Source organism: Gordonia sp. PS3, from assembly GCF_041950545.1.
Taxonomy (GTDB): Bacteria; Actinomycetota; Actinomycetes; order Mycobacteriales; family Mycobacteriaceae; genus Gordonia; species Gordonia sihwensis.
The window spans coordinates 2,343,791-2,401,461 of record NZ_CP169524.1; the positions used below are offsets into that span (position 1 = coordinate 2,343,791).

49 protein-coding genes, 2 tRNA genes and 2 pseudogenes (2 of these 53 running past the window's edge) are annotated in these 57,671 nt (G+C 68.4%); 23 read left to right on the plus strand and 30 right to left on the minus strand.

The genetic code is table 11. The features are described 5' to 3' along the window. Nucleotides 1-1,181, minus strand: partial view of a benzoate/H(+) symporter BenE family transporter gene (locus tag ACE11G_RS10885; RefSeq protein ID WP_062367610.1) — the 5' portion only. It extends 22 nt beyond the left edge of the window; only the first 1,181 of its 1,203 coding nucleotides appear in the window; the start codon lies at nt 1,179-1,181; the stop codon falls past the left edge of the window. A gap of 77 nt (nt 1,182-1,258) precedes the next feature. Between ACE11G_RS10885 and ACE11G_RS10890 the strand changes: the two genes are divergently transcribed. After that, nucleotides 1,259-1,789, plus strand: coding sequence for a helix-turn-helix domain-containing protein (locus ACE11G_RS10890; protein WP_006896632.1), 531 nt, complete (start codon nt 1,259-1,261; stop codon nt 1,787-1,789). 148 nt (nt 1,790-1,937) lie between these two features. Continuing rightward, nucleotides 1,938-2,633, plus strand: coding sequence for a L,D-transpeptidase (locus ACE11G_RS10895; protein ID WP_278127058.1), 696 nt, complete (start codon nt 1,938-1,940; stop codon nt 2,631-2,633). Between the two features lie 87 nt (nt 2,634-2,720). Here the strand turns inward: ACE11G_RS10895 and ACE11G_RS10900 are convergent, their stop codons facing one another. The 3 genes from ACE11G_RS10900 to ACE11G_RS10910 form a co-directional block, all read right to left on the minus strand. Beyond that, nucleotides 2,721-3,611, minus strand: a complete 891-nt coding sequence (locus ACE11G_RS10900; RefSeq protein WP_006896630.1) for a PE-PPE domain-containing protein — start codon at nt 3,609-3,611, stop codon at nt 2,721-2,723. A gap of 80 nt (nt 3,612-3,691) precedes the next feature. Next, on the minus strand, nt 3,692-4,510 hold the full coding sequence (locus tag ACE11G_RS10905; protein ID WP_045536996.1) for an Fpg/Nei family DNA glycosylase: 819 nt from the start codon (nt 4,508-4,510) through the stop codon (nt 3,692-3,694). A gap of 6 nt (nt 4,511-4,516) precedes the next feature. Continuing rightward, a complete protein-coding gene (locus ACE11G_RS10910) occupies nt 4,517-4,990 on the minus strand; it encodes a ribose-5-phosphate isomerase (RefSeq protein ID WP_006896628.1) in 474 nt (157 codons plus the stop codon). A gap of 53 nt (nt 4,991-5,043) precedes the next feature. On the opposite strand from ACE11G_RS10910, the gene ACE11G_RS10915 reads away from it, so the two are divergent. Continuing rightward, nucleotides 5,044-6,066 carry a M48 family metallopeptidase gene (locus ACE11G_RS10915; protein WP_006896627.1) on the plus strand — a complete coding sequence of 341 codons (1,023 nt, stop codon included), beginning with the start codon at nt 5,044-5,046 and terminating at the stop codon, nt 6,064-6,066. Between the two features lie 14 nt (nt 6,067-6,080). Here the strand turns inward: ACE11G_RS10915 and ACE11G_RS10920 are convergent, their stop codons facing one another. Beyond that, nucleotides 6,081-6,701: a DsbA family protein gene (locus ACE11G_RS10920; RefSeq protein WP_045536994.1), complete on the minus strand. Its 621-nt coding sequence runs from the start codon at nt 6,699-6,701 to the stop codon at nt 6,081-6,083. A 70-nt stretch (nt 6,702-6,771) separates the two neighbouring features. Here ACE11G_RS10920 and pepN point away from each other — a divergent pair, with 70 nt between their 5' ends. Continuing rightward, nucleotides 6,772-9,354 carry an aminopeptidase N gene (gene pepN / locus ACE11G_RS10925; RefSeq protein WP_375002154.1) on the plus strand — a complete coding sequence of 861 codons (2,583 nt, stop codon included), beginning with the start codon at nt 6,772-6,774 and terminating at the stop codon, nt 9,352-9,354. Nucleotides 9,355-9,429: 75 nt separating this feature from the next. Here pepN and ACE11G_RS10930 read toward each other — a convergent pair whose 3' ends face one another. Both ACE11G_RS10930 and ACE11G_RS10935 read right to left on the minus strand, forming a co-directional pair. Continuing rightward, nucleotides 9,430-9,897, minus strand: a complete 468-nt coding sequence (locus tag ACE11G_RS10930) for a DUF5130 domain-containing protein (protein WP_006896624.1) — start codon at nt 9,895-9,897, stop codon at nt 9,430-9,432. A 1-nt stretch (nt 9,898) separates the two neighbouring features. Further along, nucleotides 9,899-10,147: a hypothetical protein gene (locus tag ACE11G_RS10935; RefSeq protein ID WP_006896623.1), complete on the minus strand. Its 249-nt coding sequence runs from the start codon at nt 10,145-10,147 to the stop codon at nt 9,899-9,901. Between the two features lie 145 nt (nt 10,148-10,292). On the opposite strand from ACE11G_RS10935, the gene ACE11G_RS10940 reads away from it, so the two are divergent. Together ACE11G_RS10940 and ACE11G_RS10945 are read left to right on the plus strand one after the other, a co-directional pair. After that, entirely contained in the window at nt 10,293-10,685 is a 393-nt protein-coding gene (locus ACE11G_RS10940; protein ID WP_006896622.1) for a globin, read from the plus strand. 69 nt (nt 10,686-10,754) lie between these two features. Further along, the gene (locus tag ACE11G_RS10945; RefSeq protein WP_045537011.1) at nt 10,755-12,374 is read left to right on the plus strand and encodes a glycoside hydrolase family 13 protein; all 1,620 of its coding nucleotides are present in this window, start codon (nt 10,755-10,757) and stop codon (nt 12,372-12,374) included. A gap of 21 nt (nt 12,375-12,395) precedes the next feature. On the opposite strand, the gene ACE11G_RS10950 is transcribed toward ACE11G_RS10945, so the two are convergent. From ACE11G_RS10950 to ACE11G_RS10975, 6 genes and pseudogenes are all read right to left on the minus strand, one after another. Continuing rightward, nucleotides 12,396-13,910, minus strand: a complete 1,515-nt coding sequence (locus ACE11G_RS10950) for a class I adenylate-forming enzyme family protein (protein ID WP_375002158.1) — start codon at nt 13,908-13,910, stop codon at nt 12,396-12,398. Between the two features lie 8 nt (nt 13,911-13,918). After that, the gene (locus ACE11G_RS10955; protein WP_375002160.1) at nt 13,919-14,431 is read right to left on the minus strand and encodes a nuclear transport factor 2 family protein; all 513 of its coding nucleotides are present in this window, start codon (nt 14,429-14,431) and stop codon (nt 13,919-13,921) included. A gap of 32 nt (nt 14,432-14,463) precedes the next feature. Further along, nucleotides 14,464-14,778, minus strand: a complete 315-nt coding sequence (locus ACE11G_RS10960; protein WP_062367606.1) for a nuclear transport factor 2 family protein — start codon at nt 14,776-14,778, stop codon at nt 14,464-14,466. Nucleotides 14,779-14,808: 30 nt separating this feature from the next. After that, nucleotides 14,809-15,468: a hypothetical protein gene (locus ACE11G_RS10965; RefSeq protein WP_375004136.1), complete on the minus strand. Its 660-nt coding sequence runs from the start codon at nt 15,466-15,468 to the stop codon at nt 14,809-14,811. Continuing rightward, nucleotides 15,466-16,554 (minus strand): annotated as a pseudogene (locus tag ACE11G_RS10970) (FAD-dependent oxidoreductase); the annotation flags it as partial. The gene ACE11G_RS10965 and the pseudogene ACE11G_RS10970, both read right to left, overlap by 3 nt. 17 nt (nt 16,555-16,571) lie before the next feature. Beyond that, nucleotides 16,572-17,414 (minus strand): fumarylacetoacetate hydrolase family protein, encoded by an 843-nt coding sequence (locus tag ACE11G_RS10975; RefSeq protein WP_062367623.1) that lies wholly within the window; start codon nt 17,412-17,414, stop codon nt 16,572-16,574. Nucleotides 17,415-17,543: 129 nt separating this feature from the next. On the opposite strand from ACE11G_RS10975, the gene ACE11G_RS10980 reads away from it, so the two are divergent. Next, nucleotides 17,544-18,260, plus strand: coding sequence for a GntR family transcriptional regulator (locus ACE11G_RS10980; RefSeq protein WP_062367605.1), 717 nt, complete (start codon nt 17,544-17,546; stop codon nt 18,258-18,260). Here the strand turns inward: ACE11G_RS10980 and ACE11G_RS10985 are convergent. The 4 genes from ACE11G_RS10985 to ettA all read right to left on the minus strand — a co-directional run bounded on the left by ACE11G_RS10985 (nt 18,257) and on the right by ettA (nt 25,956). After that, nucleotides 18,257-18,958, minus strand: a complete 702-nt coding sequence (locus ACE11G_RS10985; protein WP_062367604.1) for a hypothetical protein — start codon at nt 18,956-18,958, stop codon at nt 18,257-18,259. The genes ACE11G_RS10980 and ACE11G_RS10985 overlap by 4 nt on opposite strands. Further along, nucleotides 18,955-19,461 carry a thioesterase family protein gene (locus ACE11G_RS10990; protein ID WP_006896613.1) on the minus strand — a complete coding sequence of 169 codons (507 nt, stop codon included), beginning with the start codon at nt 19,459-19,461 and terminating at the stop codon, nt 18,955-18,957. Before ACE11G_RS10990 ends, ACE11G_RS10985 begins: the two co-directional genes overlap by 4 nt. Nucleotides 19,462-19,475: 14 nt before the next feature. Then, nucleotides 19,476-24,074 carry an NAD-glutamate dehydrogenase gene (locus ACE11G_RS10995; RefSeq protein WP_375002164.1) on the minus strand — a complete coding sequence of 1,533 codons (4,599 nt, stop codon included), beginning with the start codon at nt 24,072-24,074 and terminating at the stop codon, nt 19,476-19,478. Nucleotides 24,075-24,279: 205 nt separating this feature from the next. Beyond that, complete coding sequence (gene ettA, locus ACE11G_RS11000; RefSeq protein ID WP_006896611.1) at nt 24,280-25,956, minus strand: energy-dependent translational throttle protein EttA; 1,677 nt, start codon at nt 25,954-25,956, stop codon at nt 24,280-24,282. Between the two features lie 321 nt (nt 25,957-26,277). Between ettA and ACE11G_RS11005 the strand changes: the two genes are divergently transcribed. Next, nucleotides 26,278-26,679, plus strand: a complete 402-nt coding sequence (locus ACE11G_RS11005) for a TIGR02611 family protein (protein WP_006896610.1) — start codon at nt 26,278-26,280, stop codon at nt 26,677-26,679. Between the two features lie 30 nt (nt 26,680-26,709). Here the strand turns inward: ACE11G_RS11005 and ACE11G_RS11010 are convergent, their stop codons facing one another. Beyond that, a complete protein-coding gene (locus tag ACE11G_RS11010; protein ID WP_006896609.1) occupies nt 26,710-28,803 on the minus strand; it encodes a cytochrome c oxidase assembly protein in 2,094 nt (697 codons plus the stop codon). A gap of 60 nt (nt 28,804-28,863) precedes the next feature. On the opposite strand from ACE11G_RS11010, the gene ACE11G_RS11015 reads away from it, so the two are divergent. Continuing rightward, nucleotides 28,864-28,937, plus strand: a tRNA-Arg gene (locus ACE11G_RS11015). Nucleotides 28,938-29,046: 109 nt separating this feature from the next. Here the strand turns inward: ACE11G_RS11015 and ACE11G_RS11020 are convergent. Next, on the minus strand, nt 29,047-30,546 hold the full coding sequence (locus ACE11G_RS11020) for an HNH endonuclease signature motif containing protein (RefSeq protein ID WP_052692365.1): 1,500 nt from the start codon (nt 30,544-30,546) through the stop codon (nt 29,047-29,049). Nucleotides 30,547-30,836: 290 nt separating this feature from the next. Here ACE11G_RS11020 and ACE11G_RS11025 point away from each other — a divergent pair, with 290 nt between their 5' ends. Continuing rightward, nucleotides 30,837-31,352 (plus strand): hypothetical protein, encoded by a 516-nt coding sequence (locus ACE11G_RS11025; protein ID WP_006896606.1) that lies wholly within the window; start codon nt 30,837-30,839, stop codon nt 31,350-31,352. Between the two features lie 24 nt (nt 31,353-31,376). Here ACE11G_RS11025 and ACE11G_RS11030 read toward each other — a convergent pair whose 3' ends face one another. From ACE11G_RS11030 to ACE11G_RS11040, 3 genes are read right to left on the minus strand one after another with little or no spacing between them, the layout of a single operon-like run. Then, a complete protein-coding gene (locus tag ACE11G_RS11030) occupies nt 31,377-32,537 on the minus strand; it encodes an FAD-dependent monooxygenase (RefSeq protein ID WP_278127025.1) in 1,161 nt (386 codons plus the stop codon). A 5-nt stretch (nt 32,538-32,542) separates the two neighbouring features. Next, nucleotides 32,543-33,346 carry a crotonase/enoyl-CoA hydratase family protein gene (locus ACE11G_RS11035; RefSeq protein WP_375002168.1) on the minus strand — a complete coding sequence of 268 codons (804 nt, stop codon included), beginning with the start codon at nt 33,344-33,346 and terminating at the stop codon, nt 32,543-32,545. Further along, the gene (locus tag ACE11G_RS11040; RefSeq protein WP_045537008.1) at nt 33,343-34,476 is read right to left on the minus strand and encodes an acetyl-CoA C-acyltransferase; all 1,134 of its coding nucleotides are present in this window, start codon (nt 34,474-34,476) and stop codon (nt 33,343-33,345) included. Before ACE11G_RS11040 ends, ACE11G_RS11035 begins: the two co-directional genes overlap by 4 nt. Before the next feature lie 114 nt (nt 34,477-34,590). On the opposite strand from ACE11G_RS11040, the gene ACE11G_RS11045 reads away from it, so the two are divergent. The 4 genes from ACE11G_RS11045 (at nt 34,591) to ACE11G_RS11060 (ending at nt 42,538) form a co-directional block, all read left to right on the plus strand. After that, nucleotides 34,591-38,658: a bifunctional nitrate reductase/sulfite reductase flavoprotein subunit alpha gene (locus ACE11G_RS11045; protein ID WP_062367601.1), complete on the plus strand. Its 4,068-nt coding sequence runs from the start codon at nt 34,591-34,593 to the stop codon at nt 38,656-38,658. A 166-nt stretch (nt 38,659-38,824) separates the two neighbouring features. Continuing rightward, entirely contained in the window at nt 38,825-41,344 is a 2,520-nt protein-coding gene (nirB, locus tag ACE11G_RS11050) for a nitrite reductase large subunit NirB (protein WP_006896601.1), read from the plus strand. A gap of 46 nt (nt 41,345-41,390) precedes the next feature. Continuing rightward, nucleotides 41,391-41,822 carry a nitrite reductase small subunit NirD gene (nirD, locus tag ACE11G_RS11055; protein ID WP_006896600.1) on the plus strand — a complete coding sequence of 144 codons (432 nt, stop codon included), beginning with the start codon at nt 41,391-41,393 and terminating at the stop codon, nt 41,820-41,822. Next, nucleotides 41,819-42,538 (plus strand): sirohydrochlorin chelatase, encoded by a 720-nt coding sequence (locus tag ACE11G_RS11060; protein WP_006896599.1) that lies wholly within the window; start codon nt 41,819-41,821, stop codon nt 42,536-42,538. Before nirD ends, ACE11G_RS11060 begins: the two co-directional genes overlap by 4 nt. On the opposite strand, the gene ACE11G_RS11065 is transcribed toward ACE11G_RS11060, so the two are convergent. Continuing rightward, complete coding sequence (locus ACE11G_RS11065; RefSeq protein WP_006896598.1) at nt 42,501-43,643, minus strand: uroporphyrinogen-III synthase; 1,143 nt, start codon at nt 43,641-43,643, stop codon at nt 42,501-42,503. The genes ACE11G_RS11060 and ACE11G_RS11065 overlap by 38 nt on opposite strands. Next, nucleotides 43,640-45,040: an MFS transporter gene (locus ACE11G_RS11070; protein ID WP_006896597.1), complete on the minus strand. Its 1,401-nt coding sequence runs from the start codon at nt 45,038-45,040 to the stop codon at nt 43,640-43,642. Before ACE11G_RS11070 ends, ACE11G_RS11065 begins: the two co-directional genes overlap by 4 nt. Before the next feature lie 310 nt (nt 45,041-45,350). Between ACE11G_RS11070 and ACE11G_RS11075 the strand changes: the two genes are divergently transcribed. Beyond that, nucleotides 45,351-45,488 (plus strand): hypothetical protein, encoded by a 138-nt coding sequence (locus ACE11G_RS11075; RefSeq protein ID WP_156150514.1) that lies wholly within the window; start codon nt 45,351-45,353, stop codon nt 45,486-45,488. Between the two features lie 131 nt (nt 45,489-45,619). After that, on the plus strand, nt 45,620-47,554 hold the full coding sequence (locus ACE11G_RS11080; protein ID WP_375002172.1) for an ABC transporter ATP-binding protein: 1,935 nt from the start codon (nt 45,620-45,622) through the stop codon (nt 47,552-47,554). 9 nt (nt 47,555-47,563) lie between these two features. Here the strand turns inward: ACE11G_RS11080 and ACE11G_RS11085 are convergent. Beyond that, a pseudogene (locus ACE11G_RS11085) lies at nt 47,564-48,208 on the minus strand (SMP-30/gluconolactonase/LRE family protein); the annotation flags it as partial. 115 nt (nt 48,209-48,323) lie between these two features. Between ACE11G_RS11085 and ACE11G_RS11090 the strand changes: the two are divergent. The 6 genes from ACE11G_RS11090 (at nt 48,324) to ACE11G_RS11115 (ending at nt 53,123) form a co-directional block, all read left to right on the plus strand. Beyond that, nucleotides 48,324-48,896: a PadR family transcriptional regulator gene (locus ACE11G_RS11090; RefSeq protein ID WP_006896595.1), complete on the plus strand. Its 573-nt coding sequence runs from the start codon at nt 48,324-48,326 to the stop codon at nt 48,894-48,896. A 54-nt stretch (nt 48,897-48,950) separates the two neighbouring features. Next, a complete protein-coding gene (locus tag ACE11G_RS11095) occupies nt 48,951-51,011 on the plus strand; it encodes an NADPH-dependent 2,4-dienoyl-CoA reductase (protein WP_006896594.1) in 2,061 nt (686 codons plus the stop codon). Between the two features lie 73 nt (nt 51,012-51,084). Next, nucleotides 51,085-51,438 carry a putative quinol monooxygenase gene (locus tag ACE11G_RS11100; RefSeq protein ID WP_062367597.1) on the plus strand — a complete coding sequence of 118 codons (354 nt, stop codon included), beginning with the start codon at nt 51,085-51,087 and terminating at the stop codon, nt 51,436-51,438. A 47-nt stretch (nt 51,439-51,485) separates the two neighbouring features. Then, nucleotides 51,486-52,292: a mycolate reductase gene (gene cmrA, locus ACE11G_RS11105; RefSeq protein WP_006896592.1), complete on the plus strand. Its 807-nt coding sequence runs from the start codon at nt 51,486-51,488 to the stop codon at nt 52,290-52,292. Between the two features lie 56 nt (nt 52,293-52,348). Further along, nucleotides 52,349-52,948, plus strand: a complete 600-nt coding sequence (orn, locus tag ACE11G_RS11110) for an oligoribonuclease (protein WP_006896591.1) — start codon at nt 52,349-52,351, stop codon at nt 52,946-52,948. 102 nt (nt 52,949-53,050) lie between these two features. Beyond that, nucleotides 53,051-53,123, plus strand: a tRNA-His gene (locus ACE11G_RS11115). Nucleotides 53,124-53,275: 152 nt separating this feature from the next. Here ACE11G_RS11115 and ACE11G_RS11120 read toward each other — a convergent pair. Both ACE11G_RS11120 and ACE11G_RS11125 read right to left on the minus strand, forming a co-directional pair. Further along, nucleotides 53,276-53,479, minus strand: a complete 204-nt coding sequence (locus ACE11G_RS11120; RefSeq protein ID WP_006896590.1) for a cold-shock protein — start codon at nt 53,477-53,479, stop codon at nt 53,276-53,278. A 131-nt stretch (nt 53,480-53,610) separates the two neighbouring features. Continuing rightward, a complete protein-coding gene (locus ACE11G_RS11125; RefSeq protein ID WP_156150521.1) occupies nt 53,611-53,754 on the minus strand; it encodes a hypothetical protein in 144 nt (47 codons plus the stop codon). 158 nt (nt 53,755-53,912) lie between these two features. On the opposite strand from ACE11G_RS11125, the gene ACE11G_RS11130 reads away from it, so the two are divergent. Then, entirely contained in the window at nt 53,913-54,233 is a 321-nt protein-coding gene (locus ACE11G_RS11130; protein ID WP_197462936.1) for a hypothetical protein, read from the plus strand. 207 nt (nt 54,234-54,440) lie between these two features. On the opposite strand, the gene ACE11G_RS11135 is transcribed toward ACE11G_RS11130, so the two are convergent. From ACE11G_RS11135 to ACE11G_RS11145, 3 genes are all read right to left on the minus strand, one after another. Further along, nucleotides 54,441-56,675 (minus strand): NADP-dependent isocitrate dehydrogenase, encoded by a 2,235-nt coding sequence (locus tag ACE11G_RS11135; RefSeq protein WP_062367596.1) that lies wholly within the window; start codon nt 56,673-56,675, stop codon nt 54,441-54,443. A 192-nt stretch (nt 56,676-56,867) separates the two neighbouring features. Then, nucleotides 56,868-57,488 carry a DNA-3-methyladenine glycosylase I gene (locus ACE11G_RS11140; RefSeq protein ID WP_062367595.1) on the minus strand — a complete coding sequence of 207 codons (621 nt, stop codon included), beginning with the start codon at nt 57,486-57,488 and terminating at the stop codon, nt 56,868-56,870. Nucleotides 57,489-57,538: 50 nt separating this feature from the next. Continuing rightward, nucleotides 57,539-57,671 carry the 3' portion of an alpha-ketoglutarate-dependent dioxygenase AlkB gene (locus tag ACE11G_RS11145; protein ID WP_375002178.1) on the minus strand. 545 nt of this gene lie beyond the right edge of the window, so 133 of the gene's 678 nt are visible here — the last part of the coding sequence; its start codon lies beyond the right edge, outside the window; its stop codon occupies nt 57,539-57,541.

A 57,671-nucleotide genomic window follows, 5' to 3' on the forward strand; every position in this document is an offset into this window, starting at 1 on the left:
CCGCGGAGCACGATCCCGGCGAGCAACGCCCAGAAGGCCGAACCGACCCCGACCACCGCGATCCCCGATGCAGCGACCACGAACGTGACCGCGGCCGGCAGCCGATCGTCGACCTGCGACATCGCTGCCGCGCAGGCACTCGCGAAGGCTCCGAGGAGTGCGACGCCGGCGACCGCCTGAACGACCCCGTCGGGCGCCGCGAGCACCACCGCCACGAGCCCGGTCGACGTGAGTCCGAGGACGAGGTACGTGACGCCGGCGCTCAGTCCGGCGACCCACCGTCGTTCCCGATCGGGATCGGCGTCGGGCGCCGCGGCGAGGGCCGCGCTGATCGCGGCGAGGTTGATCGCGTGTCCACCGAACGGCGCGGCCAGCATCGATCCCACGCCGGTGACCGTCATCGCCGGACGCCAGGGCACGTCGTAGCCGAAGCCGGCCATCACCGCGACGCCCGGTATGTTCTGCGCGGCCATTGTCACCAGATACAGCGGCACCGCCGCCCCGATCGACGCGCCGACGGTCCACGACGGCGAGGTCACACTCAACTGCGGAACGAAGTCCGCCAGTCCCGGACCGCCGCCGTCACGCGCGAGTGCTATTCCGATCACCACGAGCGCGGCCCCGAACGCCCCGGGCACCGCCCACCGCGGTCGCACCTTCAGCAGCACCAGCCACACCGCCAGCACGGGTCCGACCGCCGCCGGGTTCGTCGCCAGCCCGCGGAGGGGTTCCACGCACAGCGGCAGCAGCACGCCCGCCAGCATCGCCTGCGCGATCGACACCGGAATCCGCCGCACCAGCTTCGCGAGTCCGGGCCACCAGCCGGTGACGACGAGAAGCACACCGCACGACAGAAATGCCCCGACGGCTGCCGACCACCCGCCGGCGACCGCCCCGGTGGTCGCCAGCAGCGCCGCCCCCGGCGTCGACCACGCCGAGGTGACCGGTATCCGGAACCGCCACGACAGCAGGACCGTCGCGGCACCCATCGCCACCGACACCGCGAACAGACCGGACGCGGCCTGCGCGGCATCGGCCCCGACGGCCCGCAACCCGGCCAGGACCACCGCGAAGGACGAGGTGAAGCCGACGAGCGCGCAGACCACCCCTGCTCCGACGGGTACCGCGATCGATACCCGCTCGCGCCCGCGCACCTCGGCGTTCCGAGTGGTCTCAGTCATGGGACTACCGTTCCATAAACCGAACGTTCTGTAAACCGAACGGTCCTGAGGGTGTTCCCGCCGTACCATCGGCAGACGTGAACGACCTCGGAATCGCCGACCGGCTGCGCGAGCTTCGGCTCGCGCGCGGGTTCAGCCTGTCGGAGCTGGCGCGCCGTGCGGACATCGGCAAGGCCACGCTGTCGGAGATCGAGAGCGGCCGCCGCAATCCCAACATCGAAACCCTCTACGCCCTGTGCGAGCCGCTCGACGTCCCCCTCACCGGCATGCTGGGCGAGACTCCCGGCGCACACGGCACCGCGGCCGGCGGCATGGTGACGGTGCTGTTGTCGACGCGACATCTCGACGGCGCGACCATCGAGGTGTTCCGCCTCGAGTTCCCCGCAGGGGCGCGCCATGTGTCGCCGTCGCACGGCGAAGGGGTGCGCGAACAGCTGTCGGTGGTCTCGGGGACGCTGATCGTCGGCGTCGCCGACCGTCCCGCGACGGTGCACGCAGGAGAATGCCACGCGTGGACCAGCGACCGGGAACACGTATTCGCCGCGCCGGACGGCCCGGCCGAGGCGGTCGTCGTGATCACCACCCACTCCACCACCTGTGACCGATGACACCCCACTGACCTGCCGATTCGCCCGATTCACAGGTGAAGTTCACCCGGAATGTGTTGGCGCGGGTACAACGGTTGTGTAACGATACTCTTCGAGCGCCCACGGGGGTGGCGCTAGTTCACGACCACGAAATGAAGGTAGAGACCACGTGTTTTCCACCAAGTCTTCGAGCCGCCGGGTGAGCCGGACCGCTCGAGTCGTTGCTGTGGCAGCCGGTGCGGCTGCGCTGGCGATGGGGGCGCCCGCAGTGGCCGAGGCAACGCCGGTCACCGTCGTTCCCGGCCTTCCGCCGGTCCAGGTCCCCGATCTGCCGACCGTGCCCGGGCTGCCGCAGGCGCCCGCGCCGAAGCCGAAGCCCAAGCCTCAGCCGCAGACCACGACGCCGGAGAAGCCGGCCGTGCCTGCCGAGCCGAACGTCAAGAGCCCGACCGGCTGGGTCGCGCTCGCCGTCGACGGCGACCACCAGATCTACTGGTGGAAGAACCACGAGTTCGTCAAGCAGATGCCGATCTCGATGGGCACCGACAAGCACCCGACTCCCAATGGCGTGTACCACACCAAGGAGAAGTACCGGGACATGTACATGGACAGCTCCACGTATGGAGTGCCGGTCGACTCGCCCGAGGGCTACCGCACCTACGTCGAGTACGCCACGCGCATGTCGTGGGACGGTATCTTCATCCACGCCGCTCCCTGGTCGGTCGCTCAGCAGGGCGTCTCGAACGCCAGCCACGGCTGCATCAACGTGAGCACCGAGAACGGCAAGTGGGTGTACGACAACATCGGTCAGGGCACCCCGATCGTCGTCCGCGGCACCGTCGGCGGTCAGTACACCGGCGACTAGTCGGCGTGCACTGACGAATACTGTCAGAGACACATCAGAAGCCGGGCCTCCCCGATCAGATCGGGGAGGCCCGGCTTCGTGTGCGCGTCACCCGGCGCGGCTCAGCTCTCCCATGGTCGCCTGCAACTGCAGCCAGTGGGCCAGCGTCTCGCATCCGGTGGTGTCGGGCGCCGTCATCGGGGCGCGACGGTACGGTTCGCTCGCGTACGAGACGTGACGTCCCCCCAGCGGATTGCGCACCCGCCAGCGGCCGAGTTCGACGGTCGGCGGCAGGTATCCGCGGATCTCGCGGGCCGCGGTGCGCAGCCGCACCACATCCCGGCGCCACTGAGCCGGCGAGAAGCGGGTGGCATCCGCGTTCTGCATGCGCCGGCTCATCACCCGAGCCGTCGCGTCGACCACCCACTGTCGCAGCGCGGTCAGCGACAACGAGTCGGTGAGGTCGGCGATGTCCCGGATCAACGAATCGTCACTGGCATTGCAGATCATGTCCGACGGCGCTCCCACCCAGTACGCGGGGAGATCGTCGGGCAGATCCGCGCCGGGGCCGGCGACACCCCAGCCGTTGCAGCCGTCGATCACGCCGGGCGGCTGATTCGGATCCGCGACGAAACCGACCGCCGCGATCGCGCCCGCGAAGCGCAGACTCGCCGGGTGGGCGAGCAACGTCCTGATCACCGCGGCTCCCTGCGAGTAGCCGATCAGCATCACGGGCCGCTCCGCCGCGGCGATGGCCCGCGCCAGGTTGGTCACGCCGGCCGACACGCTCTCGACGTAGCTGACGCCGTCGTGCGCGGGTGCCGGACCATAGCTGGCCGGGTAGCCCACCCAGCGGGATTCGAAGCGGGCGTCGAGGCGGTCGGTGACCGCCCGCAGGAGTCCGGTGACCTCGGTCCGCGTGTCGCCGTCGAACGACTCCCCCGTGCCACCCACGACCAGAACCGTGAATTTCAGTGTCGCACCCATGTCTTCGAGCATGCGCCATGAGTCTTTGAGTCGCATCCGGTGGAGGATGAGGAAACGCTGAGGACTTCGACCGGCTCACCCGAGGTGGGTACTCACCGCTGACAGTTCGGGCACCAGAAGAGGTTCCGGCCCTCCATCTGCTCGGATGCGACGGTGGTACCGCACAACCGGCACGGCTCCCCCGCCCTGCGGTACACGTAGGTCCGCGGGCGGTCGGGCGCATACGCGGGGGCGCCGTGATCGTCGGACGGCCGTACCACGTGGATGTGGCCGCGCCGCACCCCGATCGGCATCAGATGGAGGAGATCGGCCCACATCTCGTCGAACTCGTCGCGGCTCACCGCGACACCTGGGCGATGCGGGTCGACACCGGCGCGGAACAGGACCTCGGCGCGGTAGATGTTGCCGATGCCCGCGACCACCCGTTGGTCCATGAGCAGCGAACCGATGGCCCGGCGCGACCGGGATACGGCGCGCCACGCGATCTCCGGATCGGCGTCCGGGCGCAGCGGGTCCGGTCCCAGCCGGGCGACGAGAGCGTCGAGATCGTCAGGCATGTACAGCTCACACGCATTGGGCCCGCGCAAGTCGATTCCGAGGACGTCGCCGATCAGCCGCATCCGGACCTGTCCCGTCGGCTCCGGCATCGGCAGCGCTTCTTCGCGGAAGGTGCCGTAGATGCCGAGGTGGATATGGACGATCCGCCGGGTGGCTGCGGTGCCGCGGCGACCGTCGTCGTAGCGGTGGATCAGATGTTTGCCCCACGCCTCGGCGCGGCGGAAGACCATGCCGTCCAGAAGGGCCGCTTCGTGAGCGAAGCGGCCCTGGGGACTGGAGACGGATAGTCGCTGCCCGCCGAGGAGACGTTGCTGCCGCCGGGCCAGCCGGTGCAGCGCATGCCCTTCGGGCACCGCCTGCTACTCGCCGGGAAGCGCGGGTGCCTCGCCGGTGCGCTCGTACTCGGCGAGGATGTCGATACGACGCTGGTGACGCGGTTCCTCCGACCACGCGGTGGAGATGAACGCATCGACGATCGCCAGCGCCTCCTCCTTGGAGTGCATGCGTCCGCCGATGCCGATGAGCTGCGCGTTGTTGTGCTGGCGCGCCAACTGCGCGGTCTCGACGCTCCACGCGAGCGCACAGCGCGCGCCGGGAACCTTGTTCGCGGCGATCTGCTCACCGTTCCCGCTGCCGCCCAAGACGATTCCGAGGCTGCCGGGATCGGCGACCGTGCGCTGCGCGGCCGCGATGCAGAACGCCGGGTAGTCGTCGAGGGCGTCGTACTCGTGCGCACCGCAGTCGACGACATCGTGGCCGCCCGCGGTGAGATGTTCGGAGATCTGGTTCTTGAGTTCGAAGCCCGCGTGGTCGGCACCGAGATAAATCCGCATGGCGTCAGTCTAGGGCCTGCGCGACGGCGGACCGGCACGGGGAGGCCAGTAGATTGGTGGTCGTGGATACCCACGGGCCCATTCCCTCAGTCCCCGGCGTCGACGATCCGCTGATCGTCGAACCGCCCGTCGATCTGCCCGGCCCCGGTGCCGTGTGGCGACCGCCCGCCGCCTACGCGGGCGCGCCGCGGCGTCACCCGTGGGAGATCCCGGTGCTGGTGGTGGGCGTGCTCATGGCGGTAGCGGCGTACGCGGTGGTGGTCGTGCTGGTCGCCGTGGGCGCGGTCTCCGAATGGCTGCTGCTCGCGCTCGCGCTTCCGCTGCTCGTGTTCCTCGGACGCGGTCTGAATTACGCGAATATGCGGGTCAACGCGGTGCAGCTGAGCCCGACGCAGTTCCCCGACGGCTATCGCATGCTGGTGGAGGCAGCCGCCCGCTACGGAATGGAGTACGTGCCCGACGGATACGTCGTCAACGGCAACGGCGCCATCAACGCCTTCGCCTCGGGGCACGGGTTCCGCCGCTACGTGGTGGTGTACTCGGACCTGTTCGAAGTCGGCGGCCGGGCACGCAGTCCCGAGGCCCTCGAGTTCGTGATCGGCCACGAGGTGGGACACATCGCCGCCGGTCACGTCTCCTACTGGCGACAGCTCTTCAGCAGTCTCATCATGGGGCTCCCCCTACTGGGATCGCTTCTCTCACGTTCGCAGGAGTACACGGCGGACAACTACGGCTACTACACCCGTCCCGACGGCGCGCACGCGGCGATCGGCCTCCTGGCGGGCGGCAAGTACCTGCTCAGTGCCGTCGACTTCGATCAGTTCGCCGACCGCGCGGTCCACGAGAAGGGCTTCTTCGTCACGCTCGCGAACGCGGTGGCGTCGCATCCGGTCCTCACCTGGCGTGCGGCGGCACTGCGCGACCGGACACGCGCCGGTGCGATTCTGCTGCGGCCCAGGCAGTTCGTGCGCGGTTCGGGCAGCGGCAACGTGGTGCCCGTGCCGCCGCCGGCGCCACCGGCCTCGACCGCTCCCGGCAGCCTGCCCAACCAGCTCGAACAGACCCGCACCTACTGAGGCGCGCGAACCGATCAGCCGAACTCGGGATCCTCGGTGCGGGTGCGCTTGAGCTCGAAGAAGTGCGGGTACGAGGCCAACGCCACCGTGCCGTCCCAGACGCGGCCGGCGTCCTCGCCGCGCGGAATCCGCGACAGCACCGGGCCGAAGAAGGCGACGCCGTTGACATGAATGGTGGGAGTCCCGACGTCGTCGCCGACCTTGTCCATGCCCGCGTGGTGACTGACCCGGATCGCGCCGTCGAACTCGGTGGAATCGGCGGCACCGGCGAGGTCGGCCTCCAGACCCGCGGCCTGCAGCGCAGCCGGGATCACGGTGTCGTAATCCTTGACGCCCTCATTGTGGAACCGGGTGCCCATCTCGGTGTACAGGCGCGGCAGCACCTGCTCCCCGTGGCGCGCGGCGGCCGCGGCGAGCACCCGAACCGGCGTCCATGCCGTATCGAGCATTGCGCGGTAGCTCTCGGGCACGTCCCGGTTCTCGTTGAGAACCGCCAGGCTCATGATGTGGAAGTTCACGTCGATCGGGCGGACCTTCTCGGCTTCGAGGATCCAGCGGGAGGTGATCCAGCACCACGGGCAGAGCGGATCGAACCAGAAGTCGACGCGGTCGGTGGAGGAAGCGTTCTCAGCCATGCACCCATTCAACCACCGTCGAGGCGGCGGCCGGCGGCGTCGGAGGCCACCCGCCACTACTGTTGACACCGTGAGCGCACCAAATCTGACACGTGACCAGGCGCGGCAGCGCGCCGCCATCCTCTCGGTCCAGAACTACCGGATCGAACTCGACCTCACCGACGGCGCCGGCGCCCCCGGCACCGAGCGATTCGGCTCCACCACGACCGTGACCTTCAGCGCGACTGCAGGCGCCACCACCTTCATCGACCTCGTGGCGCCCAAGCTGGTGTCCGCGACGCTCAACGGCGAAGAACTGGACGTGAGTGCCTTCGACGAGTCCACCGGCCTCGAGCTCCCCGGGCTGGCCGCGGAGAACACTCTCGAGGTGGTCGCCGAATGCGCGTACTCGAACACCGGCGAGGGGCTGCACCGTTTCGTCGACCCGGCCGACGGCAACGTCTACCTCTACTCGCAGTTCGAGACCGCCGACGCCAAGCGGATGTTCGCATGCTTCGACCAGCCCGACCTCAAGGCCTCCTACTCGGTGACGGTCACCGCACCGGGGAACTGGCAGGTGATCTCCAACGGCGCCCCCACCGGTGAGCCCGGCACCGCGGCCGACGGCGCGCTGGTACACCGGTTCGCGACTACGGAACGGTTCAGCACCTACCTCGTCGCCCTCATCGCCGGACCGTACTCGGTCTGGAACGACGAGTACTCCGACGAGCACGGGACGATCCCCCTGGGCCTCTACTGCCGAGCATCACTCGCCGAGCACATGGACGCCGAGCGCCTCTTCGCCGAGACCAAGCAGGGATTCGGCTTCTACCACCGGGTCTTCGGGGTTCCGTACGCCTTCGGCAAGTACGACCAACTGTTCGTCCCCGAGTTCAACGCCGGCGCCATGGAGAACGCCGGCGCCGTCACCTTCCTCGAGGACTACGTGTTCCGGTCGCGGGTGACCCGTTACCTGTACGAGCGGCGCGCCGAGACGGTGCTCCACGAGATGGCCCACATGTGGTTCGGCGACCTGGTCACGATGCAGTGGTGGGACGACCTCTGGCTCAACGAGTCGTTCGCGACCTTCGCCTCGGTCCTCTCCCAGGTCGAGGCCACCGAGTACACCAACGCGTGGACCACCTTCGCCAACGTCGAGAAATCGTGGGCATACCGGCAGGACCAACTGCCGTCCACCCATCCGATCGCCGCCGACATCCCCGACATCGCCGCAGTGGAGGTCAACTTCGACGGCATCACCTACGCCAAGGGCGCGTCGGTGCTCAAGCAGCTCGTCGCCTACGTGGGGCTTGAACCCTTCCTCACCGGCCTGCGGGAGTACTTCGCCGAGCACCGCTTCGCGAACGCCACTTTCGCCGACCTGCTCGGCTCGCTCGAACGGGCGTCGGGCCGTGACCTGTCGGGCTGGGGTGCACAGTGGCTCAAGACCACGGGCATCAACGTCATGCGCCCCGAATTCGAGACCGACGCGAACGGTCGCTTCACCTCCTTCACGGTGCTGCAGGAGGGCGCGGCGCCGGGTGCCGGCGAGACGCGCGTGCACCGCATGCGGATCGGCGTGTACGCCGACGAGGGCGGCAAGCTCGTCCGCAGCCGCGTCGTCGAACTCGACGTGGAGGGTCCGCGCACCGACGTTCCCGACCTGATCGGCGTCGAGCGGGGCCGACTGGTACTGCTCAACGACGACGACCTCACCTATGCGTCGGTACGGCTCGACGCCGACTCGCTGGCCACCGCGACGGCTCGGATCGCCGACATCGCCGACCCGATGCCCCGGACGCTCATCTGGTCGGCCGCGTGGGAGATGACCAGGCAGGCCGAGATGAGCGCACGCGACTTCCTGACGCTCGTCGGCGAAGGCATCGGAGCCGAATCCGAAGTCGGCGTGGTCCAGCGGGTCCTACTGCAGGCGGTCACCGCACTGGAGTCGTACGCCGACCCCGCCTGGGCCGCGCAGACCGGATGGCCCACGTTCGCCGGGCGCCTGCTGACTCTGGCACAGAACGCCGAGAGCGGCTCCGACCATCAGCTCGCCTTCGTCAACGCGCTGCTGGGCGGCGTCACCCGCGACGACCAGCAGCCGCTGCTCCGCGCGCTCCTCGACGGCGACGAGCCGGCCGATCACGGACTGCCGGGCCTCGTCGTCGACGACGAACTCCGCTGGAAGCTGGTGAAAGCCCTCGCGACCCACGGCATCGTGGGCGACGACGTGATCGACGCGGAGGCCCGCAGGGACAACACCGCGGCCGGTGCACGGCACGCCGAGGCGGCGCGCGCGGCGCGACCCGACGCCGAGGCCAAGGCGACCGCGTGGACGCGTGCCTTCGACGACGACGGCATCGCCAACGTCACCGTGCGGTCGATCGTCGAGGGTCTGGTGCGTCCCGGCCAGTCGGCATTGCTGTCCGACTACACGCAGCGCTACTTCGACGATGTCGCGGCGCTGTGGGACCGGCGCACGAGCGAGGTGGCGCAGACGGTCGTGATCGGTCTCTACCCGTCCTGGGACATCACCGACGCGGCGCTGCAGAAGGCCGACGCCTTCCTGGCCGGTGACCATCCGCCCGCCCTGGCGCGTCTGATCGCCGAAGGCCGGGACTCCACCGCCCGCGCACTGCGCGCCCGGGACCGCGACCGCCGCTCGTCCGAGTAGCGCGCCCGCGGGCATCAGCCCAGCGAAACGAGACAGGCCCCGCCGTTCGGCGGGGCCTGTGTCGGTGAGTCGGATTCAGGGACGGTCGACAGCCGTGGCCATCACGCGCAGCGCGGAGACCAGTCCGTCGATCAGGTCGCCCCGCTTGAACGACGACAGCGCGGCCGAGACGCCGAGCTCCGCGACGCGGTCGTTGACCCGGCCCGCGACCAGCGCACCGGACACGACGGCGACGTCCTTCGAGTTCGGCGACACCGCAATGAGCGCGCCGTGGGCGGGCTCGGGCGCCTGAGCGAGGATCTCGCGGGCGCCGGCGACCGGGTCGGATCCCAACTCGCCGATGTAGACCGAGAAGCGCACGAGGGCGACCTCGCTGGCCTGGCTGAGAGCGTCGTCGAGCATGATCAACTCGTCGCGGGTGAAGGGCGGGGTGCCGAAGCCGTCGCCCGGGAACAGCGCGGCCGAGATGCGGCCGCTGCTGGTGACGACGGTGCCGAGCGGAAGACCGTTCGACGGCGCGACCGCCGTGCTCTGCTGAGTCACATCACCACTTGCCACTTGCCGAACCTCCCTCGACATCACCCGGCTCGAAGTGCCGGCTCAGGGCCATCGGCTCGATGTCGGTCGCGCTGAACAGAGTGGGACCGTTCTCCCACGGCTGATCGAGCGTGTACTCGGTGACCTTCGGCCGCTTCATTCCAAAAGAGAACACCATCGAGACCACACACAGCGCCACTGCGATCACACACAGCACCACGACGGTCATTCCGACGGGGACAAGAAGTTGATCCACACCCCACCCTTTCGACTAGCGCTCGGAGCTAAGCGCGGAGACCTGCCGTGTGCAGATCGTCTGGTTCAATTTATCGCACCGCGTGCGGCGCTGTCGCCGGAGGGCCTACACAGTGTCGTAGATGCCACGGGGGCGATAGTGGACAATGGTGAGCGTGAGCACGTTCTACGAGGAAGCCGGCGGTCACGAGACGTTCCGCCGGATCACCGCACGCTTCTATGAGGAGGTCGCGGCCGATGAGATCCTCCGGCCGATGTACCCGGAGGAGGACCTCGGCCCGGCCGAGCGACGTCTGCGAATGTTCTTGGAGCAGTACTGGGGCGGGCCGCACACCTACAGCGAGGAGCGCGGCCACCCGCGATTGCGAATGCGTCACGTCCCCTACAAGATCGGCCCCATCGAACGGGACGCGTGGTTACGGTGCATGAACATCGCCATCGAGTCGATCGAATCGGACGTTCTGGACGATGAGCATCGCCGGGCTCTGACCGACTACGTCACCATGGCGGCCGACACGCTCGTCAACAGCCCGTTCTGACCCACCGCGCGGGTATGAACGATTCAGTGAAGGCAGGAGAGGGAACAGAAGACGGTGAGTGAGCAGAGCATGGCGAACGTCCCCGCGACCGACGACGCCCAATGGTGGCGGTCGGCCGTCGTCTACCAGGTGTATCCCCGATCGTTCTCGGATCTCAGCGGCGACGGCGTCGGCGACCTCGCCGGGCTGATCGACAAGCTGGGATATCTCGAACTGCTCGGCGTGGACGCGATCTGGCTCTCGCCGATCATGCGCTCACCGATGGCCGACCACGGATACGACGTCTCCGATCCCCGCGCGATCGATCCCCTCTTCGGCGACCTGGACACCTTCGACGAGCTCATTCGCCAGGCCCACGACCGCGACATCCGGGTGACGATGGATCTCGTCCCCAACCACACCAGCGACCAGCATCCGTGGTTCTCCGGCGCGCTGGGAGCGGCCCCGGGCGGCCCCGAGCGCGAGCGCTACATCTTCGCCGACGGACGCGGCGATGACGGCGAGCTGCCGCCGAACAACTGGACCAGCGTCTTCGGAGGTCCGGCGTGGACGCGGATCGTGGAGCCCGACGGCCGCCCCGGCCAGTGGTATCTGCACCTGTTCGCTCCCGAGCAGCCCGATCTGAACTGGAACAACCCGGAGGTCCTCGCCGACCTGCAGACGACCATGCGCTTCTGGCTCGACCGCGGCATCGACGGCTTCCGCATCGACGTCGCGCACGGCATGGCCAAGCCCGACGGCCTGCCCGACCTGGAGCACCCGGCCGAGGTGCTGCTGCACTCCGACGACGATCCGCGGTTCAACAACGAGGCCGTCCACGACATCCACCGCGCGATCCGGTCGGTGATGGACGAATACCCCGGAACCTTCAACGTCGGCGAGGTGTGGGTCCGCTCCAACGAAGCCTTCTCACGGTACGTCCGGCCGGACGAACTGCATCTGGGCTTCAACTTCCGGCTGGCCACCGCCGGATTCGACGCCGATGAGATCAAGGAGGCGATCACCGAGTCGCTGGCCGCCACCGCCTCGGTCGGCGCGGTGCCGACGTGGACCCTCTCGAACCATGATGTGCCGCGCGAGGTGACGCGCTACCAGCCCACCGGTGAGGCGGCCGACGGGCGCACGCCCGACGACCTCCTCGCCATCGGCACCATCCGAGCGCGGGCGATGATCATGGTGGAGCTGGCGCTGCCGGGCACCGTCTTCATCTACAACGGTGCCGAACTCGGTCTGCCCAACGTCGATCTGCCCGACGACGCACTCGTCGACCCGGTCTGGGAGAACTCCGGTCACACCGACCGCGGTCGCGACGGCTGTCGGGTTCCGCTGCCGTGGGAGGGCACCGAGCCGCCCTTCGGATTCAGCAGCCGGTCGGACACCTGGCTGCCGATCCCCGCCGACTGGGCGGCACTGACCGTGGAGTCTCAGCTCGAGGACATCTACTCGATGCTGTCTCTGTACCGGCAGGCGATCGAACTGCGCTACGCACGTCCGGAGTTCTCCGGCGACACCGTGCAGTGGTACGGCGCCCCCGAGGGCTGCCTCGCCTTCCGCCGGCCCGGCGGCCTCATCTGTGCGCTCAACGCCTCCGATCGCCCGGTACCGCTTCCGCCCGGACAGATCCTCCTGGTCAGTACCCCGCTGGAGGGCGGTCTGCTGCTCCCCGGCGCCGCCGCCTGGCTGGTGTGAGATCCGGGCCGGGGATCACGGTCAACCGTTCGCTCCGGTTCGGAGGTTCCGCAGGGCCCGTTTGACGACCTTTCCGTTGGCGTTCTTGGGAAGCTCGTCGAGAAATGTGACGGACTTGGGCTTCTTGAAGGACGCCAAGTGCGCACGGGTGTGAGCGATGAGCTGCGGTTCGGTGACGTCGGCGCCCGGGCCGGTCACGACGAACGCGCATACGTTCTCGCCCCATTCGGGGTCGGGGACGCCGACGACTGCGGCCTCGTGGACAGCCGGATGAGCGAGCAGGACCTCTTCCACTTCGCGGGGATAGATGTTGGAGCCACCGCTGATGATGACGTCTTTGGACCGGTCGGTGAGGTAGAGGAACCCGTTCTCGTCGAAGTGTCCGACATCTCCGGTGCGCAGCCACCCGTTGCTGATGGCGGCCGCGGTCGCGTTCGGATCTGACCAGTACCCCGCCATGACGACATCGCCGCGGACTTGGATCTCTCCGGTTGTACCTGCAGGCGAGTCGGCACCGTCGTCGTTCACCACCCGCACCTCGACGCCGGTGAACGGCTGGCCGCAGGATCTGCGCCGAGGATCGGCGCTGTCGTGGGGAACCTCGTCCGGTTTCATCACGGCTATCGTCATGGGGCACTCGCCCTGTCCGTACATCTGGGTGATGATGGGACCGAACGTATCGAGCGCGTCCTGCAGATCTTCTTGATACAGCGCGGCTCCGCCGATGACCAGGCTGCGCAGGTGCGGAACCGCCGGTGCCGAACCCCCTCGGACCTCGTCGGTGAGACGACGCAGCATGGTAGGCGCGAGGAACGCTCCGTGGGTGACCCGGTCGGACTGGGCGAGGGCGAGATAGTCGGCTGGATCGAAGCTGCCGGCCGACGAGATCACGGTGACTGCTCCGTGGCCCACCGCGGGGAGCAGGTAGAGCCCGCTGCCGTGGGTGAGCGGAGCGGCGTGCAGATAGACGGCGTCGTCACCGACCGGGTCGATGTCGGCGTAGTAATTGAGCGTCATGCTCAGCAGATTCCGGTGCGTGAGAGTGGCACCTTTGGGACGCCCGGTGGTCCCCGAAGTGTAGAAGATCCACGCTGGGTCCTCGGGGCGAACGTCGGCGACAGGGACCGGTTGCCCGACGCGGAGCGCCTCGTATGCTGCCGAGTCGGTCCGCAGCACAGTGGCTTCGGACGTGCCGCAGCTCACTGCGCCGTCCGTCTCAGGCGCGATGACCACGAGTTTCGCCGCACAGTGGTCGAGAACGTACGACACTTCTCGGGGGTGCAGGTGACGGTTGAGAGGTACCACCACCAGCCCGGCCCAGAGCGTCGCCCACAGCAATTCGAAGAGTTCGGGTCCATTCGGCAGGACGAGGACCACCCGATCGCCGCTACGGAGCCCGGACGCCCTGAGGCCGCCGGCCATCCGTGCGATCCGATCGCTGGCGACCGCGTAGCTCGACGATCGGTCGCCGTAGCGCCAAGCGTCCCGTGTCGGCACCCGAAGCGAGCTCGCTGCCAGCAGAGTTGCAGTGTTCATCGTGCCCGTCAGCCTTCGGCGTCGTCCGGTTCGGGAAAGTACTCCACCGACGACCCCGGCGGGACGGCGTCGTTGACCAGCGGACCGGCGGCGTCACGCCACATCTCGTATGCGATCTCCTTGGTGATCTCACCGTCTCGGAGTTCGAAACAGTGCACCAGCCGCAGGCTGATCCGAGTGCCGATGGGGAACGGCAGGTTGGGCATCTCGTCACCGATCACGGTCACGTCGGCAACCGCGTCATCGAACACGAACTGCTCCGTGCCGAAGCGTCGCAACGTGGTGAGCGAATGGAATTGCAGCGTGCGAAAGATCTTCATGTAGGCGCTGCGCACCTCTGCGGCATCGGTGTAAACGAGGCCGCGGTTCGGGGCTTCCCAGGAGATATCGGACGCGTAGAGGGCGATCGCCTTGTCGACGTCGTCGGGGTTCTCATTGTGGAAGTGCTCTTGGACCACCGCGAGGTTACGGGCGATGATCTCGTCGCGGGACAGTTCTGCGTCCGGGCGCATGGTCGTCATGAGTGAGGGTCCTTACAGTAGATCGGGAGCGGTTATCTGGTGAGCCACGGGTAGCGGGCGGAGTCGGCGTCGGCGTGGCTGGTGCCTTCGACGACGACCCTGTCGCCGTCGACGATGTAGTTGAAGTAGGCGGAGTGGTGTTCGATCGACGAGATGAATCCGCCGAGTTCGCCGAGGAACTCCTCGATCTTCTCGACGCCTCGAACCATGCCGTACTTGGGGAAGCAGAACAGAGCGTCGTCGGCGAAGAGTTCGATGACGTCGCCACCGGTATCGACGCGTTTGAGGAACTCGAGAGCGACTGACTTACGCTGTTCGTCGGTCATGGTGCCGGTCGTGATGGTCATTGGAAGCCTCCTTCATCAGATGGAGCGGAGTCAGACTCGGGACAGGACGGCGTCGATCGCTTCACGCAGCGCGCTGAGCGGGTCGTCTGCCATGCCGTGGCTCCGCCAGGCGATGTGACGGTCGGGCCGGACCAGCAGGCAGCCGCCGTCGGAGATCTCGCGGGCTCGCGCCCAGTCGCCGTATACGTCGTCGAAGGCGAGACGGTAACCGATGGGGGCACTCGCGATCTCGACGCCCACCTCCGCACCGATCTTCTCGGCAGCCGCGACCCACGCCTCGCCGCCGATTCCGGTGATCACTGTGAATCTGCCGTGACCGACGGCATCGAGTGTCGAGATCTGTTCGCCGTTCCGCTCGATCCAGACATGCGGCAGATATGCGCCTGGATGAGTGGTCGGTTGATAGTAGAGCTCGGGATCGCGAGTGTGAGCCGGGAACGGGGTCCCGTCGCCGACCACCGCCGTCGAGGTGTACCGATGGCCGAGTTCGACACCGTGCGCGTGGAAATGGTAGGCGTTTTCGTCGATGCAGTCTTCAAGCGCCTTGCGCCGCTTGCGTCCGTCATCGGTGTCGGCGACGAATTCGTCGATCGCCGCCCACCCTTCCTCGTCGGTCTGGCCCGGCCGGATGCCGAGGATCGACGGGACCCGCCCGACGATGTCTGCACTCTTCAAGGCGCGGTCCACCACCTGCCTGCCTACCGGATGACGCTCCTGGTGGTAGCTCTCGAGCAGAGATGGTCCGGCCTGCCCCTTGACGACCGCGGCGAGCTTCCAAGCGAGGTTGTACGCGTCTTGAATGGAGGTGTTGGACCCCAACCCGTTCGCCGGTGGGTGGCGGTGTGCGGCGTCGCCGGCCAGAAACACCCGCCCCCGCTGGTACTCGGAGGCGAGTACGTGATTGACCTGCCAGGTCGAGACGTTCTTGATCGTGACCGGAATGCTGTCGTCACCGATGGCCTTGTAGATGCGAGGCAGCATGGCTTCCTCGCTGGTGTCGATCTCTTCGGTGTCCGGGTCGTACATGAACACCAGCACCCACTCGTTCCACGGCCGCACGGTGATGAAGACTCCGGAGCCGAGCCAGAAGTCCTTGCCGGGCTGTGCGGTCCAGAACAGCACGCCCGGCCGGTGAGCGCGGTACTTGGACAGATCGGCTTCGAGCCAGATGTTGACCGCGTAGCCGAGCCCTGTTTCTCCCTCGAGTGAGAATCCCAACTGCTCGGCGACCGTCGAGCGACCGCCGTCGGCGCCGATCGCGTACTTCGCCCGCACCTGATAGGTCTCACCGGTGTGGCTGTATCGAACGGTCGCGGTGACCCCGTCGGCGTCCTGCGAGATCTCGGTCAGTTCCGTGGAGAACCGGATGTCGGCCCCGCGGTCGAGCGCACCCTGCAAGATCAAGGGCTCGAACAGGTGCTGGGGCATGTTGCATATGGCCGACGGGCTTCCCGCCTCGTAATCCGCTTTACGGTCGACCTTCGTCCCCCAGGTCTTCACCCGGGCGATCTCCTTGCCCGCCATGCTGGTGGCCCACACGTTGTCGGCCATCAACTCGTTGGGGACGGAGACGCTGCGCACCTGATCCTCGATCCCGAGGTCGCGCATGACCTCCATGGTGCGCTAGTTCGTGATGTGTGCCCTCGGCGTGTTGGCGGTACGCGGGTACTTGGTGACCGTGACGGCATCGACGCCGTGCATCGCCAGGAACGCCGCAGCTGTCAGTCCGGAGGGCCCGGCACCCACGACGAGCACATCGGTCTCGACGACTCTCATGGCTTATCTCCTTCTCGTCAGTCGCGGGGTGCGACGAGGCGATTGCTCATCTGACCCAGCCCCTCGATGCTGGTAGTCAGCACCTCGCCGGCGGCGAGGTAGCGTTGCGGATCCGCGGCGAGGCCGGCTCCGGCCGGGGTCCCGGTGAAGATCAGGTCGCCCGGGTAGAGCGTGACGACCTCGGAGAGCTGTGCGATCAGTTCGGGTACGGAGAAGATCAGGTCGGAGGTCGAGCTCTTCTGGACCTCTTCTCCGTCGATCGCGCAAGCGATCTCCAGATCGTCCGGATTCTCCAGTTCGTCCGGAGTGACCACCCAGGGCCCGATCGGGCCGAAGCCGGGATGCGATTTGGCGAGACTGAACTGCGGTGCGGGTCCGGCGAGCTGACGGGATCGCTCCGAGATGTCCTGGCCGTTGGTCAGTCCCACGACGTGGTCCCACGCGTTCTCCACATGCACTCCGCGTGCTTCCCGACCGATCACCACCACCAGCTCCGCTTCCCAGTCGACGTTCCCGTCGACGAGGGCGATGTCCCCGAAGGGTCCGGTCAGAGATGAGGCGAATTTGGTGAACACCGACGCCCTGGCCGGGATTTCGAATCCTGACTCGGCGGCGTGTTCCCGATAGTTGAGCGCAATGGCGAAGATCTGCCGCGGCCTCGACACCGGCGGTCCGAGCAACGTCTCGTCGAAACTCTGCGGCGTCAATGCAGCTGCCCGCGCCCACTCGCGGAACTCATCCCAGCGTGCGAGCACAGACTCCGGATCCGGCCCGAAACGCCCTTCGCTGTCGCGGGCGATGTCGGCCGCCCCGTCTTCGGTCACCAGTACCGCTCGTCCTGCAAGATTCGCCAGCTTCATCGTCATCCTCCTCTTCCAGAGTGACGGGCGCCACTCTGCGGTGTGCGTTTCAGCATGCGCCACAACTTTCCATCCGTCAAGAGAAAGTAGAAAGTTATACGGAAGTTCCTTTCCTGCTAGGGTCGAAGCATGGCGCGATCCACGTATGGGACCCGCGCGGACGACACGTTCGCGACGATGAGAGCCGACATTCTGGCCGGCAGGTTGACACCCGGCGAGAAACTGAAGTTCCCGGAACTGAGCACCAGATACGGCGTCGGCGTAGGGGTGCTTCGCGAAGCTCTGACCCGCTTGGTCGAACAGGACCTCGTCCGGTCTCAACCGCACCAGGGGTTTCAGGTGACCCCGCTGTCCGCAGAGGACCTGATCGAACTCACAACGGCGCGCGTGGCGATCGAGTGCCTGGTGTTCCGCATGTCACTGGCTGAAGGCGACACTCCGTGGGAGTCGGATCTGGTCGCGAAGCACCACACACTCGAGAGGACTCCGCAGTACGACCGGGACGATCCAGAACGCGTGGGCGACGCGTGGTCGCGGGCGCACGCCGATTTCCATCATGCGCTGTTGGCCGGCTGCCGAAACTCCAGACTGCTGGGGATCGCGACATCGTTGCGTGATTCCGCAGAGCTCTACCGCTCGTGGTCCCAGCAGCACTTCAGGCACCCGGACCGTGACGTGATCGCAGAACACCGTGAACTCATGGAACTCGCACTCGCGCGAGATGCCGATGCCGCGGTCGAGGCGTTGGCGCGGCATATCAGCCACACCACCGACATTCTTCTCGGCACCGACCACCGGCAGGAATCGATGTCGGCCGGAAACGTGGGCAGCGGCGTGTCCGCCTAGCTGCGCACGGCCAGATTCAGCACCGAGCGCCGTTGGTAGACCGAGCCGAAGCGCGCGTCCACCCGCACCCAGCTGGACGAGAGACGGACCCGCACCGGCTCGTCCGGCGCGATCGCGTCGATCGGTGAGTCGGCAGTGATCTCGCGGCCGGCGGCGTCGCGGACGAAGCCCATCGCGGTGAGGGCGAAGACCGCACGCATCGACACCTTCGCCCGAGCGCCCGACCCGCTCGGCCCGCTCACCTCGATCACCGTCTGATCCAGCAACGACGACGCCGGGCCGAGCGCGCCGGATTCCGTGCGGGCCACGTCGGCGCCCCTGCGGGCGAGTGACACCAGCTCGCGCGCCGGGACGTCGTCGAGGTGGTCGAAGCCGTCCGACGGGGGCAGCGCGCCCTGCCAGGCTCCGGGCAGTGCGAAGCCGAGCGGGAGCGGACCGTCGCCGCCCACCGCCGCCGACATCGCGCCGACGTCGGCGACCACGTCGGCCGGAGTCACCGAACCGAACACCGAGCGGGTCGCGAGGATGTCGAAGCCGGTGCGCACCCACAACCCGACGCGCCCGTCCGGCCGCTGCTGAACCCGCAGCACGCCGGAGTCGTCCACCCGGCGAGCCCGTTCCAGGAATGCCGCCAGATCGGTTCGGTCGGCCGGCCCGTGCGGGACCAGCACCCGCTCCCCCGCCGCCGCGTCGGTCACCTGTTCACCGGCTCGCGGAGGAAGCTCTGCAGATACGCCTTCTCGTCGGCGGTCATGCGCCGGGGCCGCTGCGTGTCGATGTCGAAGGAGACCAGCTGAGTGGTGGCGACCACCGACGGACGGGACTCGGGATCGGCTCCGTACGGCCGGACCTCGTAGCCCACCGTGAAGTCGACCGCACGCAGTCGCTCCACGAACATGGTGACGCGGATCGGCGACTCGTCGTGGCGGATCTGTCCCTGGTACTTGACGTGCAGGTCGGCGACGAGACAGCCCTTGCGCATCAGCGCGGTGGGCTTGTCATCGTAGAAGAGCCAGGGGATCCGCGCCTCCTCGAGCAGGGTCACCATGCGCGCGTGGTTGATGTGCGCGAATACGTCCATATCCGACCACCGCACCGGGACCGACACCTCGTACCCCCGGTCGGTCCGACAACCGTTATCCGCGAAAAGCCTTCGCTTGTCGACGTTCTCGTCTACGGCGAGGGATTCTTGATCTGCCATGCGCTGTGTGCCTCCTAGCCGACCACACTACGCAACGAGCGCACCGCCACCGACAGGGTGGCGAGGTCCCACCGGCCGGTGGCGGCCAGATCGGCGAGTGTCGACTCGGTCCGCGCGATCATCGCCGACCTCGCCTGCGACCAGTCCGAGATCTTCTGGGCGGCCGGCTCCTCGGGCTCGGACATCGTCAGGATCGCACGCGTCAGCGAGCGCAGCACCGCGAACACCTCGTCGCGCAACGACAACCGTGCCAGCTGGGTCCACCGGTCGGCGTGCCCGAGTTCGGCGATCTGGGAGACCAGCTCGTCGATCCCGAACCGCTCGACCACCGCGAACAGCAGCTCGCCCACCTCGTCGGGCGAGCGGTCGGAGATCTCGGCGATGTCGAGCACGTCGAGCAGTTGCAGCCGGTAGGGACTGATCGCCACCGCCTGCGCCAGTGCGGGCCGGACGCCGCTGTCGGCGAGGGCCGCGGCCCGTTCCCGCACCGAGCGCTCGGCCGTACCGGTGAGCCATTCGTCCAGGCGTCCTCCCAGATCCGCGACCTGCGCGTACCGGGTGGTCTCGGCGGCGATCGCGAGCGGTTGCGGACGGTGCGCGAGAAACCAGCGCGACCCCGCCGCGAGCAGGTTGCGGATCCGGCGGGTCGCGTCGTCGACCGTCGTGGCGGAGACCTGCTCGGTCCTCAGTTCCTCCAGCAGCGCGGCGGCACCGAACACCCGCATCGCCACCACCGTCGCACGCGTCGCATCCTCGACTTCGGTTCCGGAGGTCTCCCCCAGCGCGTACAGGTGTGTCATGCCTCCGTCGGCGACGATCCTGTTGACCAGCACCGTGGTGACGATCTCCCGCCGGAGACGGTGAGTCCGGATTCCCGCGGCGAACCTGGCGCGCAGGGGTTCGGGGAAGTAGCCCGACGCCAGCGCGTCGAACATGTCGTTGTCCGGCAGACCCGACTCCAGCAGCCTGCTCTTGGCGTCGAGCTTCACATGGGCCATCATCGTCGCCAGCTCGGGGCTGGTGAGTCCGCGCTGGAGATCGCCCGCGCGGCGTCTGCGCAGTTGCTCCGGAGTCGGGAGGGCCTCGAGTTCCAGATCGACGCCGGTCGACGCGAGGTGGGCGAGCATCCGCGCGTGCAGTTCCACGTCCTCTCCCGCGGTGTCGCGCGCGAGACCGAGTTCGGCGTTCTGGTCGATGTTGTCCGCGAGGACCAGTTCGGCGACGTCGTCGGTCATCGACAACAGCAGGTCGTTGCGGTCGTCGGCGTCCAGCACGCCCGCCGAGATCTGCGAGCCCAACAGCACCTTGATGTTGACCTCGCGGTCGGAGCAGTCGACACCCGCCGAGTTGTCCAGGGCGTCGCTGTTGATGCGCACTCCCGCCAGATCGGCCTCGATCCGGCCGCGCTGGGTGACGCCGAGATTGCCTCCCTCGCCGACCACCCGGACCCGGAGCTGCCCGCCGGTGACCCGGATCGGGTCGTTGGCCTTGTCTCCCACTTCCGCGTCGGCCTCGTCCGACGCCTTCACGTACGTCCCGATGCCGCCGTTGAACAGCAGGTCGACCGGCGCGAGGAGCACTGCGCGGATCAGGTCGGGCGGCGACATCCTCTCCACGGCGTCGTCGAGCCCGAGGGCGTCCCGCATCTGCGGTGTGACGTCGATCGACTTCTGTTCGCGTGACCACACGCCGCCGCCTGCGGAGATCAGGCTGCGGTCGTAGTCGTCCCAGGTCGACCGCGGCAGTGCGAAGAGTCTGGCCCGCTCGGCGTAGGAGGTCGCGGCCACGGGATCCGGGTCGATGAAGATGTGCCGGTGGTCGAAGGCAGCCACCAGCCGGATGTGCCGCGAGAGCAGCATGCCGTTGCCGAAGACGTCACCGCTCATGTCGCCGATGCCGACCACGGTGAAGTCCTGGGTCTGCGTGTCGACTCCCATTTCGCGGAAGTGTCTCTTGACCGACTCCCACGCTCCACGGGCCGTGATGCCCATGGCCTTGTGGTCGTAGCCGACCGAGCCGCCCGATGCGAACGCGTCGGCGAGCCAGAAACCGTAGTGGTCGGCGACCTCGTTCGCGATGTCGGAGAAGCTGGCCGTGCCCTTGTCTGCGGCGACCACCAGGTACGGATCGTCGCCGTCGCGCCGGAGGACGCGCGCCGGCGGCCGCACCCGGCCGGTGGCCGGATCGAGGTTGTCGGTGATCTGCAGCAGGGCCGCGATGAACGCCCGGTAGCACGCGATTCCCTCCTCCCGCAGTGCCGATTGATCGACGGCCGCGTCGCCGGTCGCCACCGGGGGGTGACGGAGGACGAAACCGCCCTTGGCGCCGACCGGCACGATCACCGCGTTCTTGACCGCCTGCGCCTTCACCAGCCCCAGGATCTCGGTGCGGAAGTCCTCACGACGGTCCGACCAGCGGAGTCCCCCGCGCGCCACATCGCCGAACCGCAGATGCACCCCCTCCACCCTGGGTGAGTACACGTAGATCTCGAACTTCGGCCTCGGCTGCGGGGCCCGCGGGATCGCGCCGGTGTCGAGCTTCATCGCGATCGTCGGTCCGATGCCGGCCGCCGGGTCGCCGGAGTCTGCGTAGAAGTTGGTCCGCAGGGTGGCCTCGACCGCCGATGCGAGCGCGCTCACCACTCGGTCCGCGTCCAAGCTGAGGATCTCCGCGATGCGCGCGCGCAGATCCTCGAGCGCACGGTCGCGCCGTCCGGGTTCCGCGCCGTCCGGATCGAAACTGGCCTCGAACAACTCCACGAGCCCGTTGGTGACACCGCGATGGTTGCCGAGGACCGCGGCCACGTGGGTCATCGCGAATCCGACGCCGCACTGATTGAGGTAGCGGGCATACGCGCGGATCATCGCCACCGTCCGGGACGTCAGCCCGGCGCGCAGCACCAACTCGCCGAGCGCATCCACCTCCGTGACGCCGAGCCACATGTCGGAGAACGCCTCGGCGATCCGCGCGTCCACGTCGCCGGCCTCGGCGACGTCGACGTGCGGCGCGGGCCGGACCGTGAAGTCGTAGACGGCCACCTGCACCCCGTCCGGGCGGTCCACCACGTGCGGATGCTCGTCGAGGACGGTCAGGCCCAGGCTCTGGAGCATCGGGAGGATCTGCGTCAACGCGGCACGCTGGTCGGCGAGGTAGAGGACGAACCGCCAGGCCTCCGGATCGGTCCGGTCGAGTCTGACGTGCAGTCCGCCGGGGGCCAGGCCCGCCGCGATCGGCAGGTCGACGGCCGCATCCTGCGGATCCCGCTCGTCCCGGTAGCGTTCGCTGACGGTGCCGAGCAGCCGGGCGACCTCCGGGTCGGCCTCCCGCACCGCGCGCACCCGGTCCGGCCACGAGCGGACCGCCTCGTTCAACCGGTCCAGCAGGCGGTCGTCGACCCGGTGCCGCGCCTCGGGATCGGTGCGCATCAGCACCTGCAGCTGGGCCAGCGGCGAGTGCGAGAGGCGGGTCAGGAACTCAGTACGGCTGCCGCCGAGTTCCTCCTCGAGCAACGTGACAACCCTCGACCGCACCGCGGTCGAGTAGGTCTCGCGGGGAATGAAGATGAGCACACTCGCGAAACCGCGAGCGGGACCGGTCCTGGCGTAGAACCGCGGATTGCGCGAGGTCTGGGCCTCGAGGAGTTCGCCGATCCGGCGGGTGAGCTCGGCACTGTCGCCGGCCATCAGGTCCGCGAGCGGATACGTCTGCAGCAGTTCCAGCGCCGCCAGTCCGCTGTAGGAGTCCTCGCTCAGACCCAGTCCACGCAGGACATCGGCCACCCGGCCGCGGACTCCGGGCACCGACCGCACCGACTGGTACAGGCCGATCGAGGTGATGGTGCCGACCACCTGGTGCTCGACGCCGTCCAGTCGGACGCGCACCATGATCGGAAAGCGGCTGCGGAGCAGACCGGTCGGCAGATACACCTGGTCGACGCCGACCGGCTCCTCGCCCGCCACCGGCTCCGGCCGGTCGGTGTCCGGATCGCGCCACACCCCGAGGCCGTTCTCCGCGTGCCCGCCGGCGGTGCGGGCGCCCACGGGCAGGAAGTTGTCGCGGGTGGCGAACCAGCTCAGCAGGTCCGCGTCCTCGTCGTCCGCGCTCAACGCGTCCGCGAAGCTCAGCAGCCGTCGATGGATCTGGGCGGCGTCGGCGTGCACCGCCTGTGCCCGGGTGAGTGCCCCGCCGACATCGGCGCACAGTTCGTCACCGTCGACGCCGGACGCGGGGGCGGTGGTGACGCTGATCCACGACTCGGCTCCCGCCTCGTCACCGCCGACCACGACCACATCGTCGAGGCCGACGATCCGCCCCTGGTCATCGCGGCGGACGGCGAGCACCGGATGGTCGTTCGCGACGATCGTCAGACCACGACTGTCCAGCACCGCCAGCGTCGATTCGACGAGCAGCGGGGCGTCGTCGGCGACGATCTGAATCTGGATCGATCCGTCCGGCAGATCGGTGGTCGCGACCGCGGTCTCCCCCGGCTCACGGACCTCGCCGAGGCGCAGATGACGCTCGAGGCGGTCCCAGGCCGACGACGCAACGGCGGCGCCGTCGGAGAAATCGGGAAAATAGTAGGCCGCGAACTCCGTAGCGAATGGGACGGTCACTCTGATCTGCCTCCCTAGTGGACCAAGGCAGAGCGCAACACGAGCCGACCGGCGGCCGGGGATCCACCTTGCTAGCGTCGTACGGCTCGTACGTTACCGCGCCGTGGCGCCCCGTGTTCGGATCCCGCGCGAGAGCGACAGAGCCGATCCGGACGTTCCGGATCGGCTCTGTTCGGGTTCGGTGCCGCGGTTCGGCGGCGGACCGTCAGTCGCGAGTGAGGCGACGGTGCGTCACGCGATGCGGGCGGGCCGCGTCGGCGCCGAGACGCTCCACCTTGTTGGCCTCGTAGGCTTCGAAGTTGCCCTCGAACCAGAACCACTGCCCCTCGGAGACGTTGCCCTCCCACGCCAGGATGTGGGTACAGGTCCGGTCCAGGAACCAGCGGTCGTGGGAGATCACGACGGCGCAGCCGGGGAACTCCTGAAGCGCGTTCTCCAGCGAGCTGAGCGTCTCGACGTCGAGGTCGTTGGTCGGCTCGTCCAGCAGGATCAGGTTGCCGCCCTCTTTCAGGGTCAGCGCCAGATTCAGCCGGTTGCGCTCACCGCCCGAGAGGACCTCGGACGGCTTCTGCTGGTCGGCGCCCTTGAAGCCGAAGGCGCTGACGTAGGCGCGCGAAGGCATCTCGTTCTGGCCCACCTCGATGTAGTCGAGACCGTCGGAGACCACCTCCCACACCGTCTTCTTCGGATCGATGTTCGAGCGACCCTGATCGACGTAGCTGAGCTTGACGGTCTCGCCGACCTTCACCTCGCCCGAGTCCGGCTGCTCCAGCCCGACGATCGTCTTGAACAGGGTCGTCTTGCCGACGCCGTTGGGGCCGATCACGCCGACGATGCCGTTGCGGGGCAGAGTGAACGAGAGGTCCTTGATCAGCACGCGACCGTCGAAGCCCTTGTCCAGGTGACTCACCTCGACCACCACGTTGCCCAGCCGCGGCGGGGTCGGGATCTGGATCTCCTCGAAGTCGAGCTTGCGGTGCTTCTCGGCTTCGGCCGCCATCTCCTCGTAGCGGGCCAGGCGGGCCTTGTTCTTGGTCTGGCGGGCCTTGGCGCCCGAGCGGACCCACGCGAGCTCCTCTTTGAGGCGCTTCTGCAGCTTCTGGTCCTTCTTGCCCTGGACCTCGAGGCGCTCGGCCTTCTTCTCCAGGTAGGCCGAGTAGTTGCCCTCGTAGCCGTGCAGCTTGCCGCGGTCCACCTCGCAGATCCACTGAGCGACGTGGTCGAGGAAGTAGCGGTCGTGCGTCACGGCGAGCACGGCGCCCGGGTAGTTCGCCAGGAACTGCTCCAGCCACAGCACGCTCTCTGCGTCGAGGTGGTTGGTCGGCTCGTCGAGGAGCAGCAGGTCGGGCTTCTGGAGCAGGAGCTTGCAGAGCGCCACCCGTCGGCGTTCACCGCCCGAGAGGTTCGTGACCGGAGAGTCCGGCGGCGGGCACCGCAGGGCGTCCATCGCCTGCTCCAGCTGCGAGTCGAGGTCCCAGGCGTCGGCGTTGTCGAGCTCCTCCTGGAGCTTGCCCATCTCCTCCATCAGCTCGTCGGAGTAATCGGTGGCCAGGAGCTCGGCGATCTCGTTGAAGCGGTCGAGCTTCACCTTGATCTCGCCCATGCCCTCCTCGACGTTCTCCTTGACCGTCTTCTCCTCGTTGAGAGGCGGCTCCTGCAGGAGGATGCCGACGGTGGCCTCCGGATCGAGGAAGGCCTCGCCGTTGCTGGGCTGGTCGAGCCCGGCCATGATCTTCAGGATCGACGACTTGCCCGCGCCGTTGGGACCGACGACACCGATCTTGGCTCCGGGGTAGAAGCTCATGGTGACGTCGTCGAGGATCACCTTGTCGCCGTGCGCCTTGCGCACCTTCTTCATCGTGTAAATGAACTCACCGGCCACCGGTTACAGCTCCTGCCTGCAGCCTTCGCTGCGACGAAATGATTGCTCTGAAAATGACTGCTCTTCGGACATGCTGGCCGAACGCCTCTGCGCCGGCGCATGGTTCTGTGGTCCATCCTATCGGTCCCGGCGCGGGCCGATTCCGGACGGCCGCGGTACCCGGCCGCCGCGGCGATGCGTGCCCCGGGCCGTGGGTCGAATACGTGACACACGGCTGCGCACCTGACGATCCACAGTGTGGTGTGTCACACTGGGAACCGCCCTGCGGGGCCACCCGTTACCTGTGGGTAACCGCTACGACGACGAGGGGATCTGTCCACGATGCGACTCCGGTTGAAGATCTGGCACCGGCGACGACGCTATGCGATCCGTCAGCAACCGGTCCTCAACCGCTTCTACCGCATCGGCGTCGGCTTCGTCGGCACACTTCTGGTGCTCGCCGGCCTGGTGATGATCCCCTTGCCGATCCCGGGCCCCGGCTGGGTGACCTTCTTCCTCGGCCTCGGCGTCCTGTCCACCGAGTTCGAATGGGCGCACCGCGTGACCTCGTTCATGCGCAGACTGCTCCACAAGGCGGGCGAGATGACCGCCGACGTGGCACACGCCGCGCGCACGTGGACCGCCGGACACCTCGACTACCACTCGGGCCTGGTGTATTTCCGCAGCTGGATCGAGCATCAGCGTGCGCTTCAGCTCGGCCAACTCCAACTCGCGATCGCATAGCCGCCCGCCGGGCGGGCCCGGCCGCGGCGGTTATCTCTCGCCGTCGCCCTGCGCTGCGAGATCCTCGGCTCCCGTCTCGGCCTCGGCGGACACGGGTGCCGGGGCGTTCATCCGCCGCAGCATCTGGTTGTAGCTCTCCAACTCGGCGTCGTCGTCCCGCTCCTCCTTGCGGTCGAACCTGCGGGCCGCGCGATCGTCCTGCCGGTGCCACTGGATCAGCAGTGCCAGCATCACCACCACCAGCGGGAACTCACCGGTCGCCCATGCGATGCCACCGCCCATCCGCTGATCGGCCGCCATGTCGAAATTCCACGGGTGCTGCAGCGAGCGGTAGTAGGTTTCAGCGATGATCGAGCCGGTCATCATCAGCGCGACGCCGAAGAAGGCGTGGAACGGCAGCGATCCCCACACGACGCCGAGCTTGGCCACCGGACTGATCTGCCGCGGTGCGGGATCGATCCCGATCACGAGCCAGTAGAACAGATACCCGCTGACCAGGAAGTGCAGATTCATCAGCAGGTGCGCGGAGTGGTTCTCGACCACCGCGTCGAACAGTCCGCCCAGATACAGCACGTAGAAGCTGCCGACGAAGAGTGTGACCACGATGAACGGATTGGTGATGAAGCGCGAGTACGGGCTGTGGATCGCGGTGAGGATCCATTCACGCGGCCCGGGCGGGTTGCCGCGTCCGGCGGGCGGGATCGCGCGCAGCGCCAACGTCACCGGGCCGCCGAGGACCAGCAGTACGGGGACCAGCATCGACAGCATCATGTGGCTCATCATGTGGATGCTGAACATCGCCGGCGCGTACCGGCCGAAACCCGATGAGGTCGCGATCAACAGCGCCGCGCAGCCGAGCAGCCACGACACCGTCCGGCCCACCGGCCACTTGTCTCCGCGTTTGTGCAGCCGGTACACGCCCCGCAGGTAGACGATGGCCGCGACGATCGCGAAGGTGCCGAAGATGAGGTCGAAGCGCCAGTCGACGAACAGTTTCGTGAAGGTCGGCGGACCGTCGAGGTCGTATCCGATCTTCAACTCCATCGGCGAGACGTTCGCCGTCCCCAACACCGGCGGCGGCGTGCGCGACAGCCCGGCGCCGAGGCCGAAGGCGACCGCGAACACCACCAGTTCGACGACGGCGAACCGCACGAACAGCGACTTGCGCGGCTCGTCGGTGGCTGCGAGTTCGTCGATCGTGACCTTGCGGTGCAGGCCGCCGAGTAGTCCGGCGAGGACCACCGCGACGAACTTTCCGACGGCCACCAGACCGTAGGTGGTCGTGAGCAGATCCCCCAGGGACATGCGGACCAGCGCGTTGATGATGCCGCTGAGCGCCACCACCAGCAGACACCAGAACGCCACCCGCGAGTAACGGGCCACGGCGAGCGTCCGCCACCGGCCGTCACCGAACGCATACGCCAGGACGGCCATCAGCCCACCCATCCATAGGGCGGCCGCCACGATGTGCAGGATCAAGCTGTTGGTCGCGAGATCGTGCGCACCGCCGGCCGACGAATGCCCCAGCAGCGCCGACGGCATGAGCGACAGCAGCGCCAGCGCCATCGCGAGGAACGTCCATCCCCAGCGCATCGCCACCCGCGCCACCACCGCCGCAAGCACGGCGAAGATCGCGGTCCACAGCCAGTAGCGGCCGTCGGCGACCACCCCGTAGGCGGTCATCAGGTTCTTCGGGACGAGGGTCTCGGAGAGCGGTGAGCCACTGACGTCGGAGATCGACAGCGGGATCATCGCCAAGGCGCACACCGCCCAGACAGTCATCGACGTGGCCGCCCAGCGCATGGCGCGGAAGCCGCCGACGTCGAGCGCCCCGTTGTCCTGCGAGGGCACGAAGAAGGCGGCGAACACCACGCAGCCGAGACCGATGGCGGCGCTGAGCTGGCCGATCACCGTCATCACCGGCATCCCGTAGGTGGTGAGCCACCCCGGATCGGGCACACCGGTCAGTTGCAACGCCGTCGCCGCCGACGCCGCGGTCACGATGACCGCGGCGATCGATCCGACGACTGCCAGCAGCGCGATGAGGACCGACCGCACCCCCGACGGGTCGGTCAGCCGATCGCGCACTGGTTGCTCCGCCGGCCCGGCGGACGTCACTGTCATGGTGTCCACTGTAGGACGGGATATAGTAGTCCTTCGCCGGCACCTGTCGAGGGCCGGCAAGCCTCCATAGCTCAGATGGATAGAGCAAGAGCCTTCTAATCTCTAGGTCGCAGGTTCGAGTCCTGCTGGGGGCGCTTTGACCTGCAGAGACGCTGGTTCGCCGCACGACGAGGTGGAGCCTCGTCCCGACGAGAGGGACGTGGCCGGAATCTCACCGGTGGCGACGGTGAGTCCGGGACCGACTCAGAAGGGCGGTTCGCCCGGACTGTCGAGGACCGGACTCTCACCGCAGCGGCGCTGCGACCGGAGCCGCATTCGGTACGCGTGTTTGGCCTGAGTACGGGTCCGTGACCGTCCCGGCTGCGTCGTCGTGTCGACGAATCCGGGCGCGACGGGTGCGCCGTGCAGGCACGGCACCGAACCGAGGTCGGGCAGGAGCCAGTGGTTCCTGGCGCGGGCCCGGACGGTGTAGCCCGACGGCGTGGTGGTCTCGGTCCAGATCACGCCATTCGCATCGACGACTTGATCATCCAGCCAGCCGTCGGCGTAGGTCTTGATCAGATGATGGAAACGACACTTCGGATTCAAGTTGCACGGGCAGGTCTGCCCGCCAGCTGCCGGCTGGGCATGGTTGTACTCGCAGACATGATCGAGATCGCACGCCCACGCTGACCGGTTGCAGCCGGGCACCGAGCAGGTGCCGTGCACGGCGCGGACGGCGGCGTCGCAGGCAGCGGTCGGGCGGTACGGGTTGCCTGCCTGCGCGGTCTGCTCGGCCAAGCCTGCGATGTCGAGCGGCCGCACCGTCGCATCCGCGCGAGCGGCGATCTCCCTCGCGTGATGTGCGTCGATCACGCCGAAACCGTCGAGATAGGCGGCCTTGTCCCCGCCGCCGGACAATGTGGACGCGTCGACGACGACGTGCACGACGATCTTGGCGAACTGCGCCCGGACCTCTTCCTCGGCCGCACGTGCCGGGCAGTCATCGCGGCCGCAGTCGCAGCCGAACCGGGTGCCGAGTACGGCGGCGACGACCACATCGGCGCGCCGCTGGCCGACGGTGCGGGAGTCCGCCTCGCACACCCGGGCGGCGCGCGCCCTGGTGGCCTTGTCCATCAGAGTCACGTCCTCCGCGCGGGTGGCGACGGTGAGGGCGGACTGGTCGACGTCGTGGGCGATGGTGACGCCGGGCGTGTTGGCGCGGCGTTTGTCGCGCACCCCGTCGGCGTCGTACTCGGCGACGAACCGGCGCGCGGTCTGCTCGGCCACACTCATCGACACAGCGCCGTGCCCGCGGAGGTCCTGAGCGATCTCGGCGTCGATGGCTGCCATCAGCGCGGCGTCGGTGACCGCGCCGCACTGCAGGACGATGGCGCCGAATGCACGTGCGCTGATGACTCCGTCGCGGAGCAGGCGTGCGGTCTGCGGCAGACGTTCGGAGGCTTCGACGGCGAGGGTGACCTGTCGGATACCGGTGTCCTTCGAGACCGCCTGCACGATAGCGGCCTCAGCGCCCACGATGGCGGTGGCATCGGCCAGCAGTCGTGCGGACTCGACGTCACCGGCCGAGCCCGCGGCACGACGCCGCTGCATCGCATACAGGTGCCCGAGCCGCAACCATGCGAGGTGGGACTCCTGACGGGCGATCTCCGCGACCGCGGTGATGTCGGCGAGATCCTGTGCGGCAGCGTCAGACGTGTCGACGCCACCCACCCCCGCAGCGTCGATGCTCGGGTTCGTCATGTCCGCCTCCCCTGCAACACATATCGAACGTATGTACCCATATTATGTGATTGAATCTCATATGGCAATAGTGTAATTCGATATTCTTAGACTCTCGTCGACGCTCGCCCCTCCGCTCGAGAACGGTCACTCACACCCGAGATTCACGCGCATTTCCGACGAATCCGGTGCCACCGCGAAATTCGGTGACTTCCTTTCGTTTGCGACAGCATTCAGCTGTTCTCACAACGACGACTTCGGCGTAGCGTCGTATTCGTCGTCAGATGCATGCAGTCAAAGGAGATACCGACATGAACAATCGAATCGTTCGGACGGCGACGGTGGCCGGAATCGGCGCCCTCTCCCTGCTCGGCGCCGCCGCGGCGCCCGGCATGGCCGCTGCCGCACCGCACATGACCGATCCGGCGAAACTCGCGATCGACGGCGACTTGATGATCGCCCCCGGCGTCCACCTGCTGAACATCGAGGCGCAAGGTGCACGCGACATGGACGGCAAGACCCACGGGACCTACGTCGCGACGATCATGGACGGTATGCACAAGACTCCGTTCCAGGTGAAGGGCCCGGTGACGTGCATCTGGACACACGGCGACACCGCCTCGCTCGTCTACCCGATCACCGAGACCTCCCCCAACATCGTCCCCGCCCAGCTCAGCGGCGCGTACGCGGTGAAGATCTCCGTCCGCAAGGGCAGCGGGATGATGAACGAAGTCGGGGTGATGGGTCCGATGGCGACCTCGTCGTTCCACGGTTGCGCGCCGGGCGCGACTCCGAACATGTTCCACGGCGACGTCATGATCGGGTGAGGCGGAGTTCAGGCGGCCGTCGAGTCATCGAGCAGAACGCACTGGCGCCAATTGCCTCGTGAATGCGTCACGGCCCGCGATATCGCACAAATGGCGCAGGAGGATGCGATCCGGAAGAATTCGACTTACCCGAATGACGCGGCCCCAGAACAGGGTTTGCGGCGCATTCACAATGCGGCCGATCATCTGTGATTCACGGACCACCCGCCGCACTCGGCGACGCCTCACGTCATGGAAGAGCTGCAGTGCATCCTCCGGACCCGCACTCGTGCGGAGAGCGGCCGCCAGTACGACGGAGTCTTCGATCGCCTGACATCCGCCCTGCCCCAGATGCGGACGCATCGGGTGAGCAGCGTCGCCGATGATCACCGCACGACCGTCGTGCCACCGGCGTGCGACGGGCCGGTCGTACAGGTCGTGTCGCATCAGCGCCGAAGACGGCGTCGCTGCGATCACCGCGTCGACCGGCTCCGGCCAGCCTCTGCCGACGCGAGCGACCTCGGCGCGCTCGTCGTCGAAGACCGCGGCCTCCGGGGCCTGTGCCGTGGCGAACCAGTACGTCCGCCCGGCCGGAAGCGGCACCGCGCCGAACTGCGACCGCGGGCCGATCATCTCGCCTGCGAGATCGGGGTCGATCGAGATGTCGGCCACGCCACGCCACGCGGTGTACCCGGCGTACCTGCTCGACAGACGGTCGTTGAAACCGCGGGCGATACGGGAATGCGTTCCGTCCGCGCCGACGACGAGATCGGCTCGCATCTGAGCACCGCCGGCCAGGGTCACGACTGCCTCGCGGCCCACGGTGCGCACGGTCTGCACGGCGACACCGGTGCGCACCGAGTCGGTGGGCAGCGCACTGGCGAGCACCTCGTGCAGCGTTCCCCGCAGAATGACGGCGAGTTCCTCGCCGGCCGCCGCGGCGAGCGCGCCCGGCGGAGGCTTCCGGATCCACGTTCCGTCTCGCCACCTCAGTGCTCCGCCGCCCACGCGTGCCGACTGCGACCGGACCGCGTCGCCGAGGCCGATCCAGTCCAGTGCTGCCAGCGCGTTCGGCCAGAGACTGATGCCCGCGCCGCCGGTCGACTGCCGTCGAGATTCGAGAACGACCACGTCATGGCCGTCGCGGACCAGGGCCGCGGCAGCGGTCAACCCGGCGATGCCCGCACCCACGACGACCACCCGCACGGCGACTACGCCCCGGTGAACCGTCCGGGCCGCTTCTCGAGGAACGCGGCGACGGCCTCCCGATGGTCCTCGGTGTGGTGCGCCACCGCCTGCATGGTCGCCGAGAGCTCGAGCAGCTGGTCGAGGGTCTGCTGCGAGGACTCCCGCAGGAGCTTCTTGGTCATGCGCACCGCCACCGGTGGGTTCGCGGCGATCCGCGACGCGATCTCACGAGCGGTCGGCAACAGATCGGCCGGTTCGACGACGCGCGAGACGATGCCCCACTTGAGCGCCGTCGCGGCGTCGACGCGATCGCCGGTCAGTGCCATTTCTGCGGCCCGCGCCGGCCCGATCGCCCGGGGCAGCAGCCACGCGCCGCCGTCGCCGGGGATCAGCCCGAGCTTCACGAAGCTCTCGGCGAAGAAGGCCGTGTTCGAGGCGATCCGGATGTCGCACATCAGCGCCAGATCGCACCCGGCGCCCACCGCGGGGCCGTTGACGGCCGCGATCACCGGCACCTCGAGCGCGTACATCGCGCGCGGTATCCGCTGGATGCCCTCGCGATAACCGACGCGCTGCTGGTGCGGAGCCCCGCCGAACAGACCCGCCGCGGCCGCCATGTCTTTGACGTTGCCGCCGGCCGAGAAGGCCGAACCGGCGCCGGTGAGGATCACCGCCCGGACCGACTGGTCCCGGTTCACCGCCGTCGCGGCGTCGACGAGTGCGTCGATGGCATCGTCGTCGGAGATGGCATTGCGAGTCTCGGGTCGATTGACGGTCCAGGTCACGACGTCGCCGTCGCGCTCGACCAGCAGCACGTCGCCGCTCACAGAAGTTCCAGAATCGTTGCGTTCGCCATACCTCCAGCTTCGCACATGGTCTGCAGACCGTACTGGATCCCGTTGTCGCGCATGTGGTGGACGAGCCGGGTCATCAGGATCGCGCCCGACCCGCCGAGCGGGTGGCCCACCGAGATGGCACCGCCGACCGGATTGAGGACGTCGTCGGAGGCACCGATCTCGGCCTGCCAGGCCATCGGGACCGGCGCGAAGGCCTCGTTCACCTCATAGGCGCCGATGTCGGACACCGCCAGTCCCGAGCGGTCCAGCGCCTTGGCGGTGGCGGCGATCGGTCCGGTGAGCATGATGACCGGGTCGTCGCCGGCGAGGGTCGCGGTGTGCACCCGCGCCATCGGTCGCCAGCCGTTGGCCGCGGCGATCTCGCTGGTCGTCACCAGCAGGGCGCCGGCACCGTCGGAGATCTGCGAGGCGTTGCCCGCGGTGATGACGCCTTCGGGGTCGAACGGGGTCTTGAGCCCGCCGAGCTTCTCCGCCGTGGTGCCGCGGCGCAACCCCTCGTCGACGGCGAGGCCGCCCGGGATCGGAGCGATCTGCGCATCGAAGGCGCCTGCGTCCTGCGCGGCGGCGGTGCGCTCGTGCGAGCGGGCCGAGTACTCGTCGAGCTGCTGCCTGCTGAAGTTCCAGCGCTTGGCCATCATCTCGGCGCCGAGGCCCTGGTTGAAGCCGTCCACGCCGTATCGGTCGAGCACGGACGCCGGATAGGGAGCACCGTCACCGCGTGCGGCACCCATCGGTACGCGCGACATGGACTCCACGCCACCGGCGACGGCGATGTCGTACTGTCCGGCGATCACGCCGGCGGCGGCGAAATGCACCGACTGCTGACTCGAGCCGCACCGACGGTCGACGACGGTCGCCGGAACGGACTCGGGCCAGCCCGCGGCCAGCACGCCGACCCGACCGATGCTGCCCGCCTGGTCGCCGACCTGGCTGACGCACCCCCAGATCACGTCGTCCACGCCGGCGGGATCGAAACCCACGCGGTCGGCCAGCGCCGACAGCACGTGCGCGCTCAGGTCGCCGGGATGGATCTCGGACAGGCCGCCGTTCCGCTTACCGATCGGAGTACGGACGGCATCGACAATCACTGCATCTCGCATGCCGTCCTTCATACCCTAACAAGCGCTCGGTTGGGAAGGAGGTGTCCCGATAGTTGACCTGGCTGTAACGCCGCTCTGCACGCGCCGAAACAGTTCCACGGAACCGTGACTGGCATGTCCCTGGAACCGCTGGCTCCCACTGCCGTCGACACCGTGTGCGGTTACTGCGGCGTGGGATGCGGACTGACCCTCGACGTCGCGGACGGGGCCGTCACGGGGGCGCGGGGCACCAAGAGCCATCCGGCCAATCGGGGCAGGCTGTGCACCAAGGGCGCCACCACCGTCGACATGCTGCGCGCCCCCGGACGACTCACCACCGCTCTGATCCGGGAGCGGCGCGACGGTGACGCCCGACCCGCCGACGTGGACGACGCGATCGCCGAGACCGCCCGCCGACTGACACGGATCCGTGACCGCCACGGCCCCGAATCCATCGCGGTGTACGTCTCCGGCCAGATGTCACTCGAAGCACAGTATCTGGCGAACAAGCTGGTCAAAGGCTTCCTCGGCACCAACCAGATCGAATCGAACTCCCGGCTGTGCATGGCGAGTGCGGGGACCGGCTACAAGCAGTCGCTCGGTGCCGACGGACCGCCCGGCAGCTACGACGACATCGACCACGCCGACGCCTTCCTGGTGATCGGTTCCAATATGGCCGACTGCCACCCGATCCTGTTCCTGCGCCTCCTCGACCGGGTGGCCGCGGGCGCCCGGCTGATCGTGGTCGATCCGCGGCGGACCGCCACAGCCACCAAAGCGCACATCCATCTCCCGGTCCGGCCGGGCACCGATCTCGCACTGCTCAACGGCCTGCTGCGGCTCATCGTCGACGAAGGCGGGCTGGACGAGGAGTTCGTGGCCGCGCACACGCGGGGGTGGGACGCGCTCGCCGCGATGCTCGACGACTACCCGCCCGAACGAGTCGCCGAACTCACCGGCGTCGACGAGGACGCCCTGCGGGAGACGGCCCGCATCCTCGCCGGCGCCGAGAACTGGATGACCCTGTGGACGATGGGGCTCAATCAGTCGACGCACGGGACGTGGAACACCAATGCCGTCTGCAACCTCCATCTCGCCACCGGAACCATCTGCCGGACGGGATCCGGCCCGTTCTCGCTGACCGGGCAGCCCAATGCGATGGGCGGTCGCGAGATGGGCTACATGGGTCCGGGCCTGCCCGGGCAGCGCAGCGCGCTCGATGCCGGCGACCGCGCCGACGTGGAGGCAGCCTGGGGTCTCGAACCGGGGACGCTGAGCACCGATCCGGGCGGCGGCACCGTCGACATGTTCGAGGCGATGGCCGATGGCCGCATCCGCGCCGCGTGGATCATCTGCACCAATCCGGTGGCCTCGGTGGCGAACCGCTCGACCGTCGTGCAGGCCCTCCGGCGCGCGGACTTCGTCGTGGTCCAGGAGGCCTTCACCGGAACCGAGACCTGCGAATACGCCGACATCGTGCTGCCCGCCGCACTGTGGACCGAAGCGCAGGGGACGATGGTGAACTCCGAACGCAGCATCAGTCTCACCTCCCCCGCCGTAGCGCCGCCGGGCCAGGCGCGGGCCGACTGGGAGCTGATCTCCCAGATCGCCCGCGGCATGGGCTTCCGCGACGGGTTCTCGCACGCCGACGCGGCGGCCGTGTTCGACGAGATCCGCGGCTTCCACAATCCGCGGACCGGCTGGGACCTCCGCGGCGTCGACTACGCGAGGCTGCGCGAAGGACCCGTTCAGTGGCCGGCGGCGCCGGGCGGACCGGCGCGCAATCCGATCCGCTACCTCAGCGACGACCCGGCCGAGCCCGGTCCCCTCTTCCCCACCCCGGACCGGCGCGCGCGGTTCCTCGCCCGCCCGCACATGCCGCCCGCCGAACTCCCCGACGACGACTATCCGATGGTCCTGACCACCGGTCGGCTGGCGCACCAGTGGCACACCATGACGAAGACCGGCCGGGTCGCGAAACTCTGCCGGCTCGACCCCGGCTCCTTCGTGCAGATCCATCCCGACGACGCACGCCCGGCGGGTATCGGCGACGGAGACATGGTGGAGGTGCGATCCCGCCGCGGCGCGGTACGGGTACCCGCGCGCGTCGACGACGCGGTGAGCGCCGGCGTCTGCTTCGTCCCCATGCACTGGTCCGACGCCTTCGGCGAGATGCTCGCGGTGAACGCCGTGACCACCGATGCCGTCGACCCCGATTCGCTGCAACCGGAGTTCAAGGCGTGCGCCGTGGCGCTCACCCGGCTCTCCGGACCGGTGCCCGATAACCAGGAGCCGCCCATGACCACCGCCGATCCGACCGCCGCCGATCCGACCGCGACCGAATCGTCGTCGCTGGCCGTCGCCCTGCGCGTCGACGCCGGCGAGCCCGTGCTGACCGAGACCGAGCGCGGCTATCTGGCGGGTCTGCTGCGCGGCCTGACCGCCAATCCGCCCCGCGACGCGGTTCCGACGGTCCCGTCACAGGCGCCGCTCTCGGAGCCGGCCCGGATCTGGGTCGACGGAGTGCTGGCCGGATACTTCTCCCGGGTTCCGATGACGGGACCCGGATCCGCGTCCGTCGTCGATTCACCGGCGCGCAGAATCCGGCTCGTATGGGCGTCGCAGACCGGCACCGCGGAGGAGTACGCGGCGCAATGCGCCGGCGCATTGCGCGACGCCGGCTTCGACGTGATCGATGCGAGCGCCGAACGCACCGGACTCGGCGACCTGGTCGGCGACGTCCTGTTCATCGTCTCGACCACCGGTGACGGCGACGCACCGGATGCCGCCGTCGGACTGTGGGACGCGCTCGCCGGCGCGTGCGCGCAAGACGTGGACGGACTGCGCTTCTCAGTTCTCGGGTTCGGCGACTCGTCGTATGCGGATTTCTGCGGTTTCGCCCGCAAACTGGACGCACGGCTGGCGACGCTGGACGCGCAGCGGATCGCGCCCGCCGGATACTGCGAGCCCGACTACGACACCGCGGCCGCCGCATGGCTCGCCGGGGTGGTCGCCGTGCTGGACTCACCGGCCTCGCCGGACGACCCCGACACCGCTGCCGACTCCCGGACCTGCGCCGAATCCCCTCCGGCTCCGGGCTATTCACGGAAGAACCCGTTCACCGCGCGCGTGCTGGAGAACGCAGTCTTGACGACGGGTACAGCGAAGGAGGTGCGCCGCATCGCGTTTCATCTGCCGCCGGGCTCCCTCGAGTACACCGCCGGAGACGCCCTCGGCGTGTGGCCGCGCAACAGCGAGACGCTGGTCGACGAATGGCTCGCGCGCACGGGGCTCGACGGCGCGGAGGCGGTGACCGTCGACGGCGCCCCCGTCCCGCTCCGGCAGGCGCTCACCGAGGACTACGAGATCGCCGACTGCTCCCGCGATCTGGTCGCCTTCGTCGCCGAGCGGACGGGCGACTCCGAACTGCGCGCCCTCCTCGACGATCCGGCCGGCTTCGCCGACTGGGCGTGGAACCGCCAGTCGGTGGACCTACTGGCCACTCATCCGGTCTCGGCCACCGCGGCGCAGTGGCTCTCGGTGTGCCGACGGCTGCGCCCCCGCCTCTACTCCATCTCCTCCAGTCCGTCCGCGCACCCGGAACGGGTGGAGGCCACCGTCTCGGTGGTGCGGTTCGGCGACGAGTCCGCGCCGCGCCGGGGCGTGTGCTCGGGATTCCTGGCCGATCGCGGCCCCGCCGACCTCGCGCGCATCTTCATCACGCCCAACAAGAAGTTCGGCCCGCCCGTCGACCCGGAGGCTCCGGCGATCATGATCGGTCCCGGAACCGGAATCGCTCCGTTCCGGGCCTTCCTGCACGAGCGGGCCGCGTCCGGGGCCGCCGGCGACAACTGGATCTTCTTCGGTGAACGCCACCGCGCCACCGAGTTCTACTACGAAGACGAGCTCGCCGGGTTCCGGGAGGCCGGGGTCCTCACGCGACTGGACACCGCCTTCTCGCGCGACCAGCCGGAGAAGGTGTACGTCCAGCATCTGATGCGCGAGCGCGCCCCGGAGATCTGGGAGTGGCTGCGGCGCGGCGCGCACGTCTACGTCTGCGGCGACGCCAAGCACATGGCGCGCGACGTGGACGACACCCTCAAGCAGATCGTGGCCGAACACGGGCGTCTCGCGCCGTCCGGCGCCGAGAACTATCTGCGGGCGCTCTCCGCCGAAGGCCGGTACGTCCGCGACGTGTACTGAAGCCGCACCCCCGTCGCCCCCCCGACTCGAAACATGCTCGAAACCCGGTGCGGGACTCGTCATCTGACCGCAACGCGACCCGAGCGGCATCGCAACACCCCGTTCGTAACGTCGCTTCCGAGCCGAACGGATCGGCTGCGAACTCGAGTGGAAGGACCTGGAGTCGATGAGCGAAACCGTGGTGGTCATCGGACACGGAATGGTCGGGCACCGCTTCGTCGAGGCACTTCGCGCCCGGGACGTCGACGGCGGATGGCGAGTGGTGGTGCTCGGCGAGGAGACCGACCCCGCGTACGACCGCGTGGGGCTCTCGGGATACGTCGGCTCCTGGGAGCGGGCCGAGCTGGCGCTGGCGGGCAACCGCTACGACGGCGACGACGCCGTGGAGTTGCGGGTCGGGGACGCCGTCGTCGCGATCGACCGCGACCGTCGCGTGGTGCGAACCGCTTCGGGCGCCGAGATCGCCTACGACGCGCTGGTGATGGCGACCGGATCGCGAGCCTTCGTGCCGCCGGTCCCGGGACACGAGACGCCGGGCTGCCACGTCTACCGGACCCTCGACGATCTGGACGCCATCCGCGCCGACGCGGAGCGGGCCCTCGCGCGCGATGCCCGCACCGCGCCGGTCGGCATGGTGGTCGGCGGCGGGCTCCTCGGACTCGAAGCCGCCAACGCTCTTCGATTGATGGGTCTGGCGCCTCACGTGGTGGAGATCAACCCGAGGCTGATGCCTCAGCAGGTGGACGCCGGGGGCGGCGAGCACCTGGCCCGGATGATCGGCGAACTCGGGATCGAGGTGTCCCTCTCGTCGGGCACCGAGTCCATCGAGCCCGGCGACGCCGGCGTGCGTGTCACACTCGCCGACGGCACGGTGGTCGACGCCGCACTCCTGGTGTTCGCCGCCGGGGTCCGTCCCCGCGACGAACTCGCCCGCGACTGCGGTCTCGCGGTTGCCGAACGGGGCGGGATCCTCACCGACGAGCGCTGTGCCACCAGCGACCCGTCGATCTACGCGATCGGCGAGGTCGCGGCGATCGACGGTCGTTGCTACGGCCTCGTGGCCCCCGGCTACGCCACCGCCGAGGTGGTCGCCGACCGGCTGCTGGGCGGCTCTGCGGTGTTCCCCGGCGCCGACATGTCCACCAAGCTCAAACTGCTCGGCGTCGACGTCGCCAGCTTCGGCGACGCGCTGAGCGCCACTCCCGGAGCGCTCGACGTGGTGGTCTCGGACCCGATCGGCGGCGTCTACGCCAAGCTCGTGCTGTCCGACGACGCGTCCACCCTGCTCGGCGGCGTGCTCGTCGGCGACGCGAGCGCATACGGCCTCCTGCGCCCGCTGGTGGGATCGAGCCTGCCGGGAGACCCGGTGAGTCTGATCAGCCCGGCCGGCGACGCACCGGCCCTCGGGGTGGGCGCGCTCGGCGACGACGCGCAGATCTGTTCGTGCAACGACGTCAGCAAGGGCACGCTGTGCGCCGCGATCGCCGACGGCGCATGCGATGTGGCGGCCCTCAAGGGCTGCACCGGCGCGGGCACGTCGTGCGGCTCGTGCGTTCCGCTGCTGTCGCAGATCCTGGCCGAGGAGGGAGTCGAGCAGTCGACCGCCCTGTGCGAGCACTTCGCGCAGTCGCGCGCCGAGCTGTTCGAGACGATCAGGGCCTGCGACATCCGGACCTTCTCCGGCATCGTCGAACGGTTCGGCACCGGCACCGGCTGCGACATCTGCAAGCCGACGGTCGCGTCCATTCTGGCGTCGATCGGCTCGGGCCACATCCTCGACGGCGAGCAGGCCTCGCTGCAGGATTCGAACGATCACTTCCTGGCGAACATCCAGCGCAACGGCACCTATTCGGTGGTCCCGCGGATGCCGGGCGGCGACGTCACGCCCGAACAGCTGATTCTGATCGGCGAGATCGCCCGCGACTTCGGTCTGTACACCAAGATCACCGGCGGTCAGCGCATCGACATGTTCGGTGCCACCGTCGACCAGCTGCCGCTGATCTGGCGGCGCCTGGTGGACGCCGGGATGGAGTCGGGCCACGCCTACGGAAAGTCGCTGCGGACCGTGAAGAGCTGCGTCGGCTCCGACTGGTGCCGGTACGGTCAGCAGGACTCCGTTCGGATGGCGATCGATCTGGAACTGCGGTACCGCGGGCTGCGGTCGCCGCACAAGATCAAGATGGGCGTCTCGGGCTGTGCCCGCGAGTGCGCCGAGGCCCGCGGGAAGGACGTCGGCGTCATCGCCACCGAGAAGGGCTGGAATCTGTACGTCGGCGGCAACGGAGGCATGACTCCCAGGCACGCGCAGCTCCTGGCCGGCGACCTGGACGATGCCACCCTCGTCGCCTACATCGACCGTTTCCTCATGTACTACATCCGCACGGCCGAACGACTTCAGCGCACCGCCGCCTGGCTCGACGGACTCGACGGCGGCATCGATCGGCTCAAGGCCGTCGTGGTCGACGACGTGCTGGGTCTGGCCGACGACTTCGAAGCCGACATGGCCCGCCACGTCGACGCCTACGAATGCGAATGGAAGGGCGTCCTCGACGACCCGGACAAGCTCCGGCGGTTCGTCTCCTTCGTCAACGCGCCCGGCGTTCCCGACCCGACGGTCGCCTTCGGCGAGAGCCACGGGCGCCGAGTTCCGGTCCTGCTCGGTTCGCCCGCGCTGCCGCAGTCGTGAACCGGCCCGTTCCGCCCGCCCCCCGAACACACCTGAAAGGTCTGTCATGACCCTCGCCTTCGACCTCCACCGTTGGACCCGCGACTGGACCGCCGCGTGCCACATCGACCGGCTCGACCGCCTGCGCGGCGTGGCCGTGCTGCTGCCGGACGGCGCGCAGGTGGCGCTGTTCCGGCTCGCCGACGACACGCTCCGCGCGGTGGGCAACATCGATCCGATCGCGCGTGCCGCGGTGATGTCGCGCGGCATCGTCGGCGACCGGAACGGTTTCCCGGTGGTCGCCTCGCCCTTGAAGAAGGAGGCGTTCAGCCTCATCGACGGACGCTGCCTCGATTCCCCCGGAGTGCGGATCCCGGTGTACGGCACCCGCATCGGGCTCGACGGGACCGTATTCGTGGCGAACTCCCCCGACATCCGGTTCGGCTTCCGGCCCGAGGGCTTCAGGGCCGCCACGAGTTCGCCGGCGAGCCCGCGATGACCGTCCTGCTCGTCGCGCACGGCACCCGCGACCCACGGGGCGTGGAACTGATCTATCGGCTCGCCGACGAGATCGGACGCCGCCGGGACGAGCCGGTGGCGGTGAGCTTCGTCGACGTCGTCGGGCCCTCGCCGAGCGATCTGCTCCCCGATCTGCCCGACGGCCCGGTCACGGTGCTGCCCGCGTTCCTGGCGCGCGGACACCACGTGCGGGTCGACATCGCCGCGCACCTGGCCGCGGCCCGCCGGCCGGTGCGGCTGGCCCCGGCACTGGGACCGTCTCAGCTGTTGACCCGGGCGCTCACGATCCGCCTGGCCGAGGCCGGGGCGACGAGCGATGACGCCGTCGTCCTGGCCGCGGCCGGCTCCGCGGACCCGGTGGCGCAGCGGGACATCGAGACCACCGCGCACCTGCTGTCCGCGCGGCTGGCCACACCGGTCCGCATCGCATTCGCGAGCACCCGCGCGGACTCGCCTCACGCATCGGTCCCGGACACCGTCGCCGCCCTCCGTGCGGACACACCCGGACGCCGGATCGCGGTGGCGTCGTACCTGCTCGCCGACGGGCTGTTTCAGCAGCGCCTGGACGACTCGGGGGCCGACGTCGTCGCCCGCCCCCTCGGCCTCGCGGCACCGGTCGTCGACGCGGCCTGCGGCCGGATCGACTCGGCCGGCGAGTTCACTGCTCGTCCAGTGCCAGCCGGTAGCCGCGTTTGACGACCGTCGCGATCATCTCGCGGCATCCCAGCGCGGTCCGGAGCCTGCCGATCGCCACCTCCACCGCATGTTCGTCACCCGCGCCGATCACCGCGAGCAGATCGGTGCGCGACACCACCGTGCCCGGCCGCTGAGCGAGGGCCTTGAGCAGACGCAGCGCCGACGCGGGCACGTCACGGACCTCTCCGTCGACCACCACCGCCGAGGCATGCACGCCGAGGCGGTGCCCGGCCACCGCGAGTTCGGACTCCCGGACCGGCAGATCCTCGGCCACGAGCCGCGCCAGCGCGCCGAGCCGCATCCGCTCCGGCCAGCGCGCGGCGACCCCCGCCAGCTCGAGCGGCGCGGCGGTCACCGGGCCCACGCAGTAGACGGCGACCGCCTCCCGGAGTGCGGAGACGAACGGCTCGCGCACGCCCAGCTGAGTCGATCGCGTCAGCATCGACACGGCGGCCGGACCGGAGGTGAAGGTCACCGCGTCCAGCCGGCGGGCGGCGACGTCGTGGATCAGCGCATCGAAGTCGCCGAGATCGGCGGGCCGGCGCCAGCTGTAGACCGGCACGGAGACGACATCGGCTCCCATCGCGATGAGACCGTCGACGAAGTCGCGGTTCGGGTCCCAACCGTCGATCGCACCGTGCAGCTGAACCGCCACTCGCCGACCGGCGACGTCGTCGGGGCTCAGGTGCGCCAGCACTTCGGCCGACGACTCCGACTCGGGCGACCATTCCTCGCGCAATCCCGCCGCACGCAACGCCCCGGTCACCTTCGGCCCGCGCGAAAGGATGCGCGCGCCGGCGAAGGCGCCCATCAGCTCGTCGGCCAGCCCCCATTCGTCCGCGGCCTCGATCCACCCGCGGAAGCCGATTCCGGTCGTCGGGATCAGCAGATCCGGCGGCTTCGCGATCACCGCATCGGTGCCCGCGCGCAACGCCGGGTCGTCGGCCAGCGGCACCATCTCGATCGCCGGTGCGGCGACCACTCGTGCGCCTCGTCGCATGAGCAGCGCGCCGAGCTCCTCAGCTCGGCGCGCTGCGGTGACGGCGACGGTGAACCCCGCCAGCGAGGGCGGGGCCGACCGGTCGCCGGTGGTGGCAGAACTCATGAAGACAGCTTCGCAGACTGCGGTGCGCCGGGCGCATCGGCCGCCGCGCGCGGCACTCCGACGTACGCCCGCCAGGTGACGGCCGCGGCGACGAGATAGAAGGCGGCGAAGACCACCACCGCGACGGTCGCCGACCCGGAGCTCAGATACGACTGTCGCAGCACCATGTTGATCCCGACGCCGCCGAGTCCGCCGACCGCGCCCGCGATCCCGATCACCGCTCCAGACATGGCTCGCGAGTACGCCGCCCGCCCGTCCTCGTCGAGCGGCAGCGCGCGGGACTTCGCGTCGAACACCGACGGGATGATCTTGTACACCGAGCCGTTCCCCATCCCGGAGAGCACGAAGAGCGCCACGAAGCCCACCACCTGAACCTCGAGGGACGAGCCCACCAGGAGGACGGCCGCGGCGCCGACCATGCCGGCGAACACCCCGAGCGTCACTCGGCTGCCGCCGATCCGGTCGGCGAGCCTGCCGCCGTACACCCGTGCCACCGACCCGAGGAGCGGGCCGATGAAGGCGATCTGCGCGGCGTGCAGTGAGGCCTGCGCCGCGGTGTCGCCGCGGTCGAGGAAGTTCAGCGCCAGTACCTGCGAGAAGGCGAAAGAGAACCCGATGAACGAGCCGAAAGTCCCGATGTAGAGCAGCGAGATCAGCCACGTGTCGCGGTCGGTGATCGCCGACCGCATCGCGGACAGGTCCACGCCCGGCCCCTCGAGGTTGTCCATGAAGAGCGCGGCGCCGAGCCCGGCCACCGCGAGCAGCACGAGGTAGACCGCGCACACCCAGTACGGTTCGCCGACCCCGGTCCACGCGATCACCAGCAGTCCCACCAACTGCACCGCGGGCACCCCGAGGTTGCCGCCGCCCGCGTTCAGACCGAGGGCCCAGCCCTTGAGGCGCTGCGGATAGAAAGCGTTGATGTTCGTCATCGACGACGCGAAGTTGCCGCCGCCGAACCCGGCGAGTGCGGCGCACAGCAGGTACACCCAGAGCGGCTGACCCGGATTCGCGAGAAGGACGATCGTCGCCGTCACCGGCACGGTCAGCACGACGGCCGAGAAGACCGTCCAGTTGCGGCCGCCGAATCGCGATGTCGCCAGGGTGTACGGGAAACGCAGCAGAGACCCGGTGAGGGTGGCCACGGCTCCGATGAGGAACTTGTCCCCCGCCGAGATGCCGTAGACGTCCGACGGCATGAACAGCACCATCACCGACCACAGCGTCCAGACGGAGAATCCGACGTGCTCGGCGACCACCGACCAGATCAGGTTGCGCCGCGCGATCGCCGATCCGCCCGCCTCCCATGCCGCGGTGTCCTCCGGATCCCAGTCGGTGATCGTCCTCGACGCGAATACTGCTCGTCGTTCTCGGGGTCGGGTGTGAGCTGGTCCCATCCGCACGCGGTGCCTCCTTCGTCCGCCCGGGCATTCGACCGGGTCGCGATCGACGCTAGGCAGGCGGTGTTGCGGGCGGTCGCCGCGGCGATCACGGGCGCGTAATGAAGCCCTCACCGACATGCGGGGAGCCGTGTGAGCAGCCTGAAACACGGCGGAATGCCGCAGTTCCGACGGTTCCGAGATGTTCCCAGAATGCTGCCAGTCGCGCGCCAGATCCTCCACAGACGGGGTCCATAAATTCATCTGTGTCGGACGCGAGATACGCGAGCGGAAATAGCCGCCGAGCCGACCGGATAAGGAGAATGACATGGCATTCGACAACAACCGCCGCCCCGAGCAGAACAACCGTCAGAACTTCGGATTCGCGCACCCCGCTCCGCGTCGGCGTCGTGAGCGTCGCTGGGATGCCCGCAATCACCGCTGGTACTGGATCTGGGTCCGCTGACCAGGTGTGAACTGATCGGGTTCCACACCCTCGGATGCGCCGGTCCCGGAAATGTATTCCGGGACCGGCGCCTCGGCATTTCTTTTGAAGAAGAATCGGTCCGATTCGAAAGATTACAGGAGATCACCCAAATGACATTTCTCACCGCGATGCGCCGATTCTCCCATTTCGCCTCCGGACATCGCGTCGCACTGAGCGGTGCCGCATTCTTTCTACTGGTCGCAGCCGCATGCGACGCCGTCGGCGTGTTCTTCCTATCCGATGTCGTCGACGGTGCCCTCGGTTCCTCCGACTGGCAGTCGTTCGCGCGTCTCGCCGCACTGTGGCTCGCCGTGACCGCGGTCAGCGTCGGTGCCGACTACGTCGGCACCCTCCTGTCGACGGTGGCCTCCGAAGGTGTGGTGCTCCGGCTGCGCACCGCTCTGTTCGCGCACGTCCAGCGGTTGGCGCCGATCACGCATCGGCGCCGCGGGCTCGGCGACCTCGTCGTGCGGCATTCGAGCGACCTGGAAGCCGTCGAGCACTTGATCGGCACCGGGATGATGTCCCTGGCGGTGGCGGCCGCCAACGCGCTGGGTCTGATCGTTGCCGCGTTCGTCATGAGCCCGGTCGTCGCGGGGGTCGCACTGGCCGCATGCCCGGCCCTGTGGGCGGTCTCGTCGTTCTTCGGGAGGCGCCAGAGCCGGACGACGCACGCCGAGCGCGCCGCGAACAGTGACATCGCCGATGCCGTCTACTCCGCGCTGGCCGGCCACGAGACCACCGTCGCGTACAACCGCGAGCGCGACGAGGCCGACGAGCTGGAGCGCCACGGCCGCCGATGGGCACGCACCCGGGTGTCGCAGACCCGCATCGAAGCCGGCTTCGGCGGAGTGCTCGGCTTCGCGCAGGTGTGTCTGTCACTCACCGTCACCCTCGTCGGCGTCTGGCAGGTGCGTGAGGGCGCACTCAGCGTCGGCCAGCTGCTGGCACTGTCGGGCTACCTGGCGATGCTGTATCCCAAGCTCCAACAGATCGCCGACGTGCGGCTCGCGGTGGCCGAGGCATGCGTGAGCGCCGAGCGGATCGCGGAGATCCTCGACGAACCGGTGCACCGTGCCGAACTCGGCGACGCGCGGCCGCTGCCACCGGTCCCGAGTGGCGCCCCCGTGCCCGTGCGGCTCGACGGCGTCTGCTTCGCGTACGACGGCAGGCAGATCCTCCGAGGCGTCGACCTGGAGTTGCGGCCGGGTGCCATCACGGCTCTCATCGGCCCCAGCGGCACCGGCAAGTCGACGCTCGCATCGCTGATCTGCGCGCTGGAGGATGCGGAGTCCGGCACCGTCACCGTCGGCGGCCACGACGTGTCCGAGGTGACCGGCGCGTCGGTCCGCGAACAGGTCACGCTGCTGCCGCAGACGGCCCACATCCGGCCGGGGACGGTGGCCGACAACATCGCGTTCGGCCGTCCGACGGCAGGCCGGGAGGAGATCATCGAGGCGGCGCGCGACGCCGGCGCCCATCGGTTCATCGCCGCGCTGCCGGACGGATACGACACCGTGCTCGCCGGCGACGGCTTGGAACTGTCCGGCGGACAGCGCCGACGGATCACCATCGCGCGGGCGATGCTCCGGAACACGCCCGTCCTGATCCTCGACGAGCCGACGGCCGCGCTCGACGACGAGTCGGTCGCCGGAGTGATCGGGCCGCTGCGCCGACTGGCCCGCGGACGCACCACCCTGCTCATCACTCACGATTCGCGGCTGACCGCGATCGCCGACGAGGTGGTGCGACTCGAGGACGGACGAATCCGCCGGGTGTCAGCTGCGCAGGTCGAGCACGCCGAGCGCGTTGCCGAGGATGGTGCCGAGATACAGGACCCCGTCGCGCTCCGCGACGGCGGTGACGAAACCGAAATCGAGGTCGTCGATCCGCACCTCGCGGGCCATCGTGCCGTCGAAGTCGAAGGCCTGTACCCAGACCACCTCCTCCGGCGTCGGACCGACACCCTGCGGGACCCGCGCGAGCACCTTCCGGGCCCGCAGCGGAAGCCGGAAGATGCCCTCCAGCACAGCATTCCGCGGTGAGGCGAGCGCCACCCACAGTCGCCCGTCGCTGCCGATCGACATGTTGTCCGGATAACCGCCCAGACCGTCGAGGAAGACCTCGGAGGTGCCCGCCGCCGGTCCGGTGAGCCAGTACCGCGAGATCCGGGAGGCCCCCGTCTCCGCGACCAGCACGTAGTCCTCGGCGGGGCCCAGGACCACGCCGTTCGCGAACTGCAGATCGTCGCGCAGCACCTGGACCTCACCGCTCGGCGACAGTCGCATGAGCCTGCCGGTCCCGGAGTGCTCGATGATGTCCGCCCGCCAGCGGTCGAACATGAAGTTCTGAGACGACGACGAGAAGTACAGCGTTCCGTCGGAGGCGTGGGCGACGTTGCTGGCGAACCGCAGCGGCCTGCCGTCCACCGTGTCGACGAGCACTCGTGCGCGCGAGCGATCCGGATCCAGGACGAGCAGCCCGCGATCGTGGTCGCAGATGTAGATCGAACCGTCGGCACCGTAGTCGAGGCCGAGGAGCCGCCCGGCGGTGTCGGCCAGCACGCTGATCTCCCCCGTCGACGGCTCCACCGACAGCAGACGACCGTCGTCGAGTCCGGTCACGACCCGCCCGTCGGGCAGGCAGATCACGTCCTCGGGTGCGGTTCCGGGAAGGGCGATGCGGCGAAACGAGGTCACGGCCAAGTCTTAGCAGCAAATCGGCGGCGGTGTGTCCGACCCGCCGCTTTATATGCATCGGAGTTCATATGAACCCTATTGCATAGAACTAAGGTGCATTGCTACGGTGTCACGCATGGCACTCGAGCACGCGATCCTCGTCTCGCTCTCCGAGCGGCCCGGGACCGGGTACGAGATCGGGCAGCAGTTCTCGCGGTCGATCGGATACTTCTGGTCGGCTACGCACCAGCAGATCTATCGGACGCTCAAGAAGCTGCACTCCGACGGGCTGGTGAGCTTCGAATCCGTGGCACAGGACGGCCGCCCGGACAAGAAGGTGTACACGCTCTCGCAGGCGGGACGCGACATGCTCGCCGAGTGGGTGAACAGCCCGACGCCGCTCCCGCCGCTGCGCAGCGATCTCGGAGTCAAGCTGCGCGCCGCCGATCTCGGCGACCTGCCGACGGTGATGGCCGAACTCCGCGCCCACCGCGACGAGGCCGCCGCGATGCTCGAGGTGTATCGGGGATGGGTGGAGCAGTACTACCCCGATCCCGATGCCTTGTCCGGACGCAAGCTGAACCAGTACCTGGTGCTCCGCGGCGGGGTCCGGATGAGCGAGCAGACCGTCGACTGGTGCGACGAGGTGCTCGACCGCTTCCAGCGCGAACTCGAGCGCTCTGCCGCCGTCGCCGCCCCGCAGCACTGAATTCCACAGAAACCACTGCATCCCACCGATACCCACAACGAGAAAGGTCGCCCAATGACAGCCCAGACGGCGCCCAACGCCCACTTCCCCAGACTGTTCGAACCGCTTCGGATCGGCGGGATCACGCTCGACAACCGCGTCGTCATGGGATCGATGCACACCGGCCTGGAGGACCGGTTGTGGGACACGCCCAAACTCGCCGCCTACTACGCCGAACGCGCCCGCGGCGGCGTCGGGCTCATCATCACGGGCGGTTTCGCACCGTCGCGCACCGGACAGCTGCTGCCCTTCGCGGGCAAGATGACGAACCGTGCCGATGTGCTCCGGCACCGCGAGTTCACCAAGGCCGTCCATGCCGAGGGCGGAAAGATCGCCTTGCAGATCATTCACGCGGGGCGCTACGGGTATACGCCCTTCAAGGTCGCCGCCGGCAGCGAGCCGAGCCCGATTCACCCGTTCAAACACCTCAAGATGACCGAGCAGATCATCTGGCATGTGATCCGCTCATTCGGCACCGCGGCGCAGCTCGCGCACCGAGCCGGCTACGACGCGATCGAGCTGATGGGCGGCGAGGGATACCTGATCAACCAGTTCCTCTGCCCGCACACCAACGACCGCACCGACAAGTGGGGCGGCAGCACCGAGAACCGTCAGCGCTTCCTCGTCGAGATCATCAAGGACGTGCGCAGGAAGGTGCCGCGCGAGTTCCCGGTCATCCTGCGCCAGAGCGTCGCCGACTTCGTGAAGAACGGACAGACCTTCGACGAGATCGCACTGCTCGCCAAGCGGGCCGAGGAACACGGCGTCGACGCCATCAACACCGACATCGGCTGGCACGAGGCCCAGGTACCGACGATCGTGACGTCGGTACCGCGGGGCGCGTTCGTCAAGTTCACCGAGCGGCTGCGCGATGTGGTGGACATCCCGCTGATCGCGTCCAACCGCATCAACACCCCGGACTTCGCCGAGGAGATCCTCGAGCGCGGCAAGGTGGACGCGGTGTCGATGGCCCGCCCGCTGCTGGCCGACCCGGAGTTCGTCGACAAGGCGCGCACCGGCCGCGCCGACGAGATCAACACGTGCATCGGCTGCAATCAGGCGTGCCTGGATCACGCCTTCGTCGGTCAGAAGGTCTCGTGCCTGCTGAACCCGCGCGCCGGCCGCGAGACGGTCCTCACCCTGGGGGCCACCCGCACGGCCAAGCGGGTGGCCGTCGTCGGAGCCGGTCCCGCCGGGCTGTCGGCGGCCGTCTCCGCCGCGCAGCGCGGCCACCGCGTCGACCTCTACGAGGCCGGGCCGGCCATCGGCGGGCAGTTCTCCATCGCCGCCCGCATCCCCGGCAAGGAGGAGTTCAACGAGACCATCCGGTACTTCACCCGCCAGCTCGAGATCAACCACGTCGCCGTTCACCTCGACACCCGGGTGGGCGCACAGGAGCTCATCGACGGCGGGTACGACCAGGTGATCGTCGCGACCGGCGTGGTCCCGCGCGTGCCTGCGATCGACGGCATCGACCACCCGATGGTCATGTCGTACGCCGACGCGGTCCTCGGCCACCGCGAGGTCGGCAAGCGCGTGGCCGTCATCGGTGCGGGCGGCATCGGATTCGACGTCACCGAATTCCTCACCACCGATGAGTCGCCGACACTGAACCTCAAGGAATGGGAGCAGGAGTGGGGCGTCACCGACGACCTCGACACTCCCGGCTTCCTGACCGAGCCGAGGCCGATGCCCGCCGTGCGCGAGGTGTACATGGTGCAGCGCAAGCCGGGCAAGCAGGGCAAGTCGCTCGGCAAGACCACCGGCTGGGTGCATCGTGCCGCGGTCAAGATGAAGGGCGTCGAACAGATCTCCGGCGCCACCTACGACAGGATCGACGACGCCGGCCTGCACATCACGCTGCACGACAAGGAGGGCAACGAGGTCGGCAAGCGCCTGCTCGAGGTGGACAACGTCGTCGTCTGCGCCGGTCAGGAATCGGTGCGCGACTTGGTCGACCCGCTGACCGCGGCCGGTGTGATCACCCACGTCATCGGCGGTGCCGACCTCGCGTCCGAACTCGACGCCAAGCGCGCCATCCGGCAGGGCACGGAGGTCGCCGCGGGCTTGCCGTGAGGTGCTGCTCTCTACGATGACTCGGTACCCGCATCGGAACGACGGCGCCCGCGACCAGAAGAGAAGAGCCCGAATGAACGAGAACGAGATCGTCATGATCGCCACCTTCCCGAACATCCCGGAGGAGAACGTCGCCGCGTTCACGGCGGCCGTCGCCGAGTCCCTCGACGCGGTGCGGACGGAGAAGGGCAACCTGCAGTACGACTGGTTCATGGACGACGACCGCAGCCGATGCGTGGTGCTGGAGCGCTACCGAGACGCGGCGGCGGTGGTCGAACACGTCGGCAATGTGGCCGAGGTCCTTCCGCGGCTGGCTCAGCTCGGGGGCGGAGTGGAGATCGACGTACTCGGCACGCTCCCCGCGGACCTGCACGCCGCACTCGAACCCCGCGTGCGAGCGATCCACGGTCTCGTCGCGGGCAAGTAGCCGACACCTTTCGGCCGATGTCCGAGGCCGTCGATACGATGTGGCCCATGTTGATGCCGCCTCGTTCGTCTGCCCGCGCCGTGGTCACCGGAGCGTCCTCCGGCATCGGAATGGCGTTGGCGCGGACGCTCGCCGCTCGCGGCCACTCGGTGATCCTGGTGGCGCGGCGGGAGAACGTACTTCATGAGCTCGCCATCGAACTGCGGTCGCGGTTCCAGGTGGACGCGGACGTGCGGGCGGCGGACCTCTCCGATCTCGACGCGGTCGACGCACTGTGCGACGAACTGTCGAGTCGCGAGATCTCCATCCTCTGCAATAACGCGGGGATCGCGACCTTCGGGCCGCTCGCCGGCCTCGACTCCGCATACGAGCGCGCCCAGGTCCGGCTCAACGCGAACGCCGTGCACGATCTCACTCTCGCGGTTCTTCCGCAGATGGTCGAACGCGGCTCCGGCGGCATCCTGATGGTCGGCTCCGCCGCAGGCAATATGCCGATTCCCAACAATGCGACGTATGCGGCGACGAAGGCCTTCGTCAACACCTTCAGCGAGTCGCTGCGCGGGGAACTCAAAGACACCGGGGTGCACGTCACACTGCTGGCTCCGGGACCGGTCCGCACGCACACCCCCACCGCCGAGGAGGCGTCGATCGTCGACAAGCTGGTCCCGGGCTTCCTCTGGCACGATTCCCAGAAGGTAGCGGAGATGAGCCTGGATGCGTTGAGCCGCAACAAGATGCGCGTGGTTCCGGGGACACTGAGCAAGGCGATGTCCGTGGCCGGCGGCTATTCGCCGCGTGCCGTGGTCGCGCCGATCGTCGGCAAGTTCTACAGCAAGCTCGGCGAAGGCGAGTAGCTCGTACCGCGCACGCGGACAGACGGCGGCACGCCGTCCCGATTACAGTTGATCGAGTGCAAGACAAACTCGTGTGGATCGACTGTGAGATGACCGGACTGGATATCGGCTCGGACAAGCTCATCGAAATCGCCGCTCTCGTCACCGACAGCGACTTGAACATCATCGGCGAGGGGGTCGACCTCGTCATCCACGCCGACGACGAGGCCCTCGCGGGCATGCCCGAGGTGGTCGCCAAGATGCATGCCGACTCCGGGCTCACCGAAGAGGTGCGCGCCTCCACCGTCACGCTCGCCGAAGCGGAGAAGGCGGTTCTGGACTACCTGCGCGAGCACATCACCACGGCCGGCGCGGCCCCGCTCGCGGGCAACTCCATCGGCACCGATCGCGGCTTCATCGCCCGGGACATGCCCGAGCTGAACGCCTACCTGCACTATCGGATGGTGGACGTCAGCTCGATCAAGGAGCTGTGCCGTCGCTGGTACCCGCCGATCTACTTCGGTCAGCCGCAGAAGGGGCTCGCCCATCGCGCACTCGCCGACATCCGCGAATCGATCCGGGAACTGCGCTACTACCGCGAGACCGCCTTCGTTCCCGCCCCCGGCCCCGACGCGAAGACCCTCGAAGAGGTCGTCGAACGGCTTGGCCCCGCGTAAACACGCTGGTCAGGAACCGATTGGAGTTTCTGGGTGAAAACCGGCTAGAGTATGAGCCTGGCTCGGCAAACAACGTGTGAACGCTGTGCAGCTGCGCCGATGGTGAGTGTAGTTCAGTTGGTAGAGCACCAGGTTGTGATCCTGGCTGTCGCGGGTTCGAGTCCCGTCACTCACCCCGAAGAACGACGAGGGCCCGGACGGCGAGAACGCCGACCGGGCCCTCGTCGCATATCGCACGGACTCCTCACCCCACGGGCAAGAACATCCCGGCATGCAGAACGCCCCGGATCTCGCGAGAGATCCGGGGCGTTCCGTGTGTCTAAGTCTTTAGACTGCTGTCACGTTCGTCGCCTGGGGGCCCTTGGCGCCCTGCTCCAGGTCGAACTCGACCCGCTGTGCTTCCTCCAGGTTGCGGAATCCTCCGCCGGAGATAGCCGAGTAGTGGACGAAGACGTCTTCACTACCGCTGTCGGGAGCGATGAAGCCGAAGCCCTTTTCGCCATTGAACCACTTGACGGTTCCTTGTGCCATGCTGTGTTACTGCTTTCTTCAGATTGCAGGGGGCAAAATCTGCCCACCCGCTTCATAGAGCATCTCACAGATCTGCGAACTTCGCAGTGCCGTGGCTCACCGCGCCCGTATCGAGCACAGATGCCCAGCGGTCAGGTGATCGATACCCGCTGCAGGTCCTGGCCGATCACCACCTCGCCGCCGTAGCCATTCGAGGCCCAGTTCTTCCAGCGCTCTCGGTCGATCGGCGTCTGCGAGACGCGGTGGGTTACCGCACCGCGGAGACGTGCGCGCACGTCGACCTCGCCGACGGCACCGTGGAGCGCGCCGAGGTGGTGATCGCGGGACCGTCCCCGCCGAGACCCCGCGCGCCGCGGGCGTCGATCTGTCGGAAGTGGGCGTCTACGTAGGGCCTCGGGGCCACTTCGTGCACTACGGCCTGCGTGGCGGAGCGATGCTCAACCAGGTGTACGTCTTCGAGTCGCCGAAGGCCCTCGCCGGCGAAGAGGACTGGGGCACCCCCGATGAGCTGGACGCGGCCTTCGAGCACACCGTCGACTTCGTCCGCGACGAAGTGGCCCACATGTGGCGCGACAAGTGGTGGCGCATGTTCGACCGGGAACCGCTCGACGACTGGGTGCACGGCCGTATCGCACTGCGCCCGGCACCGGCGCGCCGACGGCGGCGTCGACTGGGACGCCGCGCTCGCCGGGTACAACGCGGTCCGTCTGGAGCACTGCCGCCGGGCACTGACCACGTCCCGGGCCTGGGGTGAGCTCTGGCACCTGGACGGCGAGTCACGCGCCACGGCCCTGGATCCCGAGGACGAGCCCGCGATGTTCACTCCGGTTCCGCTGTCGACCGCGGACGCCCTCATCCCGCGCGAGGGTTCCGGCGCGCCGTCATGACCGGCAGACGACGGACGGCCGATGGTCGATGACCATCGGCCGTCCGTCGGTCGTCACCGGGGTGGGCGCGTACCTCAGCCGCGCGCCTGCTCCAGTGCCGTGTTGAGCGTCTCGCTCGGGCACATCACCTTCTCCAGCTTCGCGGAGTCGGCGAGGTAGTAGCCGCCGAGATCGACCGAGTGGCCCTGGACCGCGGCGATCTCGTCGACGATGCGCTGCTCGTCGGCGGCCAGCTTCTCGGCCAGCGGAGCGAAGTGCGCGGCCAGTTCCGCGTCCTGCGTCTGCGCCGCCAGCTCCTGTGCCCAGTACATCGCCAGGTAGAACTGGCTGCCGCGGTTGTCGAGCTCGCCGGTCTTGCGCGACGGCGACTTCCGGTTGTCGAGCAGCTTGCTGGTCGCCGCGTCGAGCGTGGTGGCGAGGACCGCGGCCTTCTCGTTGTCGTACTTGCGGCCCATGTCCTCCAGGCTCGCGGCCAGCGCCAGGAACTCGCCCAGCGAATCCCAGCGGAGGTGATTCTCCTCGACCAACTGCTTGACGTGCTTGGGCGCGGAGCCGCCCGCACCGGTCTCGTAGAGTCCGCCGCCGGCCATCAGCGGCACGATCGAGAGCATCTTGGCGCTGGTGCCCAGCTCCAGGATCGGGAACAGGTCGGTCAGGTAGTCGCGCAGGATGTTGCCGGTCACCGAGATGGTGTCGAGACCGCGCCAGGCGCGCTCGAGGGTGTAGCGCATGGCGCGCACCTGGGACATGATCTGGATGTCCAGGCCCTCGGTATCGTGGTCCTTCAGGTACTTCTTGACCAGCGTGATCAGGTTGTTCTCGTGCGGACGGTACGGGTCGAGCCAGAACACCGCGGGCATCCCCGAGGCGCGCGAACGCGTGACGGCCAGCTTGACCCAGTCCTGGATCGGCGCGTCCTTGACGATGCACATGCGCCAGATGTCCCCGGCCTCGACGTTCTGCGACAGAAGCACCTCGCCGGTGCCCGCGTCGACGATGTTGGCGACGCCGTCCTGCGGGATCTCGAAGGTCTTGTCGTGCGAGCCGTACTCCTCGGCCTTCTGCGCCATCAGTCCGACGTTCGGCACCGTGCCCATGGTGGTGGGGTCGAACGCGCCGTTGGTCTTGCAGAAGTTGATGATCTCCTGGTAGATCCGCGCGAAGGTCGACTCCGGCATCACCGCCTTGGTGTCCTTCTTACGGCCGTCGGCGCCGTACATCTTGCCGCCGATGCGGATCATGGCAGGCATCGACGCGTCGACGATCACATCGCTGGGCGAGTGGAAGTTCGAGATGCCGCGCGCCGAGTCGACCATCGCCAACTCCGGGCGATGCTCGTGGCAGCGGTGCAGATCCTCGATGATCTCCTCGCGCTTGGACGCGGGCAGTGTGTCGATCTTCTCGTAGAGGTCCACGAGGCCGTTGTTGACGTTGACGCCGAGTTCGTCGAAGAGAGCGCCGTGCTTGGCGAACGCGTCCTTGTAGAACACCTTGACGCAGTGGCCGAAGACGATCGGGTGCGAGACCTTCATCATGGTGGCCTTGACGTGGAGCGAGAACATGACGCCGGTCTCCTTGGCGTCGTTGAGCTGCTCCTCGTAGAACTCGAGCAGCGCCTTCTTGCTCATGAACATGCTGTCGATGACGTCGCCCTCGTCCAGCGACACCGTCTTCATCACGTGCGTCTCGCCGTCGGCGGTCACCACCTCCATGCGCGCCTCGCACGCGTGGTCCATGATCATCGACTTCTCACCCGCGTAGAAGTCGCCGTGCGTCATGTGCGCCACGTGCGACTGCGAGGCCATCGACCACTTGCCCATGCTGTGCGGGTTCTTGCGCGCGTACTCCTTGACGGCCTTCGGCGCGCGCCGGTCGGAGTTACCTTCGCGGAGAACGGGATTGACCGCACTGCCCAGACATGCCGAGTAGCGGTTGCGGATCTCCTCCTCCTCCGGGGTCTTCGGATCCTGGGGGTAGTCCGGGACCGCGTAACCCTTGGCCTGCAGCTCGTGGATGGCCGCGTTCAGCTGCGGAACCGATGCGCTGATGTTGGGGAGCTTGATGATGTTGGTGTCGGGCTTCTGCGTCAGCCGACCGAGCTCGGCGAGATTGTCGGGCACCTTCTGCTCGTCGGTCAGATAGTCCGGGAACGCGGCGAGGATGCGCGCTGCGACCGAGATGTCACTGGTCTGGACGTCGATGCCGGCGGGTTCTGCGAACGTGCGGATGATCGGCAGGAACGCGGAGGTCGCGAGTCGCGGTGCCTCGTCGGTGAGGGTGTAGATGATCGTCTGGTCCGTGGAGGCCATAGGTGGAAACCTCTTATCTGATCGTCGTTCTTGTGGAACTCTCTGATATTTAGTCGCGTCCATTGTCCCGCTGCCGGTGATTCAAAACGACTCGACTCGCGAATGCGAGACGTTGCACACACTTCTGATTCCGCTGACCTGCGTCGCTAGCTGTAGTAAGCGGCACAAACCCTCGCCCACACGGCGCCGGCGTCAGTCCGGCCATACCCCCGACGTCCCCCGGCGATGAGAGCCCAGCAGATGGGTGTCGACGATTCCGACCGCCTCCATCAGCGCGTACATCGTGGTCGGTCCGACGAAGGAGAAGCCTTCGCGTCTCAGCGCTTTCGCCAGCGCCTTCGACTCGGGCGACTGGGTGGGCACGTCCGCGTGCGTGCGCGGACGCGGCGTCTCGTCGGGCCGGAAGCTCCAGATGAACTCGGCCAGACCGCCCTTCTCGCGCAGCGACAGGGTGGCCCCGGCGTTGGTGATCGCGGCGAGGATCTTCGCTCGGTTGCGCACGATCCCGGCGTCGTTCATCAGTCGGGCGACGTCGGCGTCGCCGTAGCGGGCCACGCGTTCCGGATCGAAGCCGTCGAAGGCCCGGCGGAACGCGGGGCGTTTGCGCAGAATCGTCGCCCACGACAGCCCCGACTGGAAGGCCTCGAGACTGAGTCGTTCGTAGAGGCCCTGCTCATCACGCACGGGCACACCCCACTCGGTGTCGTAGTACTCGCGAAGGAGCGGATCGGTGCTCGCCCACACCGGGCGCGCGAGGCCGTCGTCGCCGACCACCAGGCCGGAGCCGGTGACGTCCTCGGGTTCTGCAGTCATGGTGTCCTTCCTGAAATCCTCACTCGCCCGTCACCGGCTTCGGCTCGCCATCACTCCGACAGCCCGGTGACCCGCATGGTGATGTTGATCCGGCCCGCCGCGAGACCGCAGTCGTCCGGCGCGGTGCCCGGATGGATGCGCTGCACGCCGTGATACGCCAGCCGCGACGGTCCGCCGAAGACG

Excerpts from the sequence above, each read along its gene's own strand:
- ACE11G_RS11060 (WP_006896599.1), top strand. The coding sequence starts at position 41,819 with ATGACCGTCCTGCTCGTCGCGCACGGCACCCGCGACCCACGGGGCGTG.
- ACE11G_RS11020 (WP_052692365.1), bottom strand. The coding sequence starts at position 30,546 with ATGACGAACCCGAGCATCGACGCTGCGGGGGTGGGTGGCGTCGACACG.
- ACE11G_RS10950 (WP_375002158.1), bottom strand. The coding sequence starts at position 13,910 with ATGAACACTGCAACTCTGCTGGCAGCGAGCTCGCTTCGGGTGCCGACA.
- ACE11G_RS10900 (WP_006896630.1), bottom strand. The coding sequence starts at position 3,611 with ATGCTCGAAGACATGGGTGCGACACTGAAATTCACGGTTCTGGTCGTG.
- ACE11G_RS11025 (WP_006896606.1), top strand. The coding sequence starts at position 30,837 with ATGAACAATCGAATCGTTCGGACGGCGACGGTGGCCGGAATCGGCGCC.
- nirD (WP_006896600.1), top strand. The coding sequence starts at position 41,391 with ATGACCCTCGCCTTCGACCTCCACCGTTGGACCCGCGACTGGACCGCC.
- ACE11G_RS10975 (WP_062367623.1), bottom strand. The coding sequence starts at position 17,414 with ATGAAGCTGGCGAATCTTGCAGGACGAGCGGTACTGGTGACCGAAGAC.
- ACE11G_RS11135 (WP_062367596.1), bottom strand. The coding sequence starts at position 56,675 with ATGGCCTCCACGGACCAGACGATCATCTACACCCTCACCGACGAGGCA.
- ACE11G_RS11005 (WP_006896610.1), top strand. The coding sequence starts at position 26,278 with ATGCGACTCCGGTTGAAGATCTGGCACCGGCGACGACGCTATGCGATC.
- ACE11G_RS11120 (WP_006896590.1), bottom strand. The coding sequence starts at position 53,479 with ATGGCACAAGGAACCGTCAAGTGGTTCAATGGCGAAAAGGGCTTCGGC.
- ACE11G_RS11065 (WP_006896598.1), bottom strand. The coding sequence starts at position 43,643 with ATGAGTTCTGCCACCACCGGCGACCGGTCGGCCCCGCCCTCGCTGGCG.
- ACE11G_RS11010 (WP_006896609.1), bottom strand. The coding sequence starts at position 28,803 with ATGACAGTGACGTCCGCCGGGCCGGCGGAGCAACCAGTGCGCGATCGG.
- ACE11G_RS10955 (WP_375002160.1), bottom strand. The coding sequence starts at position 14,431 with ATGACGACCATGCGCCCGGACGCAGAACTGTCCCGCGACGAGATCATC.
- ACE11G_RS11045 (WP_062367601.1), top strand. The coding sequence starts at position 34,591 with ATGTCCCTGGAACCGCTGGCTCCCACTGCCGTCGACACCGTGTGCGGT.
- ACE11G_RS10940 (WP_006896622.1), top strand. The coding sequence starts at position 10,293 with ATGGTGAGCGTGAGCACGTTCTACGAGGAAGCCGGCGGTCACGAGACG.
- ACE11G_RS11040 (WP_045537008.1), bottom strand. The coding sequence starts at position 34,476 with ATGCGAGATGCAGTGATTGTCGATGCCGTCCGTACTCCGATCGGTAAG.
- nirB (WP_006896601.1), top strand. The coding sequence starts at position 38,825 with ATGAGCGAAACCGTGGTGGTCATCGGACACGGAATGGTCGGGCACCGC.
- ACE11G_RS11080 (WP_375002172.1), top strand. The coding sequence starts at position 45,620 with ATGACATTTCTCACCGCGATGCGCCGATTCTCCCATTTCGCCTCCGGA.
- ACE11G_RS10990 (WP_006896613.1), bottom strand. The coding sequence starts at position 19,461 with ATGGCAGATCAAGAATCCCTCGCCGTAGACGAGAACGTCGACAAGCGA.
- ACE11G_RS10910 (WP_006896628.1), bottom strand. The coding sequence starts at position 4,990 with ATGCGGATTTATCTCGGTGCCGACCACGCGGGCTTCGAACTCAAGAAC.
- ACE11G_RS10920 (WP_045536994.1), bottom strand. The coding sequence starts at position 6,701 with ATGGCTGAGAACGCTTCCTCCACCGACCGCGTCGACTTCTGGTTCGAT.
- cmrA (WP_006896592.1), top strand. The coding sequence starts at position 51,486 with ATGTTGATGCCGCCTCGTTCGTCTGCCCGCGCCGTGGTCACCGGAGCG.
- ACE11G_RS11095 (WP_006896594.1), top strand. The coding sequence starts at position 48,951 with ATGACAGCCCAGACGGCGCCCAACGCCCACTTCCCCAGACTGTTCGAA.
- ACE11G_RS10960 (WP_062367606.1), bottom strand. The coding sequence starts at position 14,778 with ATGACCATCACGACCGGCACCATGACCGACGAACAGCGTAAGTCAGTC.
- ACE11G_RS10980 (WP_062367605.1), top strand. The coding sequence starts at position 17,544 with ATGGCGCGATCCACGTATGGGACCCGCGCGGACGACACGTTCGCGACG.
- ACE11G_RS11090 (WP_006896595.1), top strand. The coding sequence starts at position 48,324 with ATGGCACTCGAGCACGCGATCCTCGTCTCGCTCTCCGAGCGGCCCGGG.
- ACE11G_RS11100 (WP_062367597.1), top strand. The coding sequence starts at position 51,085 with ATGAACGAGAACGAGATCGTCATGATCGCCACCTTCCCGAACATCCCG.
- ACE11G_RS11075 (WP_156150514.1), top strand. The coding sequence starts at position 45,351 with ATGGCATTCGACAACAACCGCCGCCCCGAGCAGAACAACCGTCAGAAC.
- ACE11G_RS11140 (WP_062367595.1), bottom strand. The coding sequence starts at position 57,488 with ATGACTGCAGAACCCGAGGACGTCACCGGCTCCGGCCTGGTGGTCGGC.
- ACE11G_RS11070 (WP_006896597.1), bottom strand. The coding sequence starts at position 45,040 with ATGGGACCAGCTCACACCCGACCCCGAGAACGACGAGCAGTATTCGCG.
- ACE11G_RS10945 (WP_045537011.1), top strand. The coding sequence starts at position 10,755 with ATGGCGAACGTCCCCGCGACCGACGACGCCCAATGGTGGCGGTCGGCC.
- ACE11G_RS11130 (WP_197462936.1), top strand. The coding sequence starts at position 53,913 with ATGCTCAACCAGGTGTACGTCTTCGAGTCGCCGAAGGCCCTCGCCGGC.